The 57,671-nt window shown below is 33.6% G+C and carries 58 protein-coding genes, 4 pseudogenes and 1 other annotated feature (1 of these 63 running past the window's edge); of the genes and pseudogenes, 51 read left to right on the plus strand and 11 right to left on the minus strand.

Features of this window, described 5'->3' with window-relative positions:
• The 12 genes and pseudogenes from PQF83_RS05400 to PQF83_RS05445 form a co-directional block, all read left to right on the plus strand.
• The coding region (locus PQF83_RS05400) for an HNH/ENDO VII family nuclease (protein ID WP_272792287.1) at positions 1 to 582 on the plus strand (582 nt) is incomplete at its 5' end.
• Between the two features lie 15 nt (positions 583 to 597).
• The gene (locus tag PQF83_RS05405) at positions 598 to 1,047 is read left to right on the plus strand and encodes an SMI1/KNR4 family protein (protein WP_001030889.1); all 450 of its coding nucleotides are present in this window, start codon (positions 598 to 600) and stop codon (positions 1,045 to 1,047) included.
• A 342-nt stretch (positions 1,048 to 1,389) separates the two neighbouring features.
• Positions 1,390 to 1,607: pseudogene (locus PQF83_RS28545) on the plus strand (hypothetical protein).
• Positions 1,608 to 1,629: 22 nt separating this feature from the next.
• Positions 1,630 to 1,953, plus strand: a pseudogene (locus PQF83_RS05410) (WXG100 family type VII secretion target); the annotation flags it as partial.
• 275 nt (positions 1,954 to 2,228) lie between these two features.
• Complete coding sequence (locus PQF83_RS28550; RefSeq protein WP_001998786.1) at positions 2,229 to 2,348, plus strand: GH-E family nuclease; 120 nt, start codon at positions 2,229 to 2,231, stop codon at positions 2,346 to 2,348.
• A gap of 16 nt (positions 2,349 to 2,364) precedes the next feature.
• Entirely contained in the window at positions 2,365 to 2,904 is a 540-nt protein-coding gene (locus tag PQF83_RS05415) for an ankyrin repeat domain-containing protein (RefSeq protein WP_000698516.1), read from the plus strand.
• Entirely contained in the window at positions 2,894 to 3,238 is a 345-nt protein-coding gene (locus PQF83_RS05420; protein WP_000867689.1) for a DUF2185 domain-containing protein, read from the plus strand. The genes PQF83_RS05415 and PQF83_RS05420 overlap by 11 nt, the downstream gene beginning before the upstream one ends.
• An 814-nt stretch (positions 3,239 to 4,052) precedes the next feature.
• On the plus strand, positions 4,053 to 4,517 hold the full coding sequence (locus PQF83_RS05425; RefSeq protein ID WP_000708805.1) for a hypothetical protein: 465 nt from the start codon (positions 4,053 to 4,055) through the stop codon (positions 4,515 to 4,517).
• A gap of 515 nt (positions 4,518 to 5,032) precedes the next feature.
• Positions 5,033 to 6,100, plus strand: a pseudogene (locus PQF83_RS05430) (DNA/RNA non-specific endonuclease); the annotation flags it as partial.
• Positions 6,101 to 6,586 (plus strand): immunity protein YezG family protein, encoded by a 486-nt coding sequence (locus PQF83_RS05435; RefSeq protein ID WP_001091053.1) that lies wholly within the window; start codon positions 6,101 to 6,103, stop codon positions 6,584 to 6,586.
• Positions 6,587 to 7,329: 743 nt separating this feature from the next.
• Positions 7,330 to 7,578, plus strand: a binding site (T-box leader).
• A 116-nt stretch (positions 7,579 to 7,694) separates the two neighbouring features.
• A complete protein-coding gene (locus tag PQF83_RS05440; protein ID WP_000814557.1) occupies positions 7,695 to 9,035 on the plus strand; it encodes a sodium-dependent transporter in 1,341 nt (446 codons plus the stop codon).
• Positions 9,036 to 9,072: 37 nt separating this feature from the next.
• A complete protein-coding gene (locus PQF83_RS05445; RefSeq protein ID WP_000584222.1) occupies positions 9,073 to 9,987 on the plus strand; it encodes an alpha/beta fold hydrolase in 915 nt (304 codons plus the stop codon).
• Positions 9,988 to 10,023: 36 nt separating this feature from the next.
• Here the strand turns inward: PQF83_RS05445 and PQF83_RS05450 are convergent, their stop codons facing one another.
• Positions 10,024 to 10,599 (minus strand): nucleotidyltransferase family protein, encoded by a 576-nt coding sequence (locus PQF83_RS05450; protein ID WP_001025800.1) that lies wholly within the window; start codon positions 10,597 to 10,599, stop codon positions 10,024 to 10,026.
• Positions 10,600 to 10,623: 24 nt separating this feature from the next.
• Entirely contained in the window at positions 10,624 to 11,421 is a 798-nt protein-coding gene (locus tag PQF83_RS05455; protein ID WP_000237162.1) for a lipid II flippase Amj family protein, read from the minus strand.
• 197 nt (positions 11,422 to 11,618) lie between these two features.
• On the opposite strand from PQF83_RS05455, the gene PQF83_RS05460 reads away from it, so the two are divergent.
• The 6 genes from PQF83_RS05460 to PQF83_RS05485 all read left to right on the plus strand — a co-directional run bounded on the left by PQF83_RS05460 (position 11,619) and on the right by PQF83_RS05485 (position 17,032).
• On the plus strand, positions 11,619 to 12,284 hold the full coding sequence (locus PQF83_RS05460) for an HAD family hydrolase (RefSeq protein ID WP_000288833.1): 666 nt from the start codon (positions 11,619 to 11,621) through the stop codon (positions 12,282 to 12,284).
• A 208-nt stretch (positions 12,285 to 12,492) separates the two neighbouring features.
• Positions 12,493 to 13,932, plus strand: a complete 1,440-nt coding sequence (locus tag PQF83_RS05465; RefSeq protein WP_000424306.1) for a GntP family permease — start codon at positions 12,493 to 12,495, stop codon at positions 13,930 to 13,932.
• A 52-nt stretch (positions 13,933 to 13,984) separates the two neighbouring features.
• Entirely contained in the window at positions 13,985 to 15,187 is a 1,203-nt protein-coding gene (gene eutG / locus PQF83_RS05470) for an alcohol dehydrogenase EutG (RefSeq protein ID WP_001158502.1), read from the plus strand.
• Between the two features lie 148 nt (positions 15,188 to 15,335).
• Positions 15,336 to 16,034, plus strand: coding sequence for an aspartate/glutamate racemase family protein (locus PQF83_RS05475; RefSeq protein WP_000848599.1), 699 nt, complete (start codon positions 15,336 to 15,338; stop codon positions 16,032 to 16,034).
• A gap of 87 nt (positions 16,035 to 16,121) precedes the next feature.
• The gene (gene tsaA, locus PQF83_RS05480; RefSeq protein ID WP_000493235.1) at positions 16,122 to 16,595 is read left to right on the plus strand and encodes a tRNA (N6-threonylcarbamoyladenosine(37)-N6)-methyltransferase TrmO; all 474 of its coding nucleotides are present in this window, start codon (positions 16,122 to 16,124) and stop codon (positions 16,593 to 16,595) included.
• On the plus strand, positions 16,592 to 17,032 hold the full coding sequence (locus tag PQF83_RS05485) for a GNAT family N-acetyltransferase (protein ID WP_001223863.1): 441 nt from the start codon (positions 16,592 to 16,594) through the stop codon (positions 17,030 to 17,032). The genes tsaA and PQF83_RS05485 overlap by 4 nt, the downstream gene beginning before the upstream one ends.
• 56 nt (positions 17,033 to 17,088) lie before the next feature.
• Here the strand turns inward: PQF83_RS05485 and PQF83_RS05490 are convergent, their stop codons facing one another.
• Together PQF83_RS05490 and PQF83_RS05495 are read right to left on the minus strand one after the other, a co-directional pair.
• Positions 17,089 to 17,616, minus strand: a complete 528-nt coding sequence (locus PQF83_RS05490; RefSeq protein WP_000181094.1) for an HAD-IIIA family hydrolase — start codon at positions 17,614 to 17,616, stop codon at positions 17,089 to 17,091.
• A gap of 29 nt (positions 17,617 to 17,645) precedes the next feature.
• Entirely contained in the window at positions 17,646 to 18,077 is a 432-nt protein-coding gene (locus tag PQF83_RS05495) for a GNAT family N-acetyltransferase (protein ID WP_000009783.1), read from the minus strand.
• Positions 18,078 to 18,230: 153 nt separating this feature from the next.
• On the opposite strand from PQF83_RS05495, the gene PQF83_RS05500 reads away from it, so the two are divergent.
• The 6 genes from PQF83_RS05500 (at position 18,231) to PQF83_RS05525 (ending at position 23,078) form a co-directional block, all read left to right on the plus strand.
• Complete coding sequence (locus tag PQF83_RS05500; protein ID WP_000895233.1) at positions 18,231 to 18,941, plus strand: ABC transporter ATP-binding protein; 711 nt, start codon at positions 18,231 to 18,233, stop codon at positions 18,939 to 18,941.
• Complete coding sequence (locus PQF83_RS05505) at positions 18,934 to 20,133, plus strand: ABC transporter permease (protein WP_000592557.1); 1,200 nt, start codon at positions 18,934 to 18,936, stop codon at positions 20,131 to 20,133. Before PQF83_RS05500 ends, PQF83_RS05505 begins: the two co-directional genes overlap by 8 nt.
• A gap of 283 nt (positions 20,134 to 20,416) precedes the next feature.
• Entirely contained in the window at positions 20,417 to 21,004 is a 588-nt protein-coding gene (locus PQF83_RS05510) for a YpjP family protein (RefSeq protein ID WP_001134413.1), read from the plus strand.
• A 105-nt stretch (positions 21,005 to 21,109) separates the two neighbouring features.
• The gene (locus PQF83_RS05515; RefSeq protein WP_001174997.1) at positions 21,110 to 21,745 is read left to right on the plus strand and encodes an HAD family hydrolase; all 636 of its coding nucleotides are present in this window, start codon (positions 21,110 to 21,112) and stop codon (positions 21,743 to 21,745) included.
• A 1-nt stretch (position 21,746) separates the two neighbouring features.
• Complete coding sequence (locus tag PQF83_RS05520; protein ID WP_001094657.1) at positions 21,747 to 22,133, plus strand: VOC family protein; 387 nt, start codon at positions 21,747 to 21,749, stop codon at positions 22,131 to 22,133.
• Between the two features lie 12 nt (positions 22,134 to 22,145).
• Complete coding sequence (locus PQF83_RS05525; protein ID WP_000849688.1) at positions 22,146 to 23,078, plus strand: aminoglycoside phosphotransferase family protein; 933 nt, start codon at positions 22,146 to 22,148, stop codon at positions 23,076 to 23,078.
• A gap of 50 nt (positions 23,079 to 23,128) precedes the next feature.
• On the opposite strand, the gene PQF83_RS05530 is transcribed toward PQF83_RS05525, so the two are convergent.
• The gene (locus tag PQF83_RS05530) at positions 23,129 to 24,586 is read right to left on the minus strand and encodes a serine hydrolase (protein ID WP_000034338.1); all 1,458 of its coding nucleotides are present in this window, start codon (positions 24,584 to 24,586) and stop codon (positions 23,129 to 23,131) included.
• A 184-nt stretch (positions 24,587 to 24,770) separates the two neighbouring features.
• On the opposite strand from PQF83_RS05530, the gene PQF83_RS05535 reads away from it, so the two are divergent.
• The 6 genes from PQF83_RS05535 to PQF83_RS05560 all read left to right on the plus strand — a co-directional run bounded on the left by PQF83_RS05535 (position 24,771) and on the right by PQF83_RS05560 (position 32,780).
• Positions 24,771 to 27,350 carry an alpha-L-rhamnosidase gene (locus PQF83_RS05535; RefSeq protein WP_000955697.1) on the plus strand — a complete coding sequence of 860 codons (2,580 nt, stop codon included), beginning with the start codon at positions 24,771 to 24,773 and terminating at the stop codon, positions 27,348 to 27,350.
• A gap of 115 nt (positions 27,351 to 27,465) precedes the next feature.
• Positions 27,466 to 28,422 carry a thymidylate synthase gene (locus tag PQF83_RS05540; RefSeq protein WP_000679613.1) on the plus strand — a complete coding sequence of 319 codons (957 nt, stop codon included), beginning with the start codon at positions 27,466 to 27,468 and terminating at the stop codon, positions 28,420 to 28,422.
• Positions 28,423 to 28,441: 19 nt separating this feature from the next.
• Positions 28,442 to 28,930, plus strand: a complete 489-nt coding sequence (locus tag PQF83_RS05545; RefSeq protein ID WP_000637198.1) for a dihydrofolate reductase — start codon at positions 28,442 to 28,444, stop codon at positions 28,928 to 28,930.
• A gap of 155 nt (positions 28,931 to 29,085) precedes the next feature.
• Positions 29,086 to 31,071 carry a penicillin-binding protein 3 gene (gene pbpC, locus PQF83_RS05550; protein ID WP_001227220.1) on the plus strand — a complete coding sequence of 662 codons (1,986 nt, stop codon included), beginning with the start codon at positions 29,086 to 29,088 and terminating at the stop codon, positions 31,069 to 31,071.
• Between the two features lie 242 nt (positions 31,072 to 31,313).
• Positions 31,314 to 31,949, plus strand: a complete 636-nt coding sequence (locus PQF83_RS05555) for an FMN-dependent NADH-azoreductase (RefSeq protein WP_000170021.1) — start codon at positions 31,314 to 31,316, stop codon at positions 31,947 to 31,949.
• Positions 31,950 to 32,060: 111 nt separating this feature from the next.
• Positions 32,061 to 32,780 carry a lysophospholipid acyltransferase family protein gene (locus tag PQF83_RS05560; protein ID WP_000616591.1) on the plus strand — a complete coding sequence of 240 codons (720 nt, stop codon included), beginning with the start codon at positions 32,061 to 32,063 and terminating at the stop codon, positions 32,778 to 32,780.
• A 41-nt stretch (positions 32,781 to 32,821) separates the two neighbouring features.
• On the opposite strand, the gene trhA is transcribed toward PQF83_RS05560, so the two are convergent.
• Positions 32,822 to 33,478 (minus strand): PAQR family membrane homeostasis protein TrhA, encoded by a 657-nt coding sequence (trhA, locus tag PQF83_RS05565; protein ID WP_000136894.1) that lies wholly within the window; start codon positions 33,476 to 33,478, stop codon positions 32,822 to 32,824.
• A 361-nt stretch (positions 33,479 to 33,839) separates the two neighbouring features.
• Between trhA and PQF83_RS05570 the strand changes: the two genes are divergently transcribed.
• From PQF83_RS05570 to PQF83_RS05585, 4 genes are all read left to right on the plus strand, one after another.
• Positions 33,840 to 34,025, plus strand: coding sequence for a twin-arginine translocase TatA/TatE family subunit (locus tag PQF83_RS05570; protein ID WP_000492443.1), 186 nt, complete (start codon positions 33,840 to 33,842; stop codon positions 34,023 to 34,025).
• 42 nt (positions 34,026 to 34,067) lie between these two features.
• Positions 34,068 to 34,811 carry a twin-arginine translocase subunit TatC gene (gene tatC / locus PQF83_RS05575; RefSeq protein WP_000390137.1) on the plus strand — a complete coding sequence of 248 codons (744 nt, stop codon included), beginning with the start codon at positions 34,068 to 34,070 and terminating at the stop codon, positions 34,809 to 34,811.
• Between the two features lie 342 nt (positions 34,812 to 35,153).
• On the plus strand, positions 35,154 to 35,405 hold the full coding sequence (locus tag PQF83_RS05580) for a DUF2535 family protein (protein WP_000629015.1): 252 nt from the start codon (positions 35,154 to 35,156) through the stop codon (positions 35,403 to 35,405).
• A gap of 152 nt (positions 35,406 to 35,557) precedes the next feature.
• On the plus strand, positions 35,558 to 36,400 hold the full coding sequence (locus tag PQF83_RS05585) for a DegV family protein (protein ID WP_025991670.1): 843 nt from the start codon (positions 35,558 to 35,560) through the stop codon (positions 36,398 to 36,400).
• A 181-nt stretch (positions 36,401 to 36,581) separates the two neighbouring features.
• Here the strand turns inward: PQF83_RS05585 and PQF83_RS05590 are convergent, their stop codons facing one another.
• On the minus strand, positions 36,582 to 37,556 hold the full coding sequence (locus PQF83_RS05590; protein WP_001129618.1) for an MBL fold metallo-hydrolase: 975 nt from the start codon (positions 37,554 to 37,556) through the stop codon (positions 36,582 to 36,584).
• A 334-nt stretch (positions 37,557 to 37,890) separates the two neighbouring features.
• On the opposite strand from PQF83_RS05590, the gene PQF83_RS05595 reads away from it, so the two are divergent.
• A complete protein-coding gene (locus PQF83_RS05595) occupies positions 37,891 to 38,478 on the plus strand; it encodes an SCO family protein (RefSeq protein WP_000833352.1) in 588 nt (195 codons plus the stop codon).
• A gap of 39 nt (positions 38,479 to 38,517) precedes the next feature.
• Here PQF83_RS05595 and PQF83_RS05600 read toward each other — a convergent pair whose 3' ends face one another.
• Positions 38,518 to 38,979, minus strand: coding sequence for an Hsp20/alpha crystallin family protein (locus PQF83_RS05600; RefSeq protein ID WP_001288082.1), 462 nt, complete (start codon positions 38,977 to 38,979; stop codon positions 38,518 to 38,520).
• Positions 38,980 to 39,196: 217 nt separating this feature from the next.
• Between PQF83_RS05600 and asnB the strand changes: the two genes are divergently transcribed.
• The 9 genes from asnB (at position 39,197) to PQF83_RS05645 (ending at position 47,700) form a co-directional block, all read left to right on the plus strand.
• Positions 39,197 to 41,098, plus strand: a complete 1,902-nt coding sequence (asnB, locus tag PQF83_RS05605) for an asparagine synthase (glutamine-hydrolyzing) (protein ID WP_000333816.1) — start codon at positions 39,197 to 39,199, stop codon at positions 41,096 to 41,098.
• A 93-nt stretch (positions 41,099 to 41,191) separates the two neighbouring features.
• Positions 41,192 to 41,551, plus strand: coding sequence for a GNAT family N-acetyltransferase (locus PQF83_RS05610; RefSeq protein ID WP_000627528.1), 360 nt, complete (start codon positions 41,192 to 41,194; stop codon positions 41,549 to 41,551).
• Positions 41,552 to 41,599: 48 nt separating this feature from the next.
• On the plus strand, positions 41,600 to 41,929 hold the full coding sequence (locus PQF83_RS05615) for a hypothetical protein (RefSeq protein WP_000200475.1): 330 nt from the start codon (positions 41,600 to 41,602) through the stop codon (positions 41,927 to 41,929).
• A gap of 351 nt (positions 41,930 to 42,280) precedes the next feature.
• Positions 42,281 to 43,135 carry a phosphatase PAP2 family protein gene (locus PQF83_RS05620; RefSeq protein WP_000481801.1) on the plus strand — a complete coding sequence of 285 codons (855 nt, stop codon included), beginning with the start codon at positions 42,281 to 42,283 and terminating at the stop codon, positions 43,133 to 43,135.
• 138 nt (positions 43,136 to 43,273) lie between these two features.
• The gene (locus PQF83_RS05625; protein WP_272792288.1) at positions 43,274 to 44,236 is read left to right on the plus strand and encodes an ABC transporter substrate-binding protein; all 963 of its coding nucleotides are present in this window, start codon (positions 43,274 to 43,276) and stop codon (positions 44,234 to 44,236) included.
• Positions 44,237 to 44,362: 126 nt separating this feature from the next.
• The gene (dat, locus tag PQF83_RS05630; RefSeq protein WP_000648363.1) at positions 44,363 to 45,238 is read left to right on the plus strand and encodes a D-amino-acid transaminase; all 876 of its coding nucleotides are present in this window, start codon (positions 44,363 to 44,365) and stop codon (positions 45,236 to 45,238) included.
• 98 nt (positions 45,239 to 45,336) lie between these two features.
• Complete coding sequence (locus PQF83_RS05635; protein WP_001105307.1) at positions 45,337 to 45,984, plus strand: nitroreductase family protein; 648 nt, start codon at positions 45,337 to 45,339, stop codon at positions 45,982 to 45,984.
• A 259-nt stretch (positions 45,985 to 46,243) separates the two neighbouring features.
• A complete protein-coding gene (locus tag PQF83_RS05640; protein WP_000713485.1) occupies positions 46,244 to 46,732 on the plus strand; it encodes a hypothetical protein in 489 nt (162 codons plus the stop codon).
• 419 nt (positions 46,733 to 47,151) lie between these two features.
• A complete protein-coding gene (locus PQF83_RS05645) occupies positions 47,152 to 47,700 on the plus strand; it encodes a cysteine hydrolase family protein (protein ID WP_000816786.1) in 549 nt (182 codons plus the stop codon).
• A gap of 35 nt (positions 47,701 to 47,735) precedes the next feature.
• On the opposite strand, the gene PQF83_RS05650 is transcribed toward PQF83_RS05645, so the two are convergent.
• Positions 47,736 to 48,185: an NUDIX hydrolase gene (locus PQF83_RS05650; protein WP_000540517.1), complete on the minus strand. Its 450-nt coding sequence runs from the start codon at positions 48,183 to 48,185 to the stop codon at positions 47,736 to 47,738.
• A 226-nt stretch (positions 48,186 to 48,411) separates the two neighbouring features.
• Here PQF83_RS05650 and PQF83_RS05655 point away from each other — a divergent pair, with 226 nt between their 5' ends.
• The 6 genes and pseudogenes from PQF83_RS05655 (at position 48,412) to adhP (ending at position 54,480) form a co-directional block, all read left to right on the plus strand.
• Positions 48,412 to 48,849 (plus strand): Hsp20/alpha crystallin family protein, encoded by a 438-nt coding sequence (locus PQF83_RS05655; RefSeq protein WP_001245061.1) that lies wholly within the window; start codon positions 48,412 to 48,414, stop codon positions 48,847 to 48,849.
• 296 nt (positions 48,850 to 49,145) lie between these two features.
• Positions 49,146 to 50,039: a mechanosensitive ion channel family protein gene (locus tag PQF83_RS05660; protein ID WP_000055418.1), complete on the plus strand. Its 894-nt coding sequence runs from the start codon at positions 49,146 to 49,148 to the stop codon at positions 50,037 to 50,039.
• Between the two features lie 177 nt (positions 50,040 to 50,216).
• Complete coding sequence (locus tag PQF83_RS05665) at positions 50,217 to 51,314, plus strand: sensor histidine kinase (RefSeq protein WP_130777026.1); 1,098 nt, start codon at positions 50,217 to 50,219, stop codon at positions 51,312 to 51,314.
• 14 nt (positions 51,315 to 51,328) lie between these two features.
• Positions 51,329 to 51,973, plus strand: coding sequence for a response regulator (locus PQF83_RS05670; protein WP_000694640.1), 645 nt, complete (start codon positions 51,329 to 51,331; stop codon positions 51,971 to 51,973).
• Between the two features lie 198 nt (positions 51,974 to 52,171).
• A pseudogene (locus PQF83_RS05675) lies at positions 52,172 to 53,025 on the plus strand (MurR/RpiR family transcriptional regulator).
• A 417-nt stretch (positions 53,026 to 53,442) separates the two neighbouring features.
• A complete protein-coding gene (gene adhP / locus PQF83_RS05680) occupies positions 53,443 to 54,480 on the plus strand; it encodes an alcohol dehydrogenase AdhP (protein WP_000649106.1) in 1,038 nt (345 codons plus the stop codon).
• Positions 54,481 to 54,630: 150 nt separating this feature from the next.
• Here the strand turns inward: adhP and PQF83_RS05685 are convergent, their stop codons facing one another.
• Both PQF83_RS05685 and PQF83_RS05690 read right to left on the minus strand, forming a co-directional pair.
• Positions 54,631 to 55,650: an ABC transporter permease gene (locus PQF83_RS05685; RefSeq protein ID WP_000836563.1), complete on the minus strand. Its 1,020-nt coding sequence runs from the start codon at positions 55,648 to 55,650 to the stop codon at positions 54,631 to 54,633.
• The gene (locus PQF83_RS05690; RefSeq protein WP_000902499.1) at positions 55,647 to 56,549 is read right to left on the minus strand and encodes an ABC transporter permease subunit; all 903 of its coding nucleotides are present in this window, start codon (positions 56,547 to 56,549) and stop codon (positions 55,647 to 55,649) included. Before PQF83_RS05690 ends, PQF83_RS05685 begins: the two co-directional genes overlap by 4 nt.
• Before the next feature lie 641 nt (positions 56,550 to 57,190).
• Here PQF83_RS05690 and PQF83_RS05695 point away from each other — a divergent pair.
• Positions 57,191 to 57,671: the 5' end (the start) of a serine hydrolase domain-containing protein gene (locus tag PQF83_RS05695; RefSeq protein ID WP_000857777.1), read on the plus strand. Its footprint extends 677 nt past the window's final position; the window shows 481 of its 1,158 coding nt (coding positions 1-481); the start codon lies at positions 57,191 to 57,193; the stop codon falls past the right edge of the window.

Raw genomic sequence — 57,671 nt, forward strand, 5'->3', positions numbered from 1 at the left:
TTCTTGCAAGGGAATGAAAAGATCCAGCACGCAGTAAAAACATTAATGGAGTACAAATGGATCCCAGGCGAGGGAAAAGGCTTCGCCATAGCTGGAGTAGGAAAGGTCTCAGGAGGAGGACAGTATTCCCTGAAAGAGGCTTATCAGTATATGGAGAGTAAGGTTGTTAAGGGTACGGGTAAAGAATATAAAAACTATAAGGATGTAGAATATACTGGAACAACTAAAGTTAATGGAGAAGTAAGGGATATTAGCAGACGGGTTTTTCAAAGGTTAGATATTGATTATATGAGAATTGACCCTAAAACTGGTATGACAAATCTCCAATTGATGAAAAAAGGAAGAGCACCAATTTGGCAAGATGGGACTGCTATAGAACTTCATCATTTAATTCAAAGAGAGCCCGGATCAATGGTGGAGCTTCCGGGTAGCATGCATAAGGAATATTATAAAATATTGCATGGCTTAGTGGAGAATGGTGGAAGCTTTAGAAACGACCCTGTGTTAAAAAAGCAATATGAAAATTTTAGGTCGAAATATTGGAGATGGAGAGCTAAACAAATAGATAAAGCTGAATTATAAAAGGAGGAATTTTGAATGAATAAAGAGGAATTAACCAATTTTATTAAGGTAAATATGGAATCAGATGACTTTACTGGTGGAGTAGATAAAAAACAAGTTGATTATGTTCAAGATACCCTACAGTTAAAATTGCCAGAAAGTTATAAGTGGTTTTTAACAAATTATGGCTCTGGTGGGTTATTTGGTGTTGATATTTTAGGGGTGGCTAAGTCTAATATAGCTTCTGTTGTTATTGAAACAGAGAGTTATAGGGATTTAGGAATGAGTGAGAATTTAGTAGTTATTGAAAATATTGGGGAATATGCTTATTGTCTAGACACTAGTAATATGGAAAACAATGAGTGCCCAGTAATAGCATGGGATAGACAAGGTGGACTTGATGACTACAATACAGCAAAGAATTTTTATGAGTTTTTATCACAAAGGTTATTAGATGCAAAAGAAGCATGGGAAGAAGAGTTTTAATATAGATAAATGACCTTGTTTAGCTTAAAGCTGAATAAGGTCATTTTTATTATAAGAAGATTAATTGTTCATGATGAATAGAAGTTATAAGTATTATTGATATATTTTTTGTTTTATATATAATTATATTTAAAGTTTTGTGCGTAGGTAGACAAGAAAAGAGAATGAAAACGAATTTGTTTTTGATGTGGATAGAAAAAATATATGGTGTTTGAAAGTAAGTACTCCATGATGGTTGTACCATCATGGAGTACTGTGTGCAATGATAGAATAGAAAACGAAGTACGAGCTTAGGCGATATGACATTTTACTAGGCGATGAATATAATCACATGGAATATATATTAAACTAAAGAACTCGTACAAGCTCGTAAGTTTTAGCGTAGTAGTTGTCACGACATATAAAAGGTGTCATACTGTTACTACAAAATATACAAATTTATACTACTTAAAAATAGATGAACTTAAAGCACTTGATTGTCTATGATAGGCAACAAGTGCTTTTTTCGTCTTAGTATAGAAATAAGTTATAATAAAAAAGCTAATATTTTGTTAGATTGAGAAAATAAAGAGTATCTACTAAAAAGCAGCTGTCGATGGTATAAAAACAACCAGCCACAAAGTAAAAGAGGGTGTAAACTTTGTAGCCTCCACAGCAAAAGGATTTGCCGACAAAATCGGAAGCCTATGGAACAAAGGTGCCACAACCGTAAAAACAACCTTCTTGCAAGGGAATGAAAAGATCCAGCACGCAGTAAAAACATTAATGGAGTACAAATGGATCCCAGGCGAGGGAAAAGGCTTCGCCATAGCTGGAGTAGGAAAGGTCTCAGGAGGAGGACAGTATTCTCTGAAAGAGGCTTATCAGTATATGGAAAGTAAGGTTGTTAAGGGTACGGGTGATGTTGGTGATAAAGCCAGTGGAGCTAATATAAAGAAATTAGATGATTTTTCAGGCCCTTTAGAAAATGGTCCATATATTAAAAACGGAAAGCCTAGGGGTAGACCACAATTATCTGGGGAAAAGAAACTTGGATTTGAAAAAGATGTTTTCAATAAACAGATAGACCCAGATGGAATTTTACGAGACCCTAACACTAGTGAGACAATTGACTGGAACCTGGACGACCACGAAAAGGTAAAGTAGATTTTGGGCATACAGAAGGAAATTCGTATAAGAAAATGTTTGAGAAGTATAAACATGGTGAGATTACTCTTGAAGAATTAAAGGAATTTCAGTTTAACCCAGATAATTTCAGATTAGAAACGCCTTCTGCAAATAGGAGTCATAAATATGAGTAGTTAGGAAGATGATGCAATGAAAATATTAAATATTTTTGATGCGGTTAGAGAAGGAACTTATGAAGATTTTAAACGATTTTATGATGGTGATATTAATCAAATTGATAGTGAGTTAGATATCAATTTATTGTGTATGGCAATGATTAATGATAAAAATTCTAGTGAAAAACTTAAGATTATAAAATTTTTGCTAGAAGAGGATATTGATATTAATTATACTACAGCTAAAAATAAAAGGAATGCATTGCATATGTTTTATTTTTGTGTTTTACGTCCAACAATAGAATATGAATTAGAGATAACAAGGTTACTTATTGATAATGAGATTAATATCAATGCTTTAGATAAATATAATGCTATCCCCTTGAAATATGCTATTACGATAAATAAATTGTCTACAAAAGATAATAAAGAGATGTATAAACTACTTATTAGTAGTGGCTCAAAGTATAATTTGAAAGATGAATTTGGAAAATCATGTGTGGATTATGCCAAAGAGTATTCTTGGAGAAATGATTTATTAACTATTATTGAGGAGTGTGAATATGAAAGTTAATAATTCTGACTTTGGAGGTTTTATTGTTTCTAAGAATGTTGTAGCCGGAAAACCAATACGTTATACATTTAGAGAAAAATCAGAAGTTCCTCAATTAAATGGGTGGACTATTTACTCTTTAGAAGATGATGATGAATATGTAAATGATTCTAGTAATTTTCAAGTTTTAGGAGCAAGCTCTATATTAGAAATAGCACCAGTTATGTTAGAAATTTTTGATGCTCCCTATGGAACAGACCTATGTTGGTTGTATAAAGAAGGGGTTCATGTAGGATTTTATGATTTAATAAGTGAAGATGAGAAAGATATTGGTCAAATTGTAAAAGGAAATTGATGCTATTTTGTGAGTTCCATGGGCACTGACAAAAATGCATTTCCAATAAGAAAAGTCAACAGCGACGTTAGGAGAACGTAGTGGTCTGTTGACTTTTTTTATAGTGTTATTTCATGACAAGAGTTATTTATCATCTTCGTTTAAGTTAATGTTTTTATTATTTTTACCAACAATTCGTAGATTATTTAATTTGTTTTTACGAACTTCAAGGATAGCTTTTCCCATGTCTCGTTCGATTCGTTGCTTGTAAAGAAATTCTGTAAATGCTCTAAAGCATTCATTCCCGTTTCCAACATGTGTTCGAATCAATCAATCTAAATAAAAAAGCTCGTCTTTTCCATCCCTATTTTCTCAACAAAAACTGACATTCGCTTGCAAATCCTCAATAATATTAATATCATCGGTCATACCATTGATATTATAGTTTGTCCGCTTGATATTTTAGGATTCCCAATGTTTAAAGGGAATGATGTTAAGCTTACGTTGGAAACAAAAGAAGTAGGGGTAAAAAATACGTAGTTGACTCATATGCACAAAATAAGGGAATAGTATCGAGAAAATTCACTCAGCTTAGTGAAGTACAAGAAAAAACAGCTAAGAGTTATTTAAATGAAATTACAAAAAAATATCCTTCAGTTTCTAAAATATCAAATGGTCCTTTTAATCCTAACGCTCTCAAAGGGGGGCGACTTAAAGGTGAGTTAATATTAGAAGTGCCAGTTCAAAATAAACCAATTTCGCAAACGATTCTTGATGAAGCAACAAAAAATAGGATTATTATTAGGGATATTAAAGGGAAGGTGTATAATTGACTATGAAAATTTATTATTGTGACGAATGGTCGGAAATTAAAAAGAAGCCTTGGAATATTCTAGATGATCGTGATGCATACACATACCATCAAAAACATGAACCATATACGGCGGTATTAACTGAAGATGAAAACCTTAAGTATATTGTAAATGTTACAAATGAATGGGTTTCGGTGGGATTTTATGATGACTTTATTTGTAAGTATTTAAATTATGATTTTGAAGTTATGAGTGAGAGTAAGATATTTTTAAGAACAGCTACGTATTGGGAATATGATGATGAAACTGATACAGAAGTAAGTAGCTTAATTTGGGGATTCCGAGAAAATGGCTATATAGCAATGGAAAAAAGGGATTTAAAGACCGGCTTAGTCGAGGAGCGTGAGATTAGCGATACCCTTGAAAGAAACTGGGACGTATTTCCTGAATTTGGTCATTATATTCATTTGTGTAGAGAGGAAAGATAATGTTTTTAGGAGCACTCTATAGTGCCAAAGCTATCTATAAGAAAGGTGTTATATATCACTAACACATAAGGCAAGCGAACTAAAGATAATTAAAATATTGAATTAGAAAAAAGAAAAATGATATATTTGAAAATAGAGACTCCATGAAGGTAATACCATCATGGAGTACTATTACTATGTGCAATGATAGAATAAAAAAGAAGTACGAGCTTAGGTGAGATGACATTTTACTAGGCGATGAATATAAACACATGGATTGTATATGAAACTAATGAACTCGTATAAACTCGTGAGTTTTAAAATAGTAGTTTTTATGATATACAAAAGGTATCACATTTTTTACTGCAAGATTTACAAATTTATAGTACTTAAAAACATATGAACATAAAGCACTTGATTGTCTATGAGAGGCAACAAGTGTTTTTTTCATTTTAGGATAGAAAAGAGGAGAGTATAATAAATGATAAGTACATATATTGTTTCAGCAAATAGTATAAGAAAATAGATTCTAAAGAGCAGCTGAATTCATCGGAGTAAATGATGCAATTCGTGCAGTTACCGGTAAAGACCCTATTACAGGAAAAGAATTATCACCAAAAGAAAGACTCATTGCCGCAGGATGGACGCTCCTAAACTTTGTTCCTGTTGGAAAAGTGGCAAGTCTTGCTGGAAAAGGAATAAAGTATGTCGCTTCTAGCTTTGGGAAGACAATTGTAAAAGCAGGAAAAAAACTAGGCGAAGGCGTAACAATGGTAGCTGGAAAAGCAGCTGTCGATGGCATAAAAACAGCCAGCCACAAAGTAAAAGAGGGTGTAAACTTTGTAGCCTCCACAGCAAAAGGATTTGCCGACAAAATCGGAAGCCTATGGAACAAAGGTGCCACAACCGTAAAAACAACTTTCTTGCAGGGGAATGAAAAGATCCAGCACGCAGTAAAAACATTAATGGAGTACAAATGGATCCCAGGTGTAGGGAAAGCCTATGTCATGCCTGGAGTAGGAAGGGTCTCAGAGGGGGGACAGTATTCTCTGAAAGAGGCTTATCAGTATATGGAGAGTAAGGTTGTTAAGGGTACGGGTAAAGGTAGTAAGGCTGTTGATGATGTAGTTAAAGATGGTAGTCACTTTTTAGATGAATTTAAATTGAAACCTAATGTAAAATATGAAACGAATGGATATCTATATCAAACAGATGAACTAGGAAGAATTGAGAGAGCTTCTGGAGAATTAACGTTAGAGATGGGAGAACGTAATAGTAAGCATCAGCTAGCTGCTGGAGGAGAAGACCGAGTCAAAGCTCCTAGTACTCAAGGCGATCATGGTGGACATTTAATCGGTACGCAATTTAATGGATCTCCGCTAATTGATAACATAGTTGCAATGAATGGTAATGTTAATGTAAGTGCTTATAAAAAATTGGAATCTGCTTGGGCAAAAGCTTTAAGAGATAAGCGGGAAGTTATAGTTGATATTAGACCTGTATATGAAGGGAATTCTGTGAGGCCTGTAAGCTTTAACATAAAATATAGAATTGATGGAGAAAAATTTAAAGCTAGTTTGAAAAATGTATATGGAGGAAAGTAAATGAATACAGAGAACTTGGAAAGTATTTATCAAAAAGTAGCTATACAGTTAAACAATATTATTCCAGAACCATGGGAAAAAGTAATGGTATATTCAGAAGTTGAGGAATATAGTGATTCGACGGTATTTTTCTACTATCCAAAAAATAAGCAGGAACCAATATACAGTTTAGATATTGAAGATATGGAAGGGATTGATGAAGACGAGACTGATCGTCAATTAAATCTTCTTGACAGCCTCTTTAGAGAGTTATGGGAAGAATTTAAAAGAAATAAGCAGGAACCTTGGACTAATTTAACATTTAAGTTATATTCTACTGGTAAGTTTGATATTGAATTTGATTATACTTTATTAGACGAAGAAAATAATTATAATCATTATGAGAGATTAATTATATGGAAGTATAAAAAATTAGGAATTTCCCCTGATGAAAAGAGAGAAAGTGATGTGAAACTAATTAGAGAATATATTAATACACAAAAATGATCTCTACTAGAGTTATAGATATAAGGTGTTTGAAAATACATACTCCATGATGGTTATACCATCATGGAGTACGGTGTGCAATGATAGAATAGAAAACGAGGTACGAGCTTAGACGATATGACATTTTACATGGCGGTGAATATAAACACATGGAGTGAGCATGAAACTAACGAACTCGTACAAACTCGTAAGTTTTAACGTAGTAGTTATCATGACATGTAAAGGGTGTCATACTGTTACTACAAAACTTATAAATTTCCGCTACTTAAAAACATATGAACTTAAAGCACTTGATTGTCAATTATGGCAACAAGTGCTTTTTTGCATTTTAGTGTAGAAATAAGTTGGTAAACGTATAATTTTATAAGTGTATTAAGTGTTAAAATTTATAGATTGTAGTGGCTTTGTACAGTGTACGACATTACTAGAGAAAAAATTATTGTAAAAATTAAGGGGTGTATTATGTTTTGAAGTCATCGTAAAGTACGATTTAACGGTTGATGTAAGAGTACATCCAATAACAGGTGGAGTCGCCTACTACAGCGGTAACTAACGTTATTCAACAAAAAGAGTCATCGTAACAACAAGATAAAGATGATCCAGAAGAAGGTACTGCTGATAGTGATGATGATGACGGAGGATCATAAAAAGGTTTCTCAACAAATTTTAATATATCCCTTGACAGTTACAAATATAACCGATATACTTCATATTAATTTCAAAAGAAAATATATTCTAAATATTTAAATGTGTTGAATAGGAGTAGTAAGGTCGTATATTTGTACAGAGAGCTATGGGTTGGTGTGACATAGTCAAATGACATCCTGAACTCGCCTAGGAGCAGTAAGGTGGAACGGAATCACATTCTTAGTAAATCTTAACGGTTAACCTTCGATATTAGGTTTGTAATCAAACGATTACTACTAAGGTGGATTCATAATGGAATCAATAAGGGTGGTACCGCGTTAAGTAAATGGCTTAGCGTCTCTTTATATAGAGACGTTGAGCCATTTTTTTATTTTATGGAAATAGAAATGGAGGGTTTATTCGGATTGGTTTATAAAATTTAATTATTTATATAAAATGATTTTATTAGGAGGAAAATGAGATGAAACAGACGGAGCAATGGACTTCGAAATTAGGTTTTATAATGGCAGCAGCAGGATCGGCAATTGGACTTGGCGCAATATGGAAGTTTCCTTATATCGCTGGGAAAAGCGGGGGAGGAGCATTCTTTTTAATCTTTATATTATTTACTGTATTAATTGGATTACCACTACTTATAGCTGAATTTATGATTGGACGTAGTACGCAGAAACAAGCAGTTGGCGCATTTAAAAGTATTGCACCAAATACAGGGTGGCACTGGATTGGACGCCTTGGCGTCGGAACGTGTTTTATACTACTTTCGTTTTATAGTGTTGTAGGTGGATGGGTGTTAATTTATTTATTCAGAGGAGTAACGGGACAACTTATTACTCCAGGACAAAATTACGGTTCATTATTTACTGAAACAATTGGAAATCCTGTTTGGGCAATTATGGGACATTTCGCTTTTATGTTCATTACGATTTGGGTCGTATCAAAAGGTGTACAAAACGGAATTGAAAAAGCAAGTAAATATATGTTGCCAGCGTTGTTCGTTTTATTTGTCGCTCTTATTGTTCGCTCATTAACACTTGATAATGCAATGGAAGGTGTGAAGTTTTTCTTACAACCAGACTTCTCAAAGATTACTTCAGAAAGTATTTTGTTCGCAATGGGACAATCTTTCTTTGCGATTAGTATCGGGATATCGATTATGGTCACGTATAGTTCCTATTTAAATAAAAAAGAAAGTTTACCAAAATCAGCAATAACAATTGTTGGATTGAATTTATTTGTTTCATTATTTGCAGGACTTGCAATTTTTCCGGCCGTATTTTCATTAGGAATGGAGCCAACAGAAGGGCCTGGATTACTATTTATCGTATTACCATCAGTATTTAGTCAAATTCCATTTGGTGGGTTTTTCTTAACAGTATTCCTTGCACTATTTACATTTGCGACATTAACATCGGCATTTTCACTATTAGAGACAGTTGTTTCAGCAGTAGCAAATGGCGAACAAGAAAGAAGAACAAAGTTATCATGGATGATCGGTTTCTGCATTTTCTTAGTAGGTATACCATCAGCGTTATCATTTGGAGTATGGAGTGATATTACGATTTTCGGAAAAAATATTTTTGATGCAGTAGACTTCTTATCTAGTAATATATTAATGCCACTTGGTGCACTATTCATTAGTATTTTCGTTTCATTTAAAATGGAAAAAAAGGTATTAGAAGCAGAGTTTTTTGTAGGTGGAAATTATGGAAAGAAAGTATTTACTTGTTGGGCGTTTTTACTTCGATTTGTAGCACCACTCGCAATCATTATCGTCTTTTTAAATGTAATAGGGATTATTTAACAGTTGATGTTATAATATTCAGTAAAAAAAGAAGGTGATGATCATAAAGGCGAATTTGATAGAAGCAGGGAAATACATGCATATTAGAGGAAAAAAGCTATACGTTGAAACGCATGGAAACCCTAAAAATAAACCAGTTCTATACTTGCATGGTGGACCAGGAGAAAGTTGTTACGATTTTTCATTTCATCAAGCGGAACGTTTAAAAGATTCTTTATATGTAATTATGATAGATCAAAGAGGTGTTTGTCGCTCAGAAGAAATTACTGAGGACGAAGATTTTGGATTAAAAGATTTAATTGAAGACTGTGAGGAATTAAAAAAAGTATTACAAATTGAGAAGTGGTCTGTAATTGGACATTCTTTCGGTGGATATGTAGCATTGTTATATGCGTCGATATATCCAAGTTCAATAGAGAAAATAATATTTGAAGGGCCAACTTTTGATTTTGCATTAACAAGTAGAGCTTTATTACAAAAGACAGCGGACTTATTAAAAAAATATGGAAAAGAAGAAGTAGCAAAAGCGTGTTTATTTTATTCATCTAGCAATGCTTGTTCAGAAGAGTTGTTAGAAGCTTATATAAGATTAAGTGATGAATTAGAAGAAAAAAGAATGGAGATTTACAATAATAAGGAAGATGAGACAGATGAGAGTTTATATAGTGATGAAGAGTGGGAAGAATTTTCAAATCGCTCCAAAATTCACTTTGATAGATTAAAATTAGAGGGAGCATGTCATACGTCATTATTATCTAAAATAAAAGATGTACAGAATCCAATGTTATTAATAGTAGGAAAACATGATGTTGTAACGTGTGAAAAACAAATTGAAATATTTAATAAAGATGCCCGAAACGGCAAGTATATCGTATTTGAAGAAAGTGGTCATTCACCTCATTATGAGGAAGCAAATAGGTTTGCAGAAACAGTCATACATTTTTTGAAATGAAGAAAAGGGTGCTTCTCTAAATAAGAAGCATCCTTTCTAAATTTCTGGATATGTGATTGTAATGCTAGGCCACTTACTTTGCCAGTTCTTTTTAATAACTCTGTTTTTGTACATATGTATACGCTCTTTCGATTCCAGAAAATGAGCTGTTGGTCTCACTTGTAAGGAAAGAACATCTTCAATGCCGCACGGAGCTGTTAATATAACATTGTTTTTTTCGTCTAATGTAACCCCTAAAGACGTTGCTGTTTCAGGGAATTTAGAAATAGCATCAACAGAAGAAGAATACGGTGGCATATTATTTACTACGTGCATACGAGCTTGATTCTTTACAGACCAAGGGATAGAGGCATCCAAATTTATCAGTTTCTTTTCTAATAATTGTTCGTATATCTCATCTTTACGAAAAGGATCAAAATAAATGACATCAACGTCTGGTATAGTTGTTCTTATTTCGTAGTTATGTAAAGTATCCCAAATTTTAGAACGAACAAACCCGGCACAAATCCACCAATCAGGTAATTCTAGTGATTTTGCTAATTGTAATACGTCCATCATCCATTCGTCGTTTTCTATTAAGCGAATGATATGTTGCTCTGTTTGGATATTCATTGATATATTCACCTTTCTAGTAAATTAATGTATTAGTTCAATAATCCATAAAATCCAGTAAGCACCTGGTACAAATAGTAGTTGTGCTAATAATGTACCAAAAAGTCTAGAAATCATTAGCCAACCGTACATTTTACTCATAGACTCAGCACCATTCTCTGATTGTAAAGCACGTTCTGTTAAAAGAGCGATGCGTGGATCGAGTAGTACGGTTAATAAAATTGTAGCAAAACCATTTACAAGACCAGAAGCTGTACTTGCGTTTGTTGCATAATCTGGATTTAGAAATGAAGCGTAAAGGGCAGAAAGAACACCTGCTGTATAAATAGCAGTAGCAAACATATTAATAAGCATAATACGTTTTGGAATACCACCAATGCGTAGTCTATGAATCATTTCGAACTTTGGAAACCGTACATATTTTTTTGTGTACTTTAATTTTTGAATGTTATTCGTCTTCATCATTCGAATGAATGAACCATCTGTTTCAAAATTTTGAATGACGTATCCAAATAGTTTTGTCAAAGTTGGATATAGTATAATCGCAAGCAACGTACCAACAGAAGCCGATAATAGAACGAGTCGCATAATATTCTCTAAATCAATAGAAGAATCTAGTTTTGCTTCATCGACAATCCCGCCAAGTAAAAAGGCTTGTAGTAAGTTTGACGTTCTTGAAATGAGCAATACGATTCCTACGACAGATAATGCAACAGCGATCTTCTTTAAACGAACGCCTGCTAATCGAATACTATAAGAGCTTGTTTCAACTGCGTGGATTACAATCGTGAAAGCCATTATAAAAATTAACGTAATTACCATTTGTTTCACCAGTTTCTATTAAAATAATTGTAACTTTTTTACTTTATCATATCTATTACATTTTGTAAGTGAAAGTATGTGACATAGGAAAAGTAATTTTTCAGAAAAAAAGATAATGATAGTATTATAATAGAAGGGAAAGAGGGGGAAATCTGTTATAGGTTACTTATAAAGTAAAACGAGTGGGGGATTGAAACGTGTACACAACATATTTATTTGATTTAGATGGAACATTAACGGATCCGAAAGAAGGGATTGTAAATTCAGTATTGTATGCATTAAAAAAGGTTGGCATTGAAGAATTACATATAAGCGAGTTAGATTCATTTATCGGTCCACCCATCCAGCAATCATTTGTAGAGAGATATAATATGAATGAAGGAGAAGTTGAACGAGCTGTTTTTTATTTCAGAGAATATTTAAAGCAACGTGGATTGTTGGAGAATAATGTTTACGAGGGTATTCCAAATCTTTTAAAACAATTAAAAGATACTGGAAATCGTTTATTTATAGCAACTTCAAAGCCTACTATATTTGCTGAACAAGTTGTAGAGCATTTTCAACTAACAAATTATTTCGAAGGTATCATTGGAAGTAATTTAGATGGTACAAGAATAAAAAAAGAAGAAATCATTGCTCATATTTTACAAACAAATGAAGAACTTAATAAAGAAGAAATTGTTATGATTGGAGATAGAAAGCACGATATAATCGGCGCGAATCATAATGAAATTGCATCGATCGGCGTTTTATATGGCTATGGTAGTGAAATGGAATTGACTGAAGTTGGTGCGACTCATATCGTAAATGATGTAAAAGAACTACATCATTTTTGTTTAGAAAATAGTTTGATAAAGAAGTAAATATAGAGACTAATAATCCCTTTATAACGTATGATGATGAAATCGTTTTTTGTTTAAAGGGATTTTTCATATGTAATCGAATACTTATAATTAGACATTTTTAGCATGAAAAATTTGTATGAATAAGAGGAGGGATGTCAGAATCAAAAGATTAGTAGTAGAAGTTTATCAATAAAAGTTTGAATCTTCTGTTAAAGGAGGGGTATAATTGGAGCTAGTTATTATATTATTAGCACTTAGTTTACTTATGTTTGTAGCTTATAGAGGCTTTTCTGTTATTTTATTTGCACCGATTTTTGCTTTATTTGCAGTGTTTTTGACAGAGCCTAGTTTTGTATTACCTTTCTTTTCGAATATTTTTATGGAGAAAATGGTAGGTTTTATTAAACTATATTTTCCTGTATTTTTACTTGGAGCAATATTTGGGAAAGTAGTAGAAATGTCAGGAATTGCGGACTCAATTGCAAAGACAATTATAGAGTTAGTTGGTGAAAAACGTACGATATTAGCAATTGTATTAATGGGGGCTATTTTAACATATAGCGGTGTTAGTGTGTATGTAGTAGTGTTTGCTGTATATCCATTCGCAGCAAAGCTGTTTCGACAAGCGAATATTCCAAAACGTTTAATCCCTGGAACGATTGTTCTTGGAGCGGTCACGTTTACGATGGATGCGCTACCTGGATCACCACAAATTCAAAACGTAATACCTACAACGTTTTTTAAAACAGACATTTATGCTGCGCCGATACTTGGTATTGTAGGGGCAATTTTTGTACTTACGTTAGGTTTACTATATTTAGAGAGTAGACGTAAGAAGGCGAAAGCAGCTGGAGAAGGATATTTTGGTTTTAACGATGGGAATACGGAAATGGCAGCTTCTTTACAAGTAGAACAAAAAGATATGCCGTTACTGAAAAGTCTTGAAATTACAAGAGCACAGCAAGTAATTGCTTTTATACCACTTGTTTTAGTAGGTGTAATGAATAAAGTTTTTACTATTATGATACCGAAGTGGTATCCGAATGGTTTTGATTTTTCTACAATTGGTATGAAAGCATTTGGAAAAGTAGAATTAAGTGCAGTAGTTGGAATTTGGTCGGTAGAATTGGCACTTATAATAGGTATTGTAACAACGTTATTATTATATTGGAAACGAGTCGTAACAGGATTTCAAGCTGGATTGAATACAAGTATTGGCGGAGCGTTACTTGCGACAATGAATACAGGAGCTGAGTTTGGTTTTGGTGGTGTCATCGCCGCACTTCCAGGTTTTGCAATCATGAGAGATGGCATTTCTGCCACATTCACAAACCCTCTCGTGAATGGAGCAGTCACGACGAATATTTTAGCCGGTATTACAGGCTCTGCATCAGGAGGAATGGGAATCGTTTTAAGTGCAATGGGAGATAAGTTTATTGCAGCGGCTCATCAATTTGATATTCCGTTAGAAGTAATGCATCGTATCGTATCAATGGCATCAGGTGGAATGGATACACTACCACATAACGGGGCTATTATTACTATTCTTACAGTAACAGGATTAACTCATAAACAGTCATATAAAGATATATTTGCAATTACAGTTTTGAAAACGCTTGCTGTATTTTTAGTTATCGCGTTCTATACTTTAACAGGGATTTATTAAATAGATATTTTATAGACGAAAACATGAATTAGGGAAAGAAGGGGTGGAGTAGTTGCAAGAAGTTGCTGAATTTCGTATGCCGAAGTCTGTATTATATGGAAGAAATTCGCTTGAAAAACTGGGGGAACAATCCAAGAAATTCGGGAAAAGAGCGTTTATAGTTACGGATACAATTATGGAGAATTTAGGATATGTTGAGAGTTGTATACAACAATTAAATACAAAAGGTATTACCGTTATTACATATAATAAGGTAAATGCTGAGCCTACAAATATACACGTGTTAGAGGCGTTAACTATTTGTAAAGAAGAAAAGTGTGATTTTATTATCGGTCTTGGTGGTGGAAGTTGTATTGATGCAGCAAAAGCAGTTGCGGTGTTATATACAAATGGCGGAGAAGTAGAAGATTATGTCCAAAAGGATATGGAAATAGACAATGATCCGCTACCGCTCATTGCAATTCCAACAACTTCGGGTACTGGGTCAGAAGTAACAAGTGTAGCAGTAATTACGAATAAACGAACAGATGTAAAAATGATGATGAAGCATCCGAGTTTTACCCCGCAAGTAGCGATTATTGATCCGATTTTAACACGTTCTGTACCACCTCATATTACAGCAGCAACAGGGATCGATGCATTATGTCATGCAGTCGAAGCATATATTTCTAAAGTTTCACAATCACTTACAGATGTACTCGCTCTTTCAGCAATTGAAAGTATTATGAAATATTTACGTATTGCTTATGAAGATGGGGAGAATATGGAGGCAAGAGAAGCGATGATGATTGCTTCCTTACAAGCTGGAATTGCATTTTCAAACGCATCTGTTACGTTAGTTCATGGAATGTCGAGGCCAGTTGGGGCATTATTTCATGTACCACACGGTATATCAAATGCAATACTATTACCTACAGTTTTAGAATATACAAAAGGTAGTGCGGTAAAAAGATTAGCGGAAATCGGCCGCTGTTTAAATAAAGATTTGTATTCCTATTGTGATGAAGAAGTAGCCGACTACACGCTGGGGGAAATAAAAAAACTTTGTTTTGATCTTCGTATTCCAAATTTAAAAGAATACGGAATTGGTGAAGTTGAATTTGAAAAAGCTATTTCTAAAATGGCGTCAGATGCAATTGAAAGTGGAAGTCCAGCAAATAACCCACGTGTGCCATCATATGATGAAATTAAACAGTTGTATCGAGAATGTTTTCATTATCGATATGAAGATTCTATAAAAACATTAGGTGATTAATTTCAGAATATTCTTATAAAATTTCCTTGGAAATAGTTAAAGCAAGACTTTATATATCAAACGTAAAGTCTTGTTTTATTATGTATAATATACATAATAAAATTTCGAAATTATCTTGAATAAATAGTATAAGGTGGGTGTGGGTTTAATGAAAACGATAGGTCTTATTGGTGGTATGAGTTGGCAATCAACTGCTGAATATTATCGAATCATAAATGAAGAAATAAAAAGTAGATTAGGTGGGTTACATTCAGCTAAATGTTTAATTAATAGTGTAGACTTTGAAGAGATTGAAGGATTCCAGTCTAGCGGTGATTGGGATAGTGCAGGAGAAATTCTAGGGAATGCAGCATATTCATTACAAATGGGAGGCGCAGACTTTATTATTATTTGCACAAATACAATGCATAAAGTAATTGAGAAAATAAAGGAGAATATTCATATTCCAGTTTTACATATCGCAGATGCAACTGCGAAAGAAATGAAAAGAAAAGGTATTCAAACTGTTGGTTTACTTGGAACAAAATATACAATGGAGCAAGATTTCTATAAATCACGTATTAAAGAGAATGATATAAAAGTCATAGTGCCATTAGAAAAAAATAGAGAAAAAATAAACGAAGTCATATATACAGAATTATGTTTAGGAAAAATCGTATCTCAATCCAGAGAGTATTATAAAACAGTTATAGAAGATTTAGTGCAAAAAGGCGCACAGGGTATCATTTTAGGATGTACAGAAATAGGATTATTAATAAAGCAGGAAGACGTATCCATTCCAATATTCGATACGACTTATATACATGCAGTTGAAGCAGTTAATTTCGCTGTAGGAAATAGATTATAATTATATTATGTAACCTAATTTGTATATGTGGAAAACATTCAGAAAATATTTTATAATGTAAGTGGTTACATGTAAGGGGGAATGCGTATGTTTTCAGTTCAACCAATCGCATTTGTACATAATGAAAGAAAGGAAATAAAAGACGATGAGTGGGGAGAAGTAAAATCCTATATTACTTTAACGGAAATGTATACAGAAGAAAGTATACAAGGGATTGAAGATTTTTCTCATATTGAAGTAGTTTTTTATTTTCACAAAGTAACTGATGAACAAATTCAATATGTTGCTAGACATCCTAGAAATAATCATGATTATCCTAAAGTAGGGATTTTTGCACAGCGCGGGAAAAATCGTCCGAATCGTATAGGAGCAACCATTGTAAAGGTAATGAAAAGAGAAGGTAAATCAATTATTGTTGAGGGGTTAGATGCTATTGATGGTACCCCTATATTGGATATAAAGCCGATAATGAAAGAGTTTATGCCGAAAGAAGAAATCGTACAGCCTAAATGGGCCACGGATATAATGAGACAGTATTGGAAGGGGAATGGAGTAAAATGAGAATATATGAGGCAACAATTGCAGATTTAGATGGACTAGCATCAGTTTTTAATAACTATCGTATGTTTTATAGACAAGATTCCGATTTAGAAGGAGCAAAAGTATTTTTACGAAATCGAATCGAGAAAAAAGAATCAGTTATTTTCGTGGCAGTTGAAGACGGGGAATATATTGGATTCACGCAATTATATCCATCATTTTCTTCTATTTCGATGAAAGAATTATGGATTTTAAATGATTTATTTGTGCAAGCTGCTAAGCGCGGAGCAGGAACAGGAAAAAAATTATTAGAAGCTGCGAAAGAATTTGCCTTAGAAAATGGTGCAAAAGGTGTAAAATTACAAACGGAGATTGATAATTTATCAGCGCAGCGATTATACGCTGAAAATGGTTATTTGAGAGATAATCGTTATTTCCATTATGAATTGACGTTTTAAAAAATATTAGATGAAAAGAGGCGCTTTCATTTTGAAGGCGTCTCTTTTCATTTGCATTATAGTTGACTTAAAAGCCAATTTGTCGCATCTTCAAAGTTTTCTGCAATGTAGTTTGGTTCAATATGTGCCCACTTGTCTCGGTACGTATGTAAAGCGTCGTATCCAGCGCCTGTTCGTACTAAAATCGTTGACGCATTCACTTTTGCTCCTGCAACGATATCAGTCCAGCGATCACCAATTACAGCACATTGTGTTAAATCAAGCCCGTGTCTTTCAGCTGCTTGTAGCAGCATGCCTGTATTTGGTTTACGACATTCGCAACCATCACCGTGTTTATGAGGACATACATAAATATCATCAAAACCGAAGCCTTCTAATTCTTGTACAAAATCGGTTACAGTTGCTATCCCGTCAGCGATACCTGGCTGGTTTGTAAAAGAGAAAATTTTTATATGATTAGCTTTTAGTTTTTGCAAGGATGTTTTTGTAAAAGGAAATAATGTAAATGATCCTGGGTAATGTATTGTAGTATCGCCACCAATTGTACCGTCACGGTCAATGAAAATTGCTTGAAAGTTTGTCATAGTTATAGTCCTTTCCGTTAAAAAGTAGTTTAAAAATATTTTACAAATCGGTAACCATTTACTTCATATCCTAATTTTTTGTAAAAAGGATGAGCCTCTACTCTTTTTGTTCCACTAACTAGCCATGTGCCAATGCAATTATGCTTCTTTGCTAATTGCTCTGCATAATCCATTAATACTTGCCCAATGCCTTTTCGTCGTATTGTAGAATCAACGCTAATAATTGAAATTTCCCCATAACGAGTTACATCTTCTAAATTTTCACGTATACGAAACCCAAGTAATCCAAATATAGTTTCTTCTTCCTCATAAACATATAAAAAATCAAAAGGACTCATTTGTACGAATTGCAATCGGTTGTTCATATCTTCATAGGAAATAGAGGAACCTTTTAATTCTTTCGTCAAAGAGCAAAGCGCATCTATATCGTCTATCGTCGCTTCACGAATTTGAAAAGACATATTATCCACTCCAATAAAATGTAATCAAACATTTATTATTCTGTTAAAAAATATTTTTTCCTGCTAGGAAAGTAAATATTTTATAATGATATATAAATAGTTATATATTATTCTTTTCCTTGTTTGTATTGGAAATGGAAAGAAGGGGAATGTATGTTAGAAGTAAATATCCGTTCTGCTGGATATGAAATAGGTGAAAAAACAATTCATGATATCGCTTTTTCTATTGAAAAAGGTGAATTAGTTGCTCTTATTGGTGCAAATGGTGCCGGGAAAAGTACGACGATTAAAACGATACTCGGGTTACTTGTAAATGTGGATGGTGAAATATCATTTGGCGAGAAGAAAAATCCGTATGCATATGTGCCAGAACACCCGACATATTATGATTATTTGACGCTTTGGGAACATATTGAATTATTAATGGCAGCTCGCGAGAACGAAGCCGGAAGCTGGGAACGGAAAGCTGAAGAGTTATTACATATGTTTCGAATGGATAAGCATAAACATGAGTATTTATCAAAGTTTTCTAAAGGTATGAAACAAAAATCGATGCTTATATTAGCGTTTTTAACAGAACCAGATTTTTATATCATTGACGAACCTTTTATCGGACTAGATCCAGTAGCTACGAAAGAGTTTTTAAGTTATTTATATAAAGAAAAAGAACGCGGGGCAGGAATTTTACTTTGTACGCACGTATTAGATACAGCTGAAAGAATTTGCGAAAGATTTTTACTCATCTCTCAAGGTACATTAGTCGCAGATGGCCATTTAGAGGCAATTCAAACGTTAGCAGAAATGCCAGGAAGTTCATTATTAGATTGTTTTGATGTAATCGTAAGGCGTGAACAGCATGATTAAAAAACAATTTTATAAAAGATTACGCCATGAACTGGGGCGCAAATGGAAGTCCATACGTTCTATAACTGATTGGACGGTTGCGCTATATATTATTATTCCGGCACTTATATTTATGGGAATTTATTATCGTTCACTATGGATGGAAGAACTAGCGATAGGAGAGACGGTTTTTTTCGGATTAGGCCTACTCGCATTTTATGTGATTACATATGCAAGAGGAGTTCGCTCATTTTTTGAGCAAGCGGATAGTTTATTTTTAATTTCGTATCCCGCTCACATGCAAAAATTAATCCAGTATGGCATGACATATACGTTTATTCGAATAGCGATAACGAATGTAGTAGTTGTTGTTGCTATGTTACCAGTGTTGATGAAAAGTATTGGAGTGACGAAGATACAAGTCGTATTATTTTGGTTATTCTTTACTCTATTTCGATGTATGTTGTCGTTATTAACGAGATATATTCATGTACGTGTGGGGAAACGATGGCTACTATGGATTATAAAAAATGTAATATTTTCTATAAGTCTATCCTTTTTGGGAATGAGCCTGTTTCTTATTTATAAAAATCCATTTTATTCTATACTATGTATCGGTCTAGTAGTTTTTCTAATTATCGCATTGATAAAAGAAAAACTAAATTATAGAAATTCCTTTTTTAAAGAAGTTGAAAAAGAAAAAGAAGAAAGTATGCGCTGGACGAGTGGGATTATGCAAGTTGGTGGTCATGCAGCTAAACCGAGTAGTTCGAATAAAAAGCCGTGGATGTTTCCACGTTCTAAAAAGTTTTTAGGGAAGAAAACTGATGATCGTATTGTTGAATCCTTTTTGAAAGAATTTTTCCGTACAAGTAGTGCAGGAATATTTTATATTCAAATTGTATGTATAAGCGCGATAAGTATTGTTATGAGTCCTAGGTGGATTGCAGCTATTATTCTTGCATTTGCTTTATTTGCAATTTCCCGCTATGCACGCGATTATTGGGCTGAATTTGCGAAAAAAATGTTTCTTCATTTATATTGTGATGAAGGAAAATTACTATTGTTAAGATGGAAGGCAGATCGCTATTTATTACTTCCAGTAATCCTTTTATATGGAATAATTATCCTTTCTTATTTTTATTTATTAGCAGCTGTAATTGCCGGGATTATTTTTATAGTATGGATTGGTTGGATTGTATTTTTACCATAGAAAAAGAGCCGAAAAATGGCTCTTTTTCTAATCTGTCACACATTGATAAATAAAATATACTAAAACGAGTATGCTTGCGGCGGAATACATGACATCTAAAGTCATCGGATCTCCTCCTCATCATTGTTGTATTTTTATTGTATGAAATCTTACAATTTCATATTCAAGTGAAAAATATGTGAACGTTAACAAAATTGTAAAGTGCAAAAATTACAATCATTTTGTATAATAGAGGAAACAACCGTTATATAAAATATAATGAGTGAAAGGGGAGGAAACATACATGCCAAATTGGTTTAGAAAAACCTTAGTCGCATTAATTACCGTATTTACATTTGGTTTAGTGACGCCTCCTTCCATATTGCTTGATAATGCCAAAGCTGCGGACAAGCCTACAAGCACAGCTGGGCAACAAAATTTGGAGAGTACGTCCTATACATATGAAGAAACGAATGACAGGTTAACCACCGATACTTTTATTACTTACGCAATGCAAGAAGCAGAGAAACAGTCGATGCAAAAGTTTGGTACTAAAATTGGTCCAGTAATTGAAGATGAGTTTAAAGATGTAATATTACCGAAGATTGAAGAGGCAATTGCTGAACTAGCAAATGATGTACCGGAAGATTCGTTACAATCATTAGCGATTTCTCAAAAACCAGCTGGTGGAAATAATGAAAAGATTTTTCACGTTTACGATACGAAAACAGGAAATGACTTATTGCGTTTCCACGTAAGAAGAGATCATCCACCGCAAGATGGGTATTATTTTAATTTCCACTATCACCGTTTTGATGATGGGTACTCCGGACATCATGAGTTGGGAAATATTTATTGGAATACGAATGTGCCGCCAAAATGGCTTTCTTAAAAAGAACAAGAGAAATCTTGTTCTTTTTTTATGTTTATAGAAGGGTAAGACGACTATGTTGTTGAATAAAATAGGTTTAGAAAAAGAAGTAAAGGGAGTAGGACAATGCAAAAATATATTGTTTTTGACTTTGATGGCACATTAGTAGATTCACAAAATATATTTGTACCAATTTATAATCAACTTGCTGAAAAGCACGGATATAAAACGGTAAGGGAAGAAGAAATTGAGTATTTACGTAAATTAACGATGCCAGAAAGATGTAAACAACTTGATGTACCGCTGTATAAACTACCAATATTAGCGCTGGAGTTTTATAAATTGTATCAACCTGCCATAAAAGATCTTATTTTGTTCCATGGGATGAAAGATGTATTAGACGAACTACATAAAGAAGGCTACGGAATTGCAGTCATATCATCGAACTCAGAGGAGCATATTCGTGCGTTTTTACACAATAATGGTATAGAAAATATACAAGAAGTGTATTGTTCTAAAAATTTGTTCGGTAAAGATAAAATGATTAAAAGGTTTTTAAAATCGAAAAAGATAACGGAGAAAGATATGTTATACGTTGGTGATGAACAGAGAGATGTAGCGGCTTGTAAAAAGGCAGGGGTGAATGTAATTTGGGTATCTTGGGGATATGATGTCATTGAAACAGTGAAAAAAGATGCACCAGATTATATGGTCAATACACCTATGGAAATTGTACAAGTAGTACAAGGGGCGTATTCTTAATATGAATACACTTCGAGCAGGTATTCATCATATTGAATTTTGGGTAGCGAATTTAGAGGAGTCCATTTCTTTTTATGATATGTTATTTTCTATAATTGGCTGGAGAAAGTTAAATGAAGTAGCATATAGCACAGGAGAAAGTGAAATATATTTTAAAGAAGTAGATGAAGAAATCGTAAGAACTTTAGGACCAAGACATATTTGTTACCAAGCTATTAATAGAAAAGTAGTTGATGAGGTAGCAGAATTTCTTTCTAGCACGAAAATAAAGATAATACGTGGTCCGATGGAAATGAATCATTATTCGGGAGGGTACTATACGATTGATTTTTATGATCCGAATGGGTTTATTATAGAAGTGGCTTACACACCAAATGTAGAAATGTAAGGAGGAATATACATGAAAACAATTACAACATGGCAAAACAATATACAAATAGTAAAAGATGCAACGAATATTGCAGAAATTTCTAAAGGTTTTTCACCGGATAAGAAATATATAGTTACGACAATTGATGAGGAAAAATATTTGTTACGGATTGGCGATATACAAGAGTATGAAAGAAGAAAAATAGAGTTTCAAATTTTAAATGAAATGGAAAAACGTAACATACAGGCACAAAAGCCGATTGAAATAGGTATATTGGAAGATGAAAGTGTATGCTATAGTATTTTTTCGTATTTAGAAGGGGAAGATGCAAAGAAGCTATTGCCTACGTATTCACCAAAAGAACAATATGAAATTGGTATAGAGGCAGGAAAAGATTTAGCAAAAATGCATACATATGAAGCTCCTAATGATATACTTCCATGGTATGAAAGAGCAATGAAAAAACATAGTAAATATTTAGAGGCATATAAAACATGTGGAATAAACATAAAAAATGATGATAAAATCATAAAGTTTATTGAAGAAAATGAAATATCTTTAAAGAACCGCCCCAATCGATTTCAACACGATGATTTTCATTTAGAAAATATAATTGTACGGGATGGAAAATATGTAGGTGTTGTTGATTTTAATGGCTACGACTGGGGCGATCCACTTCATGATTTTGTGAAAATTGCACTGTTTGCAAGGGACATTAGTATTCCGTATTCAATCGGACAAATAGAAGGATACTTTAATAGAAAAATACCAGAGGAATTCTGGAAATTATACACGGTGTACGTTGGTATGACAGTTTTCTCCTCAGTTGTCTGGACATTACGAGCAGCGCCGCATATGTTAGATGATATGTTAGAGCGCCTTACTATAGTTTTAGAGGATCATAATAACTTTGAGTTATCGAAGCCAATTTGGTTTCAACCAAATAAGATTGATATGAAATAGAAAAGGTAGGTGTGATTCGCACCTACCTTTATTTTTTACCATCAAAATACTTATTTAATTTTCTTAAATGCAAGCGGCTGAGTACTTAGCGTAGCTGGTACATGTAACTGAAGGGAAGGGAATTCACCGTTCACACTCATTTCATATGCAAATAATAGATTCATCTTCATTTGGAATAAATCAACTTTTGCAGAAAAGATGTCGTAATGATGATGTGTTAATTGAATGTCCATCTCCATAAATTGTACAAATAACGAATCATCTCGCTTGTATACTTGTAATGTTCCGTATGCCGGATGTTCGAAAGTACCAGTATAATCCTCTAATTTATGAGAAGGTGTAGTTCCTTTAATTTGTTCTGGAATGGATTCAGTTGCTTCTTTTATCATTTCCTTCATTTTTTCAGTATCTTCTACAGCACGTTTATGCCAATCAATGGATTCTAATTCAAGTAGTTCGTCATAAATTTGATTAGCGAGATAAGTAGGAAGTAATGTTCCTCCAGCATTCGTTAAAATGACAAGGCCTATGTTTTCTGTTGGTATGAATGAAACAAGCGCTGAAAATCCATCGATATTACCGCCATGATGAATTACTTTTTTACCACGATAAGCGCTAATAAACCAACCAAGACCGTAACTATTTAATGGAGATTCAGGGAGTGATAAAACCGGTTGGTCTGGAATGGAATTGTGTGGTGTATACATTTGTTGTAATAATTCAGAGGAGATTAATTCATGATCTCCAAATTTTCCTTCATTTAAGTGGAGAAGTACCCAATTTGCCATATCTTTAATTGTAGAATTGATACAACCAGCAGCGCCAACGGTATCAATGTTGCGGAATGGAACTTCTTTTATTTCACCGTCATTTTCAATGTAAGGTAAAGCGTATTCATCTGTCGTTTGTGAATCGGTAACAGAGAAGTTTGTATGTCTCATATTTAAAGGTTCTAAAATATGTTCTGTAGTGTATTGCTCCCACGTTTGATTTGTTATGTTTTCTACAATATAGCTAATTGTCGCATACATTAAGTTGTTATATAGAAATGATGTGCGGAACGGTGCATCAAGTGGTAAATGTTTTATTTTTTCAACGAGATCTTTTCGAGATAAGGAAGAGCTGTACCAAAGGGCATCATGACGACTTACCCCGGTACGATGAGAAGCTAAATCTCTTCCTGTAACTTGTGAACTAGCAAGTAGTTCAGATAAAGAGAAGTTAGGTATATAAGACTGGACAGGAGTATCCCAATTAAACCTTTTTTGCTGTGCTAACAAACTTAATGAAAGTGTGCCAAAAGCTTTCGTTGAGGAACCAATTGCGAACAAAGTACGCGGTGTAACTAGTTCTTTTGTCTCTAGATTTCGATAGCCAAATCCTTCTGAAATAATAACTTCACCGTCTTTTATAATAGCTACAGCAGCTCCCGGGACGTTTAAATCCTTCATCATTTTTTCAACCGTTGTTTGTAAAGAAGTCATAACAGGCGTTTCAATTTTAGACATACTTCTAACCTCCAAATATAATTTTTGTTCTACCGCACTATACTTTCGGTAATAGAAAATGAAAACCTTTTTAAATATGGAAAGTTAATAATTTTGTAAGGATGAATAAAATTATTATTTATTTAGAATTTTATTTTTATTATAATTAATTTAAATTAAGATTTAGAAAAGATGGTGAAGAAGTGTGCTAACAATAAAAAAATTGCTCTGTGATAATAAAAATAATCCGATAGGTATAGATTCGAAAGTTGTTAAAATTAGTTGGCAAATCGAGTCGAGTAAACGAAATGTAAAACAACTTGCGTATCAATTGCAGGTTGCGAAGGATAAAGAGTTTCAAACTATAGTATTCGATTCACAGAAGGTAGAAACAGATCAAAGTTTATATATACCAATTAATTCGTTTTCATATAGTACGGAAACACGCTATTTTTACCGAGTGAAGGTATGGGATAATTACGGAGAAGAATCACCTTGGTCAGAAGTAGCATTTTGGGAGACTGGATTACAAGGGCAAAACTGGAGCGGAAAATGGATTGCTGCGAAAAAAGAACGCACGCAAGTTATGTCTTTTCATAAAAGCTTTTCTATTAAAAAATTAGTTAAAAAAGCACGTTTATATATGACTAGTTTAGGATTATACGAGGCTTCTATAAATGGAGAGCGTATTGGAGATTGTTATTTTACCCCTGGATGGACAAGTTATGATAAAAGGATATTGTATCAAACATATGATATAACGCATGTATTAAAGATTGGGTATAATGATATTTCTACTCTGGTAGGTAACGGCTGGTATAAAGGGCCGATTACTATGCAGCATGTACGTAATTATTACGGGAAAAGACGTGCGATAATTGCTCAAATACATATCACGTATGAAGATGGAACGAAAGAAAAAATTGTAACAGATGAAACATGGAAAGTAACTCCAAGCCCTATTTTGTATTCGGAAATTTATGAAGGAGAAGTTTATGACGCTAGGCTAGAAGAAAGTGAACAAGTGCTAGAAGATGGTGAAGTAATTGAGCATTCCAAACAAATAATTGTTGCACAGGAAAATGAAGCGATTCGTAAAGTGAAAATTATAAAACCAATCGCTATTTCAAAACTACCCAATCATGAATGGCTTATTGATATGGGGCAAAATATGGTAGGTTGGGTTCGGTTTAAAGTCCGTCATGTTTATACTGGACAAAAGATAGAATTGCATCATGCTGAAATATTAAATAAAGACGGTTGCTTTTATACTGGGAATCTCCGAAAGGCAAAACAAAAAATAGTGTATATAGCAAAAGGAGAAGAGGAGGAAACGTTTGAACCTCATTTTACTTATCAAGGCTTTAGATATGTGAAAATAAGTGGATTAACCCAGCCCCCTCAAATAGCAGATTTTGAAGGGTGTGTATTACATACAGATATGGAAAAAGCAACAGCATTTGAAACGTCTAATCCATTAATCAATCAACTTCATCATAATGTGGAGTGGTCTCAAAGAGGGAACTTCTTTGATGTGCCAACAGATTGTCCGCAGCGAGATGATCGACTTGGATGGACAGGAGATGCACAAATGTTTATTGGGACAGCTACGCAAATTATGAATGTGCAATTGTTCTTTAAAAAATGGCTCCAAGATTTATCATTAGATCAAAATGTGAATGGAGCTGTGCCATTAGTTATTCCAGATGCATTTGGGAAAAGAGCGGATTTTGATTTACATACTTCTGGCGGTTGGGGCGATGCAGCAATTATTTGTCCATGGGTTCACTATTTACATTACGGAGATGTATCCATTTTAAAAGAGCAATATAACAGTATGAAGAAGTATATAGATTACATACGTTCACAAGGTGAAAATGAGTATTTATGGGATACAGGCTATCATTTAGGGGATTGGCTCGCATTAGATACGAAACCTGATGTATATGAAGGCGGAACAGACAAGCATTTTATTGCGACAGCTTATTACGCGTATTCTACATCGCTTTTACGAAAGGTTGCTGAGATTTTAGGTGAAAATACAGATGCTAAGTTTTATGCTGAGCTACATGGAAATATTGTTCAAGCGTTTCAAAATGAATTTGTTACACCGAATGGTAGGTTAATTTCAAATACCCAAACAGCCCACATATTAGTACTTCTTTTTGAACTAGTGAAAGATAATGTGAAGGAGAAAGTATTTAATCGATTAATTGAGCTTTTAAAAGCAAATAAAAATCATTTAACAACAGGTTTTATAGGAACACCGTATTTAAATTTAATATTAAGCAAGTTTAACCGTCATGACCTTGCTTGTAAGCTTCTATTTCATGAAGATTATCCATCATGGTTATACCAAGTGAAACGAGGTGCCACAACGATTTGGGAACATTGGGATGGTGTGAAAGAGGATGGAACCCTTTGGAATGATAGTATGAATTCGTACAATCATTACGCATATGGTTCTATCGTTGAATGGATATACCGATATATTATTGGATTAGAAGTGGATGAAACAAAACCAGCATATAAACATTTTTATATTCAGCCTCATTTTAATTCTAATCTAGATTGGGTTTGTATTAAGCGTGAAACAGCATATGGGGAAATTAAAATTGATTGGCGTGTAGAACATGGACAAGCAGTATTGAACGTTGATGTGCCAACAAATACATCTGCTACATTACGAATAGTGGAAGATGATTGGAGGTCAAGTGATATGCCTGAAATGAAATTAGGTTCAGGCGCATATGAATTTAGATTTTGTAAGAACATACAGAAGTAGAATTTTGTTAAGTATAGAAATGTTTTTTTATAAATTTAGTTTGTTCAATCTGTTAGCATTAAATTTATGATAAAATCCATATAGACTAGAGATTTGAAAGAAGGTTTTTCTACATATGAAACATGCTGAAAATGAATACTTAAATTTATGCCGCCATGTAATGGAGCATGGTACGAAGAAAGAAGACCGTACAGGGACAGGCACTGTATCTGTATTTGGATATCAAATGCGTTTTGATCTAAGTAAAGGTTTTCCTTTATTAACAACAAAGAGAGTGCCGTTTCGACTTGTAGCAAGTGAGCTACTTTGGTTTATGAAAGGTGATACAAATATTCGTTATTTATTGCAGCATAATAACAACATTTGGAATGAATGGGCATTTAAGAGTTGGGTAGAAAGTGAAGAGTATACTGGTCCTGACATGACTGATTTCGGTCTTCGCTCACAACAAGATGAGGAATTTAAAGTTCAGTACGATGAGCAAATGGAATTGTTTAAAAAGAACGTTTTAGAAGATGATGATTTCTCAAATAAATATGGTTATTTAGGAGACGTATATGGTAAGCAGTGGCGTGCTTGGAAAACGACAGCTGGTGAGACACTCGATCAATTAAAAGATGTAATTGAAATGATTAAGAAAACACCAGATTCGCGTCGCCTAATTGTTTCTGCGTGGAATCCTGAAGATGTACCAAGTATGGCATTACCGCCTTGTCATACGTTATTCCAATTTTATGTAGCAGATGGCAAACTTTCTTGTCAGCTATATCAAAGAAGTGGTGACATATTCCTTGGAATTCCATTTAACATTGCAAGTTACTCGTTACTAACACATTTAATTGCACATGAATGTGGACTTGAAGTAGGAGAATTCGTTCATACAATTGGAGATGCACACATTTATACGAATCATTTTGAACAAGTAGAAAAGCAATTGGCACGTGAACCACGTCCATTCCCGAAACTTATATTAAATCCAGATGTGAAATCTGTGTTCGATTTTGAAATGGAAGATTTAACAATTGAAGGATATGATCCACACCCAGCAATTAAAGCACCGGTTGCAGTGTAATTGTAGAGGAGATGAAAAGATGATAGTTTCATTTATGGTCGCAATGGACGAGAATAGAGTAATTGGTAAAGATAATAATTTACCTTGGCGCTTACCGAGTGAATTACAATATGTAAAGAAAACAACGATGGGTCATCCGCTTATTATGGGAAGAAAGAACTATGAAGCGATTGGTAGACCACTGCCTGGAAGACGTAATATTATTGTAACTCGCAATGAAGGGTATCATGTTGAAGGATGTGAAGTAGCACATTCTGTAGAAGAAGTGTTTGAGCTATGCAAAAATGAAGAAGAGATCTTTATTTTTGGCGGAGCACAAATTTATGATCTCTTTTTACCTTATGTAGACAAGTTATATATAACAAAAATCCATCATGCATTTGAAGGAGATACATTCTTCCCAGAAATGGATATGACAAATTGGAAAGAAGTTTTTGTTGAAAAAGGTTTAACGGATGAAAAAAATCCGTATACGTACTATTATCATGTATATGAAAAGCAACAATAATAATAAGGATTGATGTGAATATTCGCATCAATCTTTTTATTTATATCCATCAATATAGGTTTATAGATGAGATTCGATAGTGCTATAATGAAAGGTAGCATGTGAAAATGCTAAAATTTTCAAGAGTATTAAGAGAGAAAGAGGAGGAGAATCGATTGAGAAAGATATGGGGGATTCTTTTTCTTTGCTTAACATTCATGTTAGTCGGATGTGGTAAAGAAGAAAAACCACAAGAAGCATTTGATACATATGCAAAAGCATGGAATAAACAAAAATTTGCAGAAATGTATGATCAATTATCAGAAAAGGCAAAAAAAGATATTTCAAAGAAAGAGTTCACTGAGAAATATGAAAAAATTTATTCTGGCATTGAAGTGAAAAACTTAAAAGTAGAAGCAGGAGAAGTAAAAGAAGATAAAAAAGATGAAGGTCCTGTTCCTTTTAAAGTAAGCATGGATACTGTTGGTGGTAAAATCAATTTTGCCCATGAAGCAAAAATGGTGAAAGAAAAGGATGGAGATAAAGAATCTTGGAAAATAGATTGGACTCCTGATTTTATATTCCCAGGTATGACGAAAGATAGTAAAGTGCGTATGCAAACGACAGAGCCGAAGCGCGGAGAAATATATGACCGTAACGGTAAATATCTTGCGGTAAATGGTAAAGCTTCTGAAATCGGATTGATTCCTGAAAAATTAGGGGATACAGCTCCGCAAACGAAAGAAACGGTAGCGAAGTTACTAAATATGTCTGTCGAAGAAATTGATCAAAAACTAGCAGCTAAATGGGTAAAACCAAATTACCTTGTACCAATTGGAATATTGCCTGAAGGAGCAACACAAAATACGTACATAGATTTACCTGGTGTTGCAACAAAACCAGTAAATGTTCGCTCATATCCATTAGGAGAAGAAGCCGCACATCTTACTGGCTATATTGGAAAAGTGAATGCTGAAGATTTAAAAACGTTACAAAAGAAAGGTTATCAAGCAGATGATCCAGTAGGTAAAGCTGGTTTAGAGCAAGTACTGGAAGAAAAGCTACGCGGTAAAAAAGGTGGGCGTGTCTTCGTAGAAGATGCACAAGGAAAAGAAATTAAAAATTTAGCAAAAACAGATGCTGTTGATGGAGAAAATGTAACTTTAACGATTGACAGTGCAGTTCAAAGCGAAATTTATAATGAAATGAAAAATGAGGTAGGATCAAGTGCAGCAATTAATCCAAAGACTGGAGAAACACTTGCACTTGTGAGCACACCAGCTTATAACCCAAATACCCTTACAAGAGGGGCGTCAAAAGCGCAACGTGATGCGGTAAATAATGATCCGAAAAAACCGATGACGAATCGATTTACACAATTATCAGTTCCAGGTTCTGTATTTAAGCCTATTACAGCAGCAATTGGTCTTGAAACGAAAACGATTGATCCAAAAGAAGAGTTAAAAATTGAAGGATTGAAATGGACAAAAGATTCTTCTTGGGGTAATTATTATGTAACGCGTGTAAAAGATGCAAATCCGATTGATTTTGATAAGGCGATGAAATACTCGGATAATATTTATTTCGCACAAGAAGCTTTGAAGATCGGGAAAGACAAATTTATGAGTGAAGCGAAAAAATTCGGATTCGATGAGAAATTACCAATTGAATATGGATTCCCAGCTTCTAAAATCGCAAATGATAGTATTAAAAATGATATTCAAATGGCAGACACAGGTTATGGACAAGGACAAGTATTAATGACGCCACTCCATCTAGCATTAACGTACGCACCAATTGTTAATGATGGAAACATACCTTCTCCATATATTATTAAAACAGATAAGCAACCAAAAGTTTGGAAAGAGAATGTAATTTCAAAAGGCAATCAGGATATATTAAAAACTGCTATGACGAAAGTAATTAATGATCCAGATGGTACTGGGAAAATTGCTAAAATTGATGGCATGACTCTTGCTGGAAAAACAGGTACAGCGGAATTAAAAGTATCAAAAGAGGCTGAAGGAAAAGAACTAGGCTGGTTCGCTGCATTTGATTTAAATTCACCAGATATGGTTATTACTATGATGATTGAAGATGTAAAAGGTAGAGGCGGAAGTAATATTCCAGCTGAAAAAGTAAAACATGTATTTCAAAAATAATATGTAATAAAAGGTTAGCTCTATAATTTGTAGAGCTAGCCTTTTTCTATGAAAGAATTCTTAATATCTATATACTGAATTTTAAGGAAACAAAATAAATCATTAACTTACGAAAAAAAAGTAGCTATTTTTTATTGACATCGAATGAAACTTTTTGTATTATACTTACATAAGGTAAGTTATTTACTTTCAAATTATAAATCTCAAATTAAAGATAAAATGTAGAAAAGGGAGAGAATACAATGACAAAAGTACTATTTATTACAGCAAATCCAAATTCAGCAGAAGGTTCTTTCGGAATGGCAGTAGGGGAAGCATTCATCGAAGCTTATAAAAACGAACATCCACAAGATGAAGTTGTAACAATTGATTTATTCAATACTACAGTACCGGCAATCGATGCAGATGTATTCGCTGCTTGGGGTAAATTTGCAGCAGGTGAAGGATTTGAAGCTTTAACTGAAGCTCAACAACAAAAAGTTGCAGCAATGAACACAAACTTAGAAACATTTATGAATGCAGATCGTTATGTATTTGTAACTCCAATGTGGAACTTTAGCTACCCACCAGTAGTAAAAGCATACTTAGACAACGTAGCAATCGCAGGTAAAACATTCAAATATACTGAAAATGGTCCAGTTGGCTTATTAGAAGGTAAAAAAGCACTTCACATTCAAGCGACAGGTGGCGTATATTCTGAAGGAGCATACGCAGCTGTAGACTTCGGACGCAATCACTTAAAAACTGTATTAGGATTTGTCGGTGTAAATGATACTGAATATATTGCAGTTGAAGGTATGAATGCAAACCCTGAAAAAGCACAAGAAATTAAAGAAGCAGCAATTGCTAATGCTCGTGAATTAGCAAAACGTTTCTAATCTATCATACTTAAAAATGTCCAAACACTTGTTGTTTGGACATTTTTTCTTCTTTTTCCTTCGTTTGTCTAGTATAATGAAGGTCGGAATGATAATAGGTGGGGGTTCTGTATGATTCAAACGTTTTTTAAAATCTTTTATTTAATTTTAATCGTAATTGCGATTACACCGAGAATGTGGCGTCTTAAAAGACAAGTAAATACGATGTCGCCACAAGAAAAAGATAATGCTGTGTACAAAACGACAAATTGGTTTGGTAAGAAAATGGTACGTGTAGCTGGAGGAACAGTAGAAGTTAAAGGACTTGAAAATGTTCCGAAAGACAAGCCGGTACTAGTTGTAAGTAATCACCAGAGTAATATGGATATCCCTGTTTTACTAGGTTATTTAAATAAACCAATTGGCTTCGTTTCAAAGGCAGAGATTAAAAAGTTCCCAGTTGTACCAACTTGGATGGAACTTATGAATTGTGTATTTATGGATCGTAGCAATCGCCGCCAGTCACTTCAAGCGATTAAAGATGGGATTGAACTATTGAAGAATGGACATTCTATCGTAATTTTCCCTGAAGGAACGAGAAGTAAGGGTGGGGAAGTTGGAGAGTTTAAGGCTGGTAGTTTTCATCTTGCTGTAAAATCTGGTGTAGCAATCTTACCTGTAACATTAGATGGGACATATAAAATGTTTGAAGCAAATGGAAATCGTATGAAGCGAGCTCGTGCAACAGTAACAATTTCTAAGCCGATTACACCTGAAGAGTATGCGACTATGGATATTAAAGAGTTAACGAAGCATACACAGGATGTTATCGCATCACAATTACATAAGTAATAAAAAAGGTTTCAGCTTACATAAAGCTGAAACCTTTTTTATTATGCCGTAGGTAAGACGTAAAAGAGTACGCAGAAGAACATCATTGCGCTACCACCTAATACGAAAAGATGCCAAATGGCATGGTTGAAAGGTAACTTTTCCCAAAGGAAGAATATAGCTCCTACAGAATATAAAATTCCACCTGCTAAAAGTAGTGAAAAACCATGTCCAGTTAGATTTTCATAAAGCGGTTTAATAGCAACGATTATGAGCCATCCCATTATGATATAACATAGCGTCGATGCCTTAATAAAGCGACGTACAAAGAAAATTTTGAAGATGATACCCCCGATTGCAAGGGTCCATATAATTGCGAGTAACGTCCAACCTAATGGTCCACGAAGCGTAATAAGTAAAAAAGGAGTATATGTGCCAGCGATTAATAAATAAATGGCTGAGTGATCTAGTATAGTAAATAATTTTTCTACTTTTGGATGGTGAATGCTATGTAACAATGTCGAAAACAAGTACAGTAAGAACATGCTTACACCGTAAACCGTAAATGCAACAACAGCAGATGCGGTACCATGTTTAGAGGCATGAATAATCAATATGATTAAGGCAGGGATGCTTAAAATGGCACCGATACCATGTGTAATTGCATTTGCAATTTCTTCTTTCACAAATTGTGTCATTCGTGTCATTTTTTCAGTCATAATGGTAATCCTTTCTACTATTATAAAGTGAAACTTTAATCAGTGGGGGGGCATCCCCCCACTGATTTTCAGCTCTCACCAATCGGGCTTTTACGGGCAGCCCACCCCCACGTAACTTCTTTGCTTGCACTGAATTTTAAGGTGTGGTTCTTACTGCCCGTTAAAGCGGGATAAAATAATATGTCATTTCCCTTACCATATCATACACAAGAGCAATAGAAAATGAAATTTGTATAATTGATTATATTTTTGAATTTTTTTGACAAAAGGTAATGGTTTTGTTGACGTTTTCAAACTTTTTTGACAAAATAAAATTATGTAATAGTAGGACAAGGAATCTACTAATAAAGGGGATGGAGAAATGTTTTCAAATATTGGCTTTCCAGGATTAATTTTAATTTTAGTAGCTGTACTTATTTTATTTGGGCCGAAAAAATTGCCGGAAATCGGAAAGGCTTTAGGGGAAACGTTAAAAGAATTTAAAAAATCAACGAAAGAATTGACTGATGATGCATTTCAAGAGAAGGAAAAGAAAGAAAAAATGTAATGAATTTTCTTCGAAATGGATAAATAAAGTGTGGTGAACGAGATGGAAGATCGGGAAATGAGTGTAGTAGAACATATAGTTGAGCTTCGCAAACGAGTAATATATACCGTGTTATCCTTTGTACTATTTTTAATTGTTGGGTTTACTTTTACGAAGGATATTTATTTTTGGCTTGTAAAAGACTTACCAATGAAATTAACTGTTCTCGGTCCAAGTGATGTATTGTGGATTTTTTTCTCGATTGCTACAGTATTTGCTATCGTTTGTACAATTCCTTTTGCTGCTATACAAATTTGGTTATTTGTAAAACCGGGTTTACATGCAAATGAACAAAAGATGACGTTAATGTATATACCGGTATTGTCTATATTATTTATTGCAGGTTTATGCTTTGGATATTTTGTTGTAATGCCGTTTTTATTTCATTTTTTAACTACGATAGGTAATGAAATGTTTAATACGATGTTTACGACAGAAAAGTATTTTCATTTTGTTCTTAATTTAACAGTTCCATTTGCTGTAATTTTTGAATTGCCAGTAGTAGTAATGTTTTTAACGAGTATTGGACTATTGACGGCGGAATTTCTAATAAAAATAAGAAGGTATGCTTACGTAGCATTGATTATCATTGCATCGTGTATATCACCGCCAGATTTTTTATCACATAGTTTAGTTGCGGTACCGCTTATTTGTATTTATGAAATTAGTATCGCTTTATCAAAGATTGTGAGTAAGCGAAAAAAGAAAAGAGAAGAAGAAATTCAGTCGAAAAGTGCCTCGTTATAAAGGCACTTTTTTTATTTATTTGTTATACTCTAGTTATAAACGTATACAATATAGAGAAGAAAAAAATTATAGAATCTCCAAAATTTAGACAAACTTTGCGCTTTTATAAGTTTATACTGAATATATTAAGCAATATACGGATAACGAGTCCTTATCTTATTAGGAATTTAGGGTGGGGGATGGATTAGGTGAAGATGAATAGAGTATAAATCTTCTAACCAAAAGGACTACAGAGATTGTCTAAGGATACTTTTGTATTCATGGGAGTCGCCACTTTAAACAACGTGTTACAGCGTAAAGTAGAAGAAGTTCAAAAATCCAATGAAAAAGAGGATTGATATTGTGATTACGAAAAGTTTTTATTTCACTCATTCAACAGGGGAGTGTATTAAAATATTTGAAATCCCTGTCCTACAAGCGCAGCATCCATTATCGTTTCTAATACAGTCTCGTCTTCAATTATTTATTGCAAAAATTCAAAAACAAAAACACCCAAGATTTTCGTATTCTTTCCGTGAATATTTACAAAATTGTTTGAAGTGGAATGATTATTTAAATGTATATAAAACAAATACTCTTGAAAAAAATGCATGATATAGAGTGGGGACAGGGTTAAGAGCTCTGTCTTTTTCATTTTAGATATAAAAATATAATTAATTTAATGAAATTTCGTTTCAAATTGTTGAAAGCAATGGGAATACTAGTATAATAACAAGGAGAGCGTATTGGAAAGGGAAGAATATAATATGCAAAAAATTAAAATTGTAACAGATTCAACGGCAGATTTATCACAAGAGGTAATTGAGAAGTATGACATCCATGTTCTACCATTATCAATCTCTGTAAATGGACAAACATATTTAGATCGCGTTGATCTACAACCAGATGAATTTATTGAAGAAATGATTAAATCAGAGGAACTACCAAAAACATCACAACCAGCAATGGGTACATTTGTAGAAATGTATGACAAGTTAGGGGAAGATGGAAGTGAAGTACTTTCCATTCATATGACAAGTGGAATGAGTGGTACTGTGGCAACTGCAAATAGTGCTGCATCAATGACCGACACAAAAGTAACAGTTGTTGATTCGCAATTTATTACACATGCTTTAGCATATCAAGTAGTTGAAGCTGCGAAAATGGCAAATGAAGGACGCTCACTAGAAGAAATTTTAAAACGTGTAGATGAAGTAAGGAAGAATACTCGATTATATGTAGTAGTAGATACATTAGAAAACTTAGTGAAGGGTGGGCGTATCGGTAAAGGAAAAGCGTTTATCGGTTCGCTACTTAATATAAAGCCAATTGCTAGCCTTGAAGATGGTGTTTATAACCCTGTAACGAAAGTGCGTAGCCAAGGTCAAATTGTAAAAACGTTAGCTAAGTTATTTGAGGAAGATACAGCTGGAAAAGTTGTAAAAGCTGTGGCAATTCCGCATGCGAAAGCAATTCCTTTAGCTGAAAATGTAAAAGCGGCTGTTGAAAAAGTAAGTGGATTTGCTAAATCAGAAATTTTCTTTACAACGCCTATTATTAGTACTCATACAGGTCCGGGTGCAATCGGATTTATGTATTTAGCAGAGTAATAAAAAAGCTACTTGAAATTTATTTCAAGTAGCTTTTTTATGTGAATAGAAAGTAAGAAATAAGAAGGGCTATACAGGCACTACCGCTAATGATATAGCGAGTCTGTAAATATTCATTCATAAAAAACACCCTTTATGATTTTCTATATTATATGTTGAATATAGAAAATCAGTAGTTACGTTACACATGTAATGTTTCAATTTTTTCATTCACTTTCTTATAATGTGTTTCACTATTATAAATGAAAGTTTGACCTAAAAAGAGTACATGCAGTTGTTCCCACGGTAACATACGTAAATTCCAATTATTTCGAAGCCTTGTTATTGCCTCGCGAGGTGTTTCATCAGCGAGTGCAAAAGCTCCGTAATGCATTGGTATAAAGTGTGTAGCATTTAAATCTAAATAAGCTTGCACTGCTTCTTCAGGTGAAACGTGAGATATTTTCATAAACCATTCTGGTTCATAAGCTCCAATTGGCATAAGGGCAACATCAATTGAAAAGCGTTTGCCAATTTCTTTGAAACCTTGGAAATAGCCACTGTCTCCACAAAAATAAATGGTTTCTTCCATATTGTCATTTTTAATAATCCATCCACCCCAGTGAGATGTGTTCATATCAAATAATGATCTTCTCGTCCAGTGCTGAGCAGGTACGAAGTGAAAGGAAACATCATCAATAGTCGTACTTTCCCACCATTTATACTCTTCTACATTATTGAATTTTTTACGAGTAAATAATTTTTTTAGCCCAATGGGTACTAAGTATAATACGTCATCATTAAGTTGGCGAAGTGTTGAAAAATCTAAATGATCATAATGACCATGTGAAATGAGGACAATATCAATTTTAGGTAGTTCTTGTATAGAAAGACCAGGTTCAGTAAGTCTTGAGACTAGCTTCAATTTATTGGCCCATACTGGATCCGTTAGTATATTAAGTCCATTCGTTTGGATAAGAAAAGTAGAATGCCCAATCCATGTGACAGTCGTTTTTTCAATATTACTTTGCAAAAATGCACTTTGTTTAACGGGTGATTGTTCTACTAAGAAAGAAAAATCTTTTTTGTTTTGCTTTCGTTCTTTACGCCAGCGTATAAAAGAGCGAATTGATTTTTTTGTACTCACATTATCCATATTTTCATAGCGCTTTGCCATGAACATCACCTCATTTAAAATCGTTGTAATTGTATTGTACCGAAATGTTGTTAAGGAATACAGTGTATAACATGGATGAATGTTTAAATAATTGTAAAAAAACAGGAAGGTGCATTTACAAAAATAACAATAGAATTAGTTTTGCGACGATTATTTAGAGAAATAATAGTAAAAAAATTATTTTGTCTAGTAATTCGCTTGAAATAAAGAAGTAACATACGTAAATTCGTACGATTTCGTGAACAAATGTAGTAAACAATTTTCTCGTAGTGTTAACTTTTGTTATGATAAACATAACCTATTTAAATTTAGGATAGAGAAAAGAGGTTTATAAATGAAGCGTTATCAAAAAGTAATTGGTCTTATGGTTGTATTTTGTCTCTTTGTACTTGCTGGATGTAGTGGATCAGGTTCAAAGCTTCGTAAACCATTGAATTGGGATTTAGAAACTTTCCAATTTACAAATCAAGATGGAAAGCCATTTGGTACAAAAGATTTAAAAGGGAAAGTTTGGGTTGCAGATTTTATGTTCACAAACTGTCAAACAGTTTGTCCGCCAATGACTGCTAATATGGCGAAATTGCAGAAAATGGCAAAGGAAGAGAAATTAGATGTTCAGTTTGTATCATTTAGCGTAGATCCTGACCTTGATAAGCCAGAAAACTTGAAAGCTTTTATTCAAAAGTTTACAGAAGATACTAGTAACTGGAACCTGTTAACAGGTTATTCGTTAGAAGATATTACAAAGTTTGCAAAAGATAATTTCCAAACACTTGTAGATAAACCTGAGAATGGTCAAGTTATGCATGGTACATCATTTTATTTAATTGATCAAAACGGAAAAGTAATGAAAAAGTATAATGGTATTAGTAATACGCCGTATGAGGACATTATACGTGATATGAAGCGATTAGCAGAATAAAAAGAAGGGTGCAGATTAAAGCACCCTTCTTTTTTTACATTAGTCTATGGATAAAATATCATGTTGCTGTGGAAGTTTTGGAGCCCGAATTTCTAACACGCCATTTTGATACGAAGCTTTTGCTGCTTTTTTATTAATGGAGTACGGTAATTTAATTAATCTGGATGCTTCTGAAATAGAACGTTCTCGGCGATAATAGTTATGGGATGTTTGCTCTTCTTCTTCCAGTATCTCTTCTTTTACAGAGACTTTTAAGTATTCATTTTGTATTTCAATTTGAATTTGTTCTTTTTGTATACCTGGTAGTTCAGCTGTAACAACGAGTTCTTCACCAACTTCATATAAATCTACAGGGAATGTTAATAAACGATTTCCTTTTTGGAAAAAATGATTTAAATCAGCAATTACATTGCGAAGTGGTGTTTGCTCGAAGAAATCATCAATTTGCTTTAAATAATTGCGAACCGGTGGGCGAGAAGAGTCTTTTTTTTCTTCACTCATGGTATTCCCTCCTAGAAATCAATTTGCAATATCATATGACAAAAGCGGAGAAAGGTGATTGCCTAATTTTCATGTTTTCATAAAAAATTGTTAAAAATGTGAAATGGAGTGATTTTTTTATAGTTTTTGGTCGCCATATTCAGTTGATTATGCTAGTATAAATAGGGTTGATATAGTAGTATAGAGACAGAATGAAAACTGAAAGAGGGTAAGAAGTATGTGTGGTTTTGTAGGATGTTTATGTGAAAACCCTAGAGAGTTTTCAGAAACAGAAAAACATCAATTTGAAAATATGAACACGATGATTTTCCACCGTGGTCCAGATGACGAAGGATATTTTCGTGATGAGCATGTACAATTTGGCTTCCGCCGTTTAAGTATCATTGACTTAGAGGCAGGACATCAGCCGCTAACTTATGAAAATGATCGATATGTAATTATTTTTAATGGTGAAATTTACAACTATGTAGAATTACGTGAAATGTTACTTGAAAAAGGTGCAACGTTTGCAACGCAATCTGATACAGAAGTTATCATTGCATTGTATGCACATATGAAAGAAAAATGTGTAGACTACCTTCGTGGTATGTTTGCATTTATGATTTGGGATCGTGAAGAAAAGAAACTTTTCGGTGCACGTGACCACTTCGGTATTAAACCTTTATACATCGCACAACAAGGTGATACTACATTCTTCGCATCTGAGAAGAAAAGTATTATGCATGTGATGGAAGATAAAGGCGTTAACCCAACGTCTCTACAACATTACTTTACGTACCAATATGGTCCAGAGCCAGAAACATTAACAATTGATGTTAATAAAATCGAACCTGGTCATTATTTCGTAAAAGAAATCGGTAAAGAGATGGAAATCCATCGCTACTGGAAACCTTATTTCAATGCTTCAAGTGCAACGAAAGAGGAGCATATCCAAGCAATTCGTGATGTGTTATATGATTCAGTAAAAGTGCATATGCGCAGTGATGTACCAGTAGGTTCATTCTTATCTGGTGGTATCGATTCATCTATCATCGCTTCTATCGCAAGAGAAATGAATCCAAATCTTTTAACATTCTCTGTTGGTTTTGAGCAACGTGGTTTCAGTGAAGTTGATGTTGCGAAAGAAACTGCTGAGAAATTAGGTGTTAAAAACCATAACGTATTCATTTCAGCGAAAGAGTTTATGGATGAGTTCCCAAAAATCATTTGGCATATGGATGATCCTTTAGCAGATCCAGCAGCTGTACCGTTGTACTTCGTTGCAAAAGAAGCACGTAAGCATGTAACAGTTGTTCTTTCAGGCGAAGGTGCAGACGAGCTATTTGGTGGTTATAACATTTATCGTGAGCCAAACTCACTGAAAATGTTCTCTTACATTCCTAGCCCAGGTAAGAGCGTTCTAAAAGCACTAAGTGGTGCTCTTAAAGAAGGCTTTAAAGGAAAGAGCTTCCTAGAGCGTGGATGTACGCCAATTGAAGAGCGTTACTATGGAAACGCGAAAATCTTCCGTGAAGAAGAGAAAGCTGAATTAATGAAGTATTACAATGAAAGTGTTAACTATATGGATATCACGAAACCATTGTATAACGAAATTAAAGATTATGATGATGTAAGCAAAATGCAATACATTGACATGTTCACTTGGTTACGCGGTGACATTTTATTAAAAGCTGATAAAATGACAATGGCGAACTCATTAGAACTTCGCGTACCGTTCTTAGATAAAGAAGTATTCGATGTTGCATCTAAAATTCCAACTGAATTTAAGATTGCTAACGGAACTACGAAAGCTATTTTACGTGAAGCAGCACGCGGAATCGTTCCAGATCACGTATTAGATCGTAAAAAACTTGGATTCCCAGTACCAATTCGTCACTGGTTAAAAGACGAAATGCATGATTGGGCTATCAATATTATAAACGAGAGTAAAACAGAGCATTTAATCGACAAACAGTATGTATTAAACTTACTGGAAGCACATTGTGCAGATAAAGGCGATTATAGCCGTAAAATTTGGACTGTACTTGCGTTTATGGTATGGCATCAAATTTATGTTGAGCATAAATACGATACGAATAAGTTCCACGAAGAAACGAAACGTGCGTATAGCTTAGTTTAATTAGAAAAACCTTAAGATCGCATATGGTCTTAAGGTTTTTTTCATAAATAGGACGTATTATTGATACAATAATAGTAAAAGGATGGACAACATATGATTACGTTTGAAAAAGTAACTGTAGAAAATGAAAGCGTTGTTAAAGAAATGTTTTACTCACATAGTTTAAGTGAGAAACAGGTACAGTATTGTGTGAAAGTCGATGATACATATATTGGTGTAATAGATTATCGTGTTCAAGGGGAGACTGCGGTTTTATCTCAGTTAATTATTCACTCTGATTATCAAAGTTACGGTTATGGGACAAATACGTATTTTACATTTGAAATGATGATGAAAGAAAGAAATGTGAAAGAGATAAAGGTATTACAAACGGAATTAACAGAACAAGCGAAATCTTTCATAGAGAGCTTTGGATTTAATGGGGAAGACGGAATATATGTGAAGAAAATATAACGATGAGTAGTTATGCGGGATAAATATAAGGCAGGTGGGTGTATGACGATGACTTCTGGTCTTGTATTAATTGGAGGATGTTTTTTAGTAGCGGAGCTAAGCCATATGCTTATTCGAAAAAGAATGAATAAGAAGAGAAAGCCATATGAATTACAATATGCCCCAGTGTTTTTCCTTTTGTTTTGTATGCTACTTACATTACAAAACATAACGAACTTTCCACCGCTGTTAAATATTTTTTTGAAGTTTGGTTTGCTGTATAGTACCACTGGAATAGCCTTTTTATTTCTTTTATTTTGCATACGTTATATTCACTATCAATCGTATATATTTATTTTAAATTGGTTAAAACAAAATGATAGAAACCGCCTTACATAAGGCGGTTTTTTAATTTGTAATTGTAATGGCTTTGTATATAAAACTCAAAATTCCATTGAAATTTATAAAAATGATTAGAGGATTTAACATATTATCTGTTTTTAGTATGTGGTACTATATATTCTTAATCTGTAACGTAAGTGGGTGTATAAATTGGAAATGTTAATCAACTAGTTTGTCTCGCTTTAATCGGCAGTAAGACCCACACCTCAAAATTCAACGAAAGCAAAGAAGTTAGATGGGGATTGGGCTGCCCATAAAAGTCCGATTGGTTAGGGCTGATTAAAGTTTCACTTTATATGAAGTGCTAAAAAATAGCAGAATTAAATTTTAGGGAGGTATCGTGTTTGTATGTTTAATATTGATATGTTATTTCTTGAATGGATGATCAGTCTGGAGGGAAGTGTACTTACAGCATTTTTTAAACTTGTATCTATTATTGCAAATGAAACATTATATTTAATTGTTATTTCAATTTCGTATTGGTGCGTTTCTAAAAGAAAAGCATTTCATATGATTGTTATGCTTTGTTTCTCTGGATATATAGGGATAGTGATAAAAGAATTTATGAAAATTCCGCGACCGTATACATACGATGGAATTCAATCTTTATATGAAAAATCAGCTGCAAGTTATTCTTTCCCAAGTACACACGTGCAGTTAGCAACAACGTTTTGGGGTTCATTTATGATTTTATGTAAAAAGAGAATCATTTGGATGATTGGTATTGTTTTTATTATATTAGTTTCTATTTCTCGTCTATATTTACGTGTACATTGGCTCAGTGATATAATAGGTGCCGTTTTATTTAGTGTCATAGTTGTTTATTTATATACGAAGGTAACAATGGGATTAAGTGATAGGAAATTTATATTGTTACAACGAATTATATTGGCTGTTTCACTCATTATGTATGTTATGACAAGCCAAGTAGATAATCTTAAATTACTAGGAGTTTTGACAGGTTCTACGATTGGTATCATGTTAGAGAATCATTTTATTAATATGAATGAAAGTAATGATTTTAAAATGCAAGTGGTAAAAACAGTATTGGGTCTTAGTATTTTGTTAGTGGTACAGCTCCTATTAAAAAAAGTCATACCTGATATGTATTATTTACGTTATGTATTGACTGGATTTACAATTACTTTCTTATGTCCATTTATGTTTCACATGTTACGAATAAAAAATGTGAGTAGCAAATAAATATAAAAATAGTTTGAATAAAAATGAGGTCTAAATTATATATATTGAAAAAGTTTTCTGATATATCTATTGACAATGTATGAGATATACATTAATCTTTAAGATGTAAATGATAATCAATTTCAACTAGGAGGACTTATGACACGCACTAAAAATATGCTTATATTTTGCATTATGCTACTAACAATCATAATCGCAGGGTGTAGTAAAGAAGAGAAGAAAGAAAATGATACATCAGCTAAAGCGAAAGATTCGTATACGATAAAAGATGCAATGGGCGAAACGACAGTAAATGGTACGCCAAAAAGAGTTGTGGTTTTAACAAATGAGGGCGCTGAGGCACTTTTATCTGTTGGAGTAACGCCGGTTGGAACGACGAAACCACGAGCTGGTGATGAATGGTATCCTCATTTAGCGAAAGAGTTAAAAAATACGAAAGTAGTAGGAACTGAGCGTGACATTAATTTAGAAGCAGTAATGAAGCTTCAGCCGGATTTAATTATCGGAAATAAAATGCGTCACGAAAAAATATACGAACAATTAAAAGAAATCGCGCCAACAGTATATGCTGAAACATTACGCGGTGATTGGAAAGAAAACTTTACACTTTATACGAAAGCTGTAAATAAAGAAAGAGAAGGGCAAAATGCTCTTAATGATTATAAAAAGCGTATTGCAGGAATAAAAGAAAAATTAGGTGATAAAGTTAACTCTAAAGTTTCTATTATTCGTTTCGTCCCTGGTGACGTTCGTATTTATCAAAAAAATTCATTCTCAGGTGTTGTATTAAATGATATTGGATTTAAACGACCACCATTACAAGATAAAGATGAATTTGCAATTAAAGGAATTACAAAAGAGCAAATTCCAAATATGGACGGGGATTATTTATTCTATTTCACATCTGATAAAGACGCGGATAAGAATAATGAAGGAAATACATTAGCAAAAGAATGGACAGAAGATCCACTCTTTAAACAACTGCAGGCTTCTAAAGAGAATAAAGTATTCCAAGTAGATGAAGTGATTTGGAATACAGCAGGTGGTATTGTAGCTGCAAATCTTATGTTAGATGATATTGAAAAATATTTTCTGAAGTAAATAAAAATTGCATCACTTTAAATAGGTGATGCAATTTTTATTTTGTTAAAATACAGAAAATTCCTTCTTTTGATCGTGCATAAGTTGTACAATTAAAACAATCATGAAATAAAGGAGTGGGAATAAATGAAAGCTACTCATAAAGATTGGATTTTATTTAACGGAAGAATTGTAAATACGAAGGAAGAACAGCCGATGATTCCATTAGAGGAGAGAGGCTTTCAATTTGGTGATGGTATATACGAGGTATTCAGACTATATGATGGGAAGCCACATTTATTAGATTTACATTTAGAACGATTCTTTCATTCTATGGAAGAAATAAAATTAATTCCACCGTTTACTAAGGAAGAGTTAATGGAAGAGTTATATCAAATGATTGAAAAAAATAAATTTCAAGAAGATGGGAATGTATATTTGCAAATATCAAGAGGGGTTCAAGCACGTAATCATGTATATGAGTCAAATATGCAACCAACATATTTTGCAAACATTGTTTCTTTTCCACGACCAATTGCTTCTATGGAACGAGGAATAAAAGTTACTGTAGAAGAGGATATACGCTGGAAGTTCTGTCATATAAAATCCTTAAACCTGCTACCTAATATTATGATTAAAAATAAAATAAACGAACAAGGCTATCAAGAAGCGATATTAGTACGAGATGGAATTGTAACGGAAGGGTGTCATTCAAATTTCTTTATGGTGAAAAATAATAAATTGATTACACATCCGGCTGACAATTTCATTCTACACGGCATTACACGTCACTATGTTATTACATTAGCGAAAGAGTTACATATTGAAGTAGAAGAAAGAGAATTTCCACTTCAAGAAGTGTATGAGGCCGATGAATGCTTCTTCACAGCGACGCCACTTGAAATATTCCCAGTCGTTCAAATTGGTGACGAGCAGTTCGGGAACGGCGAAAGAGGACCAATTACAAAGAAACTCCAAGTTGCATATGAAGAAAGTATTCGTTTGTTTAAAGTTACGAACTAATATTGAAGAAAAAAGCTGGTATTACTCCAGCTTTTTTTCATGATATAATTCAAGGATAGGACAAGATTTGAAAACGCTGTAAAAAGGGGATTTAATGTATGAATTATGAAGATTTTAAAGAAGTAATTCACGGTAGACGAAGTGTTAGAAAGTTCACAGAACAAGAAGTATCCACTAGTGATATAAAAGAAATTATTGATTGTGCTCGTTATGCACCGAGTGATACGAACTCACAAACTTGGGAGTTCTTGGTCATTATGAACCGAGAGAAAATTAAAGAAATTGAACAAATGACATGGGATGCATTACATAAACTTGCGGCAAAAGCGGCAGAAACCGGAGAAGAGAAAGCAGGGAAATTACTTACACGTTCTTTTGGACCATATGCAACAGCTTTCTCGGAGGCACCAGTATTAATCGTATGTTTGGCAACGCCATATGAATCAAAGTTTCGTGAAAAGATATTTGATCCGATTGCTTTTGTTCCAGATTCAGTTTGGGAAGAAGAAGGAATTAAGAGCAGCTGTTTAGCGGCACAAAACTTAATGTTAGCTGCACATGCGAAGGGGCTTGGTACATGCCCAATGACAGGACCGGTATTGTTAGCTCAAGATGAACTACGACAATATTTACAAATTGAGCCTGAAAAGCAAATAAATATGGTTATATCACTCGGTTTTCCGAAAGATAAGCCGAAGAAACTTCCAAGAAAAGAAGTAGATGAGATTACAACATTTGTTTTTTAAAGCTCAAAATAAAAGGACATTGAATAAACAATGTCTTTTTATTTTGGATAGGTATGTAATTAATCTGTTAGGCTAAAATGATAGATAAGAGGGAATTACTATTTATTTCATAAAAAAAATTAATGTTCTATTAGGGAAAGTATGATACATTAATCGTGAGCAAGATTCTATTTGTTCATGAAAGTGTTGGAAATAGTCTTAAAATTTAAAAGTTATTTTTGTATAATAAATTATAATGAAATGACAGGGGGGATGAATTTTGAAAAAATTCATAATCACTGGATTGTCTGTATTGTTATTAGCCGGTTGCGGCGCTCCACAAGAAAAAGAAGGTGCGCAATCAAAGCAGGAAGAAAGAGTTGTAAACGCAAGTAATGAGAATATAGTAGTATTTCCTGAAGGAGCAGTGCCAGTCGGAGAAGGAAAAGTAAAAGTTATTACACCAGACGGTACTTCTGAGAATGGTAATATACCAGCTGTATTCATTAAAAAGGATACTTTAATTCAACACGTTGAATTAGAGCTCTCTAATTTTCAAAATGATAAAGAAACATTCGTATTTGTAGATCGAGTGTTTGCAGATAAATATCAAGTAACTAGTACAACACAGACAACAGTACAATTAAAAGAAAAGACGCTTGAAACAGGTAGTCATACGATTACGGCAGTTCAGTATGAAAACAATGATCCGAAAGGAAAGGTTATTAGTTTTAATCAAGCAACATTCGAAACAAAACCAGCGTCATAAGAAGAATAAAAAGTACATTACTCAAAAAGTAGTGTACTTTTTATTTATACTAGAGGTTGTAATAGTGAATCACTTGTTTCGTTTTCTAATATGATTAAATTAGGAAGAGACCACTTGTTACTACTATGACAGAAAAAGCGGTTGAAGAGGTGAACTGGTGTATTTGTATCTTCTTGATTAATATGATGATGTCAGTAATTTGGTTTATGATGCAAGTTACGTTCCATTATCAAATTTATGACTTATCGATAGGGTCTATTTGTTTTACCATTGTTTAGCTATTATATGATAAACTCGGAATAAGGTAAGTTTCAGAAGAAAAATGTAGGTATTTCATTTGAAATGTCGAATAGTACATACGATGTCGTAATAACAAATTTTCTATTGTTTACTGTGAAACAGGAGAAGGAGAGATAGTAATGAAACGAGCTCTTATAAATATTGATTATACATATGATTTTGTAGCGGAAAAAGGTGCTTTAACTTGCGGAAAACCCGGTCAAGAAATTGAGAAAGAACTTGTACATATAACGAAGCGATATATCGAAAATGGAGATTACGTTGTCTTTGCTATTGATAAACATGAAGAGAATGATGTATATCATCCTGAATCAAAATTATTCCCGCCTCATAACATAACGGGTACAAATGGAAGAGATTTGTTTGGTGAATTACAAGATGTGTACGAAACATATAAAAATGCAGAGAATGTATATTACATGGATAAAACGCGATATAGTGCATTTGCAGGAACAGACTTAGAGATGAAGTTAAGAGAAAGAGGAATTGAAGAGGTTCACCTTGTAGGGGTATGTACTGATATTTGTGTTCTTCATACAGCAGTAGATGCTTATAATAAAGGGTTTAAAATTGTAGTTTATGAAAAGGCGGTTGCATCTTTTAATGCGCAAGGGCATGAATTTGCACTTGGGCATTTTAAATCTTGTTTAAACGCAGAAGTGAAGTAAAAAAAGAGGCCTTTAAAAAAGGTCTCTTTTTACGTTTAAATTGAGACGAGGTTTTGCTCAATTAATTTTTTTATAAATGGGCTAATATTTTCTGGTAGCTTATCAAAATCAAAAAATTGGACACTTAATGATTCGATCCCATCAGCTTTTAGCAAGCCGCCTTTAATGTCTTTGCAAAGATATGCGATTGTTATAGGATAAAACTCATCCCCGTTTGGTAATTTTACAAAAAATTCTTTTCCAGAAAATACGCTTATTAACTGTAAGGTTCCTATTTCAATCCCTGTTTCTTCGAACACTTCTCGTCTCCCAGCTTCTTCTGTTGATTCACCAAGTTCAACGAATCCACCAGGAACACCCCAAATACCATTTCGCCTTTGTTGAAGTAATATTTGTCCTTGTTCATTGAAAACAGCTACAGCAACTCCTGCTAGATTGAGTGGTCTTGATCCGACAACTTTTCTAAGTTCTTCAATATACCCCATTGTATGTAACCTCCGTAAGAAAAAATAAGAGCAAATATACTATTCGTTGTTATGTGAATATTTTCCTCTTTATAAGAGGGAGAGAAGTCATATAACTTATTTGTTTTATTTGGTAAAATATACATCAAAAAAGGTCAAACAAAATCTTTGACCTTTTTTGACCAAATGTTATAATAAAGGCAGAAAGAGATAATCTTTCATTCATAAATAATAAGGAGGAAAAAATATGCGTAATTTATTTCCAGAGATAACAAAACGTCAAAATGGTATTTTTGATTTTGGGCCTTCTTTATTAGAAGGGATGACAGATGCTTTCTTTAAACCGATGAACATGGATACTTTTAAAGTAGATGTTCATGAACAGTCTGATAAATATACAGTAAAAGCAGATTTACCGGGTTTTCAAAAAGAAAACATTCAAGTTGAATTTGAACAAGATGTATTAACGATTCAAGCAACTAATCATAATGAAGTAGAAGAAAAAAATGAGAATGGCATATATATTCGTAAAGAACGTTCTATAGGTTCTGTAACTCGACGCTTTAATTTTCAACGAGTTGAGGAAGAAAATGTTAAAGCAAATTATAAAGATGGCGTACTGACAATTGAATTGCCAAAATTGAAAGAAGAAAAAAACAGTAAAACAACAATTAATATCGAATAAAAGAGCTGATAAATTCAGCTCTTTTTTTATCTAGTTAATGAATAAATTAGTTGAAATCGTAATGAGTAGAATAAAGTTTTAACGCTTAAAAAATTTCACGATTAGCTCCCTTTAGGTTATTAAAAAGGGTATATTTAAAGGGAAAGGAAAAGAACATCTAGACATACTGTTTAAAGTGAATTAGTAATAAAGTCAAAATACATAGTAAGGGTAGCGACGTTTTAGAGAAGATAATAGATTTTCCTAGAATAAACTGAGACGATTATGAATTTTTTAATTAGTAAGGAAGTGGTTAGATGAGTTTATTAACGTATACTGAAGAATTTTTTAATTATGTAAGAGAGTTTTTACTTTTAAGATTTTTACTATTTGCTTTCGTCCTAATCATTATTTCATTTGTCATAAACCGCATTATTGATTGGTTTTTTAGGAAATCAAGCTTTTTTGATGAAGAGGTAGAGCAAACGATTCAAAGTGTGATTCGATCTATTTTTAGATATATCATTATCATTAGTCTAATCATATATTTAATTAGCCAATTTGTAGATATAAAAAGTATCATTGCAGGTGCAGGGATAGCGGGGGTTGTTATCGGTTTTGCTGCACAACAGATGCTGAAAGATGTTATATTAGGCTTTGCGAGATTAGCGGACAAAGAGTTTCGTGTTGGCGATTTTGTTACTTTTAACGGAACAAACTCAGGAACGATTGAGGAAATTAGTATTCGTTTTATGCAAATTCGTGAATGGTCAGGAAAACTCCTTACCATACCACACGGAGAGATTAGAACGATACAAAATTTTAATAAAGGCTGGATGCGCGTAATTGAACGAATTACGGTAAGTTATCAGGAAGATCCGACAAGAGTTAAGGAATTGTTAGAGGAAGTTTGTGTGAATTGTAATGAAAAGTTGGCCCCAAGTCTTTATAAAGTAGAGGATGAAGCTGTTGAACCTTTTAAATATGTAGGTGTTACAGATTTAAACCCGAATCTGAAATACGTTGGATATGAATTTTGTATTACAGGTTTAATAAAGCCAGAAGATTATTTTGAAACTTCTAGACAAGTAAGATTTGAATTAATGTCTATGTTCCATAAGAATCAAGTGCAAATGCCAGCAGCAAATATGCTTGTTACTACTGAAAGTTTACAGCATAGACAAGGTGGACAATCTTTATCGGACAGCTAAAGTAGAATAGTTTGGTAACGGAAGTGCTGCTTTCGACATTGGATAGAAAAATAATAATAAAATGATTGATATAAAAAAGAGCTGAAGGAATTCAGTTCTTTTTAATTTGTAGAATTTAGAAATTTCTTAATGTTATAATGATAGATGGTGATGAAAATGAACTTTGAAGAAAAAGAGATGCATCGTTTAGAGGCATTAAAAGAAATTGCTGAATTATTAAATGAAGCAACAAATTTACAAGACATGTTAGAAAAAGTGTTACATACTTTGTTACAAGTTATGAATTTACAAACAGGCTGGATCTTTTTTATTGATGAAAGTGGAAAACACCGTATGCTTGTAGATCAAAACTTACCGCCAGCTCTTACGTGGCAAGAGAAGAAGCCGATGTGTGAAGGAGATTGCTGGTGTGTAGAGCGTTTTGTAAATGGCAGATTGGAAAAAGCGACAAATATTATTGAATGTAAGCGAATAGAGGATGCGATTGAGTGTAATTGGGGAGATACTGAAGATGTTACGCACCATGCGACAATTCCATTAAGGTCCGGGTCGGAGAAGTTTGGTCTCTTAAATGTGGCCGCGCCTCAAAAAACACATTTTTCAGAGGAAGAATTAGCATTATTAGAATCAATTGCATTTCAAATAGGGACGACAATCCAACGTATTCAGCTAGTGGAAAAAGAACGTAAATATGTAGTAGTAGCTGAACGAAATCGACTTGCACGTGATTTACACGATTCAGTAAAACAATTGTTATTTTCTATCATGTTAACCGCAAAAGGTACTCTAAATATGACGCAAGATAGAGACTTGCAAGAGATGTTGAGCTATATTGGAGAATTATCACAGGAAGCATTACAAGAGATGACACTTTTGATTTGGCAATTAAGACCGGAAGGATTAGAGAAAGGGTTAGCTGAAGCAATTAAAAATTACGGAAAGTTGTTAGGGATTCACGTGGAAGTTCGAATTGATGGAATGGTTTCAATTGGTGATGAAATAGAAGAAGTTTTATGGCGTATTAGTCAAGAAGCGATACATAATTGTAAAAAACATGCTTCATGTGAAAAGGTACATGTTCTTTTAAAAATAGAAGATAACCAGTTGTATTTTTACATAGAGGATAACGGAATAGGATTTATACAAGAGCAAGTAAGAGAGTCAGCACTCGGTTTAAAAAGTATGAAGGAACGTATTCAGTTAATGAGGGGATCATTTCAAATAAAAACGGAGCTGAAAAAGGGTACGAAAATTGAAATTCAATTGCCAGTTTGAAGGGGAGAAGAAGGTTGAAAATTAAATTACTACTAGTTGAGGATCATCATATCGTTCGAAGAGGACTTGTATTCTTTTTGAAAACGAGAGAAGAATTTGAAATTGTTGGGGAAGCAGAAAATGGAGAAGATGCGTTAACATTCGTCCAAACAAAAAGGCCAGATGTAGTATTAATGGATCTATCAATGCCGAAGATGGATGGCATCGAAGCAACAAAACAAATAAAACAATATGATGAAACGATAAAGATACTAATATTAAGCAGTTTTTCAGAGCAAGATTATGTTTTACCAGCACTTGAAGCCGGAGCAGATGGTTATCAATTAAAAGAAGTACAACCTGAGCAACTTGTAGCTTCTATTATTGCAGTACATGAAGGAAATACGAATTTTCATCCGAAAGTAACACCAGCACTATTAGGACGATCAGTAGTCAAGAAAGAAAACCCTTTTTCTATGTTAACGAAAAGAGAACAAGAAGTACTTCGTGAAATTGCGAAAGGGCGAAGTAATAAAGAAATTGCAGCAGTGCTTCATATTACAGAACAAACTGTAAAAACACATGTTTCAAATGTTTTAGCTAAATTAGAAGTAGATGATCGTACGCAAGCTGCATTGTATGCAGTGAAACATGGGGAAAATAATAATAAGTATGAATAAATGTTTCGCATAGTATGACAGAATACATAGGAGCAATTAAAATGTTATAGTTAAGTCTAATAAAGGTTTTTCTTCTTTCAATAATTAGGTACAATAAAATGAAATTTTAATCCGTGGAGGGTCTATACCCACTGATTATTAACCCACACCAATTGTTTTTTTACGGGATAAAGCTACGATGGAAGGTGAAGATATGCTATGCCTGGTACAAGAAGTGGGATTGGAAAGATTCAAGCTTCGTTAAACGGTTTATCACCGGAATTGCGAAGTATTGCTGAACATATTTTAAAACATCCACAAGATGTTGTACATAGATCTATTACTGAGTGAGCAGAAGTTACGAATAGTTCTGAGGCTACGATATTTCGCTTATGTAAACACCTCGGTTTGCAAGGATTCCAAGATTTAAAGATTACATTAGCTCGTGAAATTGTCCATACACCGATGCAAAATATTCATGAAGAAGTATCAGCAGAAGATAGTATGGTAACTGTTGCTAAAAAGTTTTTCATTCGCATATTACAGGACTACAAGATACATTGCATTTGTTAAATGATACGGCATTAGAGCAAGCTGTAAAAGCTTTGTAAGAAGCAAATCGAATCGAGTTTTACAGAAATGGTGGTTCTGGTATTATTACGATGGATGCATATCATAAATTTATGAGAACGGGTATTTCATGTATCGCTCATACTGATTCGCATTTTCAAATTATAGGAGCTGGTTTGCTCTCGAAAAATTCAGTTATTATCGGCATTTCTCATTCTGGTAGCAATAAAGGGTTACTGGAAGCGTTAGAAGTAGCGAAAGCAAGAGGAGCTAAAATTATTGCGATTACGAGTTATCAGAAATCGGCATTAATTCAACTGGCTGATATTACATTATACACTTCAACACGTGGAACGGAATTCCGCACAGAAGCAAGTTCATCAAGATTAGCGCAGTTAAGTTTATTAGATACTTTGTACGTTGGGTTATCGTTACAACGCCAAGAAGAAACGTTGCAAAATCTACAAAGTATTCGTGAAACAATTTCGATGAAACGAATATAAAAAAGAGGCTGTCTCAAAAGGTGCTTTTTAGCCAAAATCGTATAAAAAGTGAAAGGCAGAAATGTTGATTTTATAACGTTTCTGCCTTTTCAATTTCATGTGATCTTACTTCGAAAGAGACTTATGAGACAGCCCCTTTTTTATTAGTGAATAGTTTGTTTATTTATTTTCTTGTAGAAATATGAGACTTACTTATAGCCAGTGATGACTCTCATTTAAAAAAATATAAAACGATTTATACAACAATTCAAACATTGTTCATAATTTCACAATTTGTTTTTGAAGTGTCATGTTATGATGAACATGTAATGATGATTGAACATTTAAACTTGGCACAATGATTAGCCAAACTAGTGAAGACAGAAGTTGTGAGATGAACTCATGAAAAATTCTAAAACACTAAAGGGGAGATCACATATGAAAGCAGTAGTAGTTAATAAAAATAGTAAAGCAAACATTGAAATTATTGAAAAAGAATTACGTCCGTTACACTCAGGTGAAGCGCTAGTAGATGTAGAGTATTGTGGAGTTTGTCATACTGATTTACACGTTGCAAATCATGATTTTGGAAACACAGATGGCCGTATTCTTGGTCATGAGGGTATAGGTATTGTGACGAAAATCGCTGATGATGTTACTTCACTAAAGGTGGGAGACCGTGTAAGTATTGCATGGATGTTCCAATCTTGTGGACGTTGTGAATATTGCGTAACAGGTAGGGAAACATTTTGCCGTGAAGTTAAGAATGCTGGTTATTCAGTAGATGGTGGTATGGCTGAACAATGTATTGTGACAGCTGATTATGCGGTGAAAGTACCAGAAGGATTAGATCCAGCTCAAGCATCATCAATCACATGTGCGGGTGTAACTACATATAAAGCTATAAAAGTATCCAATATTAAACCTGGCCAACCTATCGTCATCTATGGTTGTGGTGGATTAGGTAACCTAGCTATTCAATATGCTAAAAACGTATTTGGTGCAAAGGTAATTGCAGTAGATATTAATGACGATAAATTAGCCTTAGCAAAAGAGGTTGGAGCTGATATGACAATCAATCCAATTTCTCAAGGTCCTGCTGATAACATTGTTCAAGATGAGTTTGGTGGTGCTTATGCTGCTGTAGTAACAGCTGTTTCAAAAGTAGCATTCAACTCTGCAGTTGATGCAGTACGTGCTTGTGGTAAAGTCGTTGCAGTAGGTTTACCAGTAGAAACGATGGATTTAAACATTCCGCGACTTGTACTAGATGGAATTGAAGTGGTTGGCTCTCTAGTCGGTACTCGTAAGGATCTAGAAGAGGCATTTATATTCGGTGCAGAAGGAAAAGTAGTGCCTGTTGTTCAAACTTGTTCTCTAGATAAAGTACAAAGTGTATTCGAAGAAATGGAACAAGGTCGAATTCAAGGACGTATGGTAATCGATTTTAAACAGCATAATTGTGATTGCAAATAATTCACATTAAATATAAAAAATATGAGTCTAACAAAGTACATGTAAAAAAGTTAGACTGCATAAAAAGATGATCCCTGTATGCAATAGGGATCATCTTTTTTATATTCTACTAATATCAATGCCAATCCATACTTGATTAATGAGACAGGATTAAAGGTTCACTTTATTTGCAAAAGAAAAAGAATCTTTATGTTTAACAAATTTTTTATGATCAGGAACGGTTTGAATTGCTACAGTTTGCGAATCTCTTGCTTTCAGTGCATCTTGAATCCCGAGTGTCATAAGCTTAATAAATAGAATCGTAATAAAGAATGAAGCGAGAGTATAAAAAATGATCCACCATGAAAGATTCATTTCATTACGATTTAAGCCAATAAGGCCTGCCCAATCATTAGATAGAGAAACAGGTTTGAGCACTCCGTCATACAGTTCACGCATTTGTATCCCACCAATTACAATGTTAAGCAACGCTAAATGGATAACGAGTATGAGTGTTTGGACGATATGTTCCATAAATAATACAAATAAGCGGTCAAGTAATAAGACTCGTAAGTGTTTTTTCATAATATGAAAACGGCTAGCACCTAATAATTGTGCACTTAAAATGTAATCTCGTTTCATAAATTCATCAACCTCTGAGGATATATATAAAGAAAGTGTAGGCAGAGCAACGAAAATAAGTACGAGTACTTGATAAAACGTAAATGAAATATTTGGATCTAACCCATCAGCATTTGATGTGATTACAATATTAACGGGCGTGATGAGTATGAATGCGATAAATAGAGTTGGAATATAATAAAAAACTTCTGAGCATGCTTGGAAAAATCTCTTGAATTTTGGAGCATATAAACTTAAGAGAATTCCTATACATGTTCCGCATAAAATTCGAAAGAAGCTAATTGCCACGGCTAATAAAATAGTAAATTTTGCTCCTTCTATAATTTGTAAGAAAACAGACTCTCCAAAACGATCAGATCCAAAAGGCGGAATTAACGATGGCGGAAAGGGGGCCTTTCCAAGTAATTCGTTATTGTCATTGTAAAGTAACTGAGGAGGTTTTGGGATGTTATCTTTAAAGAACCAACTATAAATAAAACTGGCTGAAATAAGTATAAATAAATAAGTAAAGCCGATTAAAAAGCGTTTTGATTTCCAAATAGATTTCATAATGCTACTCCTTTCAAGTGCTTTTGCCATCTATTCATCATGAATGAGATTATTTGAAAAATAGTATAAAACGGTAAGATAATCATAACCAGTATGATAAATGCAGCTGGAGGTGAAATAAACGCCTTATTAAATAAGAATTGAATAATGCCTTCCATATTAAAAACAAATTCTAAAATGAATAAATTAGAAAGTAAGAAAACAAAAATCGTTTTTAAATGGTGGAAGAAGTGGATAGATATATTTTTGAATAAATGAATGCATAGTATGTAACTTGATGAAAGGCCTTTTCCATAGGCAACCTCTACATAATCTTTTCCATGTTCTTCTTTTATGTATAACACCATCATTCGAAACATTTGTAATGTAGGTAAGACTGCTAAAGATACAATTGGGAGTAAATAAGCTCGATTTTCATTAAAAGAAATAATGGTGAAAGGAGCTTCCCCGAATTTTCTAAGTACCCATATGAAAAATATTTGCAAACAAATCATCATCATCATATCAGGGACAGCTTCTAATATGAACACAATTCGGTTTATCCATTTTTTTATATAATCTTTTGCTAAAAAATAAAAAAATGCCATGCTAGATGAAAAAAAGAGCGCAAGCAAAAAGGCTAAAAATAAAATAGTAAATGAATATAGATAAGGCTCTAAAACAGTTGGAAATAATGGTGTTGTTTTTAAATGACCATACTTGGGGTCTGATCCTATAACCAACAATGATTCAGGGGAGAAAACCTGTTTTAACATAGTAACGATCTGGTCAAAAAAATAAATTGGTTGAAAGGTAAATCCATTTTGAGTGATAAATAAATAAGGTAAATTTAATAATAATAAGAGTGATAAAAGAATTGATGAAAGCTTCATTGTGAATTGAGATATTTTATGTAACATTAAATCCCTCCGACATCTTTTTACAACATTATACAATAAATTCTGGGATGTTTTTATATTTTTCTGAAAAATAAGAAATTAATTAAGTTTTATAATTATAATGCGGAATATACTTACATAAGGAAATCTCTATATTGAGGACCGGATTTCTATGTCCATCAAGAGAAATTCCTAATATTCCTATTTTTGAAGCATTTACTTTACTTCAATTGATTGGCATTTGGTGTTATTCCAATGTTACCAAGTTAATAGAACTAAGTTTTCTTAAAACAAAAACCACCGAAATATAGAAGTGGTTTGGAACGTAAGGAATTTGTAAGGAAGGAGTAAGAAAAAAGAGATTTTCAATGTGTATGATCAAAATATAGAGAAGAACGGGAGGGGGAGTAGTTACTATCTATTTATATAAAAACAAATTAATTAATAAAACGCTATGGAAGAAAAGAAGAAATTATAGAAGTTAACAGATATCTGAAGAAGAGGGATTAATCATTTATTAGGTCAGAGAGTTGTTTGAAGAAATAATTGGTCTATAGATGATTGCAAATTCAGTGTTGACCCTTATCATGGGGAGAGTTGATAGCTGTGTGGTTAGACCTATCAATCATTAATACAATTTAAATAGAGGAGAGGAATGCTTTATGAAAACACGCAGTAAAATTATATGTGGAAGTCTAGCATTATTAATAGCTGGGAATTCCCTGTTATACATAACACCAGCCTCAATTGTAAAAGCAGAATCGTCGCAAAATGTATCTAGTTCTTTACAAACAAGTACGCAAAGCGATCGTACTTCCGTTAAGAAAGCAATGCGAGATGCACTACAACTTGGATACCCAGGAATACTCGCTCAAATTTCTAAGGGTGGTAAAACTTGGAGTTATACCGCTGGGGTAGCAGATGTGAGAACTAAGAAACCAATGAAAGCAGATTTTCGCTTTCGTATTGGCAGTGTGACGAAAACGTTCATTGCAACAGTGCTACTGCAATTATCTGGAGAGAACCGTTTGAATCTAGATGACTCCATTGAAAAATGGTTGCCTGGTGTCATTCAAGGAAACGGATATGATGGTAACCAGATTACAATCCGGCAAATATTGAATCATACAAGTGGTATTGCTG

The sequence above is a fragment of the Bacillus sp. FF-1 genome (assembly GCF_028548245.1).
GTDB classification, from domain to species: domain Bacteria; phylum Bacillota; class Bacilli; order Bacillales; family Bacillaceae_G; genus Bacillus_A; species Bacillus_A paranthracis.

Excerpts from the sequence above, each read along its gene's own strand:
- PQF83_RS05595 (WP_000833352.1), top strand. The coding sequence starts at position 37,891 with ATGAAGCGTTATCAAAAAGTAATTGGTCTTATGGTTGTATTTTGTCTC.
- PQF83_RS05500 (WP_000895233.1), top strand. The coding sequence starts at position 18,231 with ATGTTAGAAGTAAATATCCGTTCTGCTGGATATGAAATAGGTGAAAAA.
- PQF83_RS05540 (WP_000679613.1), top strand. The coding sequence starts at position 27,466 with ATGAAACATGCTGAAAATGAATACTTAAATTTATGCCGCCATGTAATG.
- PQF83_RS05620 (WP_000481801.1), top strand. The coding sequence starts at position 42,281 with ATGTTTAATATTGATATGTTATTTCTTGAATGGATGATCAGTCTGGAG.
- PQF83_RS05515 (WP_001174997.1), top strand. The coding sequence starts at position 21,110 with ATGCAAAAATATATTGTTTTTGACTTTGATGGCACATTAGTAGATTCA.
- PQF83_RS05635 (WP_001105307.1), top strand. The coding sequence starts at position 45,337 with ATGAATTATGAAGATTTTAAAGAAGTAATTCACGGTAGACGAAGTGTT.
- PQF83_RS05685 (WP_000836563.1), bottom strand. The coding sequence starts at position 55,650 with ATGAAATCTATTTGGAAATCAAAACGCTTTTTAATCGGCTTTACTTAT.
- tsaA (WP_000493235.1), top strand. The coding sequence starts at position 16,122 with ATGTTTTCAGTTCAACCAATCGCATTTGTACATAATGAAAGAAAGGAA.
- PQF83_RS28550 (WP_001998786.1), top strand. The coding sequence starts at position 2,229 with ATGTTTGAGAAGTATAAACATGGTGAGATTACTCTTGAAGAATTAAAG.
- PQF83_RS05525 (WP_000849688.1), top strand. The coding sequence starts at position 22,146 with ATGAAAACAATTACAACATGGCAAAACAATATACAAATAGTAAAAGAT.
- PQF83_RS05585 (WP_025991670.1), top strand. The coding sequence starts at position 35,558 with ATGCAAAAAATTAAAATTGTAACAGATTCAACGGCAGATTTATCACAA.
- PQF83_RS05545 (WP_000637198.1), top strand. The coding sequence starts at position 28,442 with ATGATAGTTTCATTTATGGTCGCAATGGACGAGAATAGAGTAATTGGT.
- PQF83_RS05425 (WP_000708805.1), top strand. The coding sequence starts at position 4,053 with ATGAAAATTTATTATTGTGACGAATGGTCGGAAATTAAAAAGAAGCCT.
- PQF83_RS05650 (WP_000540517.1), bottom strand. The coding sequence starts at position 48,185 with ATGGGGTATATTGAAGAACTTAGAAAAGTTGTCGGATCAAGACCACTC.
- PQF83_RS05495 (WP_000009783.1), bottom strand. The coding sequence starts at position 18,077 with ATGTCTTTTCAAATTCGTGAAGCGACGATAGACGATATAGATGCGCTT.
- dat (WP_000648363.1), top strand. The coding sequence starts at position 44,363 with ATGAAAGCTACTCATAAAGATTGGATTTTATTTAACGGAAGAATTGTA.
- PQF83_RS05625 (WP_272792288.1), top strand. The coding sequence starts at position 43,274 with ATGACACGCACTAAAAATATGCTTATATTTTGCATTATGCTACTAACA.
- PQF83_RS05520 (WP_001094657.1), top strand. The coding sequence starts at position 21,747 with ATGAATACACTTCGAGCAGGTATTCATCATATTGAATTTTGGGTAGCG.
- PQF83_RS05505 (WP_000592557.1), top strand. The coding sequence starts at position 18,934 with ATGATTAAAAAACAATTTTATAAAAGATTACGCCATGAACTGGGGCGC.
- PQF83_RS05615 (WP_000200475.1), top strand. The coding sequence starts at position 41,600 with ATGACTTCTGGTCTTGTATTAATTGGAGGATGTTTTTTAGTAGCGGAG.
- PQF83_RS05415 (WP_000698516.1), top strand. The coding sequence starts at position 2,365 with ATGAAAATATTAAATATTTTTGATGCGGTTAGAGAAGGAACTTATGAA.
- PQF83_RS05590 (WP_001129618.1), bottom strand. The coding sequence starts at position 37,556 with ATGGCAAAGCGCTATGAAAATATGGATAATGTGAGTACAAAAAAATCA.
- PQF83_RS05485 (WP_001223863.1), top strand. The coding sequence starts at position 16,592 with ATGAGAATATATGAGGCAACAATTGCAGATTTAGATGGACTAGCATCA.
- PQF83_RS05450 (WP_001025800.1), bottom strand. The coding sequence starts at position 10,599 with ATGAATATCCAAACAGAGCAACATATCATTCGCTTAATAGAAAACGAC.
- PQF83_RS05420 (WP_000867689.1), top strand. The coding sequence starts at position 2,894 with ATGAAAGTTAATAATTCTGACTTTGGAGGTTTTATTGTTTCTAAGAAT.
- PQF83_RS05570 (WP_000492443.1), top strand. The coding sequence starts at position 33,840 with ATGTTTTCAAATATTGGCTTTCCAGGATTAATTTTAATTTTAGTAGCT.
- PQF83_RS05655 (WP_001245061.1), top strand. The coding sequence starts at position 48,412 with ATGCGTAATTTATTTCCAGAGATAACAAAACGTCAAAATGGTATTTTT.
- PQF83_RS05530 (WP_000034338.1), bottom strand. The coding sequence starts at position 24,586 with ATGTCTAAAATTGAAACGCCTGTTATGACTTCTTTACAAACAACGGTT.
- PQF83_RS05555 (WP_000170021.1), top strand. The coding sequence starts at position 31,314 with ATGACAAAAGTACTATTTATTACAGCAAATCCAAATTCAGCAGAAGGT.
- PQF83_RS05405 (WP_001030889.1), top strand. The coding sequence starts at position 598 with ATGAATAAAGAGGAATTAACCAATTTTATTAAGGTAAATATGGAATCA.
- asnB (WP_000333816.1), top strand. The coding sequence starts at position 39,197 with ATGTGTGGTTTTGTAGGATGTTTATGTGAAAACCCTAGAGAGTTTTCA.
- PQF83_RS05455 (WP_000237162.1), bottom strand. The coding sequence starts at position 11,421 with ATGGTAATTACGTTAATTTTTATAATGGCTTTCACGATTGTAATCCAC.
- PQF83_RS05645 (WP_000816786.1), top strand. The coding sequence starts at position 47,152 with ATGAAACGAGCTCTTATAAATATTGATTATACATATGATTTTGTAGCG.
- PQF83_RS05610 (WP_000627528.1), top strand. The coding sequence starts at position 41,192 with ATGATTACGTTTGAAAAAGTAACTGTAGAAAATGAAAGCGTTGTTAAA.
- PQF83_RS05665 (WP_130777026.1), top strand. The coding sequence starts at position 50,217 with ATGCATCGTTTAGAGGCATTAAAAGAAATTGCTGAATTATTAAATGAA.
- PQF83_RS05440 (WP_000814557.1), top strand. The coding sequence starts at position 7,695 with ATGAAACAGACGGAGCAATGGACTTCGAAATTAGGTTTTATAATGGCA.
- PQF83_RS05490 (WP_000181094.1), bottom strand. The coding sequence starts at position 17,616 with ATGACAAACTTTCAAGCAATTTTCATTGACCGTGACGGTACAATTGGT.
- tatC (WP_000390137.1), top strand. The coding sequence starts at position 34,068 with ATGGAAGATCGGGAAATGAGTGTAGTAGAACATATAGTTGAGCTTCGC.
- PQF83_RS05475 (WP_000848599.1), top strand. The coding sequence starts at position 15,336 with ATGAAAACGATAGGTCTTATTGGTGGTATGAGTTGGCAATCAACTGCT.
- PQF83_RS05690 (WP_000902499.1), bottom strand. The coding sequence starts at position 56,549 with ATGTTACATAAAATATCTCAATTCACAATGAAGCTTTCATCAATTCTT.
- PQF83_RS05445 (WP_000584222.1), top strand. The coding sequence starts at position 9,073 with ATGATCATAAAGGCGAATTTGATAGAAGCAGGGAAATACATGCATATT.
- PQF83_RS05435 (WP_001091053.1), top strand. The coding sequence starts at position 6,101 with ATGAATACAGAGAACTTGGAAAGTATTTATCAAAAAGTAGCTATACAG.
- PQF83_RS05660 (WP_000055418.1), top strand. The coding sequence starts at position 49,146 with ATGAGTTTATTAACGTATACTGAAGAATTTTTTAATTATGTAAGAGAG.
- PQF83_RS05600 (WP_001288082.1), bottom strand. The coding sequence starts at position 38,979 with ATGAGTGAAGAAAAAAAAGACTCTTCTCGCCCACCGGTTCGCAATTAT.
- PQF83_RS05510 (WP_001134413.1), top strand. The coding sequence starts at position 20,417 with ATGCCAAATTGGTTTAGAAAAACCTTAGTCGCATTAATTACCGTATTT.
- trhA (WP_000136894.1), bottom strand. The coding sequence starts at position 33,478 with ATGACTGAAAAAATGACACGAATGACACAATTTGTGAAAGAAGAAATT.
- adhP (WP_000649106.1), top strand. The coding sequence starts at position 53,443 with ATGAAAGCAGTAGTAGTTAATAAAAATAGTAAAGCAAACATTGAAATT.
- PQF83_RS05560 (WP_000616591.1), top strand. The coding sequence starts at position 32,061 with ATGATTCAAACGTTTTTTAAAATCTTTTATTTAATTTTAATCGTAATT.